We start from the raw sequence: 57,671 nt of genomic DNA, 5'->3' as shown, positions 1-57,671 counted from the left end.
TCGGATTGTATCAAAGTAGCGTGACAAATCAACATCAATTATTATGGTCATACGGCGCAATATACTGCGTCGTACTTCTGCCAATGCCTGATGTGGAGAGCGTTTCGGCCGAAACCCATACGAGTTTGGACAGAAATCAGCTTCAAAAATTGCTTCTAATATGAGTTTTAGCGCTCCTTGTACTACACGATCTCGTATACACGGAATTTGCAGAGTTCGCATTTTGCCGTTTGTCTTTGGGATTTCTACTTTTCGATTGGCTTGTGGTTGGTATATTCCAGCTTGTAATTCTTCTTGAATACCCGTTAAGAATGGGATAACTCCTTCTAGTTCTATATCAGCAAAACTTTTTCCATCAATGCCTGGGGCACCATTGTTTTTCCTCGCCTGTTGATATGCTTCGTGAAGGGTTGTAATTTTGGTAATGTGGGTAAATATCCCCCAAAACCGGTGCGTAGGTTCAGACTTCGCCTTTCGATAGATTCGTTGCCTTAGTTCCTGCAAAGTGATGGGTGTTTTTGTCATAGCACCCTTGCCTCCTTTAGTCATACGAAATGTTTACAGGTTCGGATCCTTTCCTCCCCGCGTGTTTTGCTGCACGCAGATCTCTGGTACTACGATCCGTTCCGCCACCCTGACACCTACCGTTCTCACTTCCCGATCGCGGTTATAGAGACGGTCTCCTCGATGAGATTTCTTCATCGGGTGTCGAGGGCTTCTCCAGTTTCCACATTATCTTTCTCTCCATGTCGCCGCTGATACCCCGCCGGTGAGAACTGCCGTTCCAGACTCGTTTCGGTCAGTTCTTGTTGCTTTCGCACGTTATCGACCGTCTCAGCCACCGGAATTGCGTGTAACGAGGCTACATCTACGTTCACTGTACGTTACAACCTGGAGATTTGCCCACATGCCTTTTGCATGTGATGTCAGAGGGCTTCGCCATGTCGCTTTCACTTCATGGCGCCTCTCAGGCTACGGGAGTGGAGTCTATTCTCCCGATTGGACTTTCACCAACTAGATAATGTGTCCTTATCTGGACACGCCGATCTGCCAGCGGAGGGAGTAAAAATCATGGATTTGTTCCATCGGAACCACTTCCCAAGGCGTATTCGTAACATATATGTTGATACCCGTTAATCGTTTACTCTTTTCTGAAAATGTAATCCCCTTTTTACTTTCGGTATAGCTTTGTTTTTTTCTACGTTCCAGTATTTGTTCCTCTGTTAATCGGTAGATAATTACTCTTGTAAATAATCTTTGATTCTTGCCAATATACGACTCTTTTATTTCATACGTTTGTCCTGGTTTTAACGTGTGCATAATGTTCTCTAAATCAACTTGGATATACTGTGACTGTTTTTTGATTGTCCCATTTCGAAAGTATTCTGGAAATGGATTTTTCGTATAGACGGTATGGTTTAACTTAAGTCTTGATATATAGCACACGCCACGTTGATCCATTTGATCTAAGTCTTCCAATGAAAAATATCCTAAATCACGAATACACAGATCACCCGGCCGTAAGGTATCTAAGCAATCTGTTCCAAATGTTTTATCATTATTTTTTCCAGGACCTACCTGGAAGTTTAAAAACTGTCCGCTGTGTAAGTCATATTCTAATTGAATCTTGATACCTGCAGTTTGTGCACAACCACCTGACCCAGGATATACATGTGCTAAATGTTTCGGTACTTGGAAAATCGTCGCATCTAAAATACGGATTCGTTGAAAATACGTGAGTGCTGCACTTGAAATGGCTGATGTTTTACAAAGTTTACTTTTCCATAATGCAGAAAAAATATATTTCAAAAATTCAACCGCTTTTTTATCAAAGCGTTTATTGAGTCCTTCTGGACTCATAAGAGTGCCTGTGGCGGCGTGTAATTGACTGCATAGTCGAACGAGAGAATCACTCGCTGTACGTTGACTGACCCAGATACATATGGTAGCTAATTCATTTCCTGAAAACTTTCGTTTTCTTTTTACAAAACCTAATTCTTTAGCGAGTTCTTCCAAAAGAGAAGGGGTTAAATGACGATACAGCTCTTCAGAAAATAGTTGTAATTCATCTTGAATTGAAAGATTCATAAAAAATGTCATCCTTTCTAGCTAGCTTTTTAGAAAGAATAACGTTTTTTGACACTTGGGGGTAGTGCAAATTCTTAAGTTGATGGGCATGCGAGCCGACCCCAAGAAGTGTTAAAATAAATACTGGTAAAATCATATGTTTTGCAACTTCTATCACGTAAGCAAATCCTGTTGAATTACTGCCAACATCAATCATTCCACCTATCGGTAATAACTTAAAGTCAACCGCAAACACCTTAATTAAAAACAAGCCGATAAAGAATGAAGGAAATGACATTGCTGCAAAAACACCGATTGTTACAAGTTTATCGAATAAAGAATGTTGCTTCGTCGCCGAGAATACACCGATAATAAGTGCAATTAGCCAAATAAAAAACAATGCAATAATTGCTACACTAAAAGAATTCCAAATAAATTTATTTAATAATGACGTTACAGGCTCTTGATATTGAAGCGAGAAGCCAAAGTCCCCTTGCAATGCATTACCTAACCAATGAAAATAACGCTCAACAATTGGTTTGTTCAACCCATATAATTCCCTCAGTTCAGCTGCTCTTTCCGGTGTAATTTTCGGGTTTGAATCAATATAATCCCCAGGAAGAAGTGCGAACAGGACGAAGATAATAATTGATGTACCAAGCAGTGTAGGAATCATTTGTAACAACCTACGAACAATATATGTTTTCACCCTTTTTCTCTCCAATCTTATGCTTAAAATAGAAGAACATTTTTTCAAAGCGGCACATTACTAACCGAATGAAAAAATGTCTTCTACTTATACATTCTTATCGTTATTTTTCAAATGATAATACTGGTAAGTTTGCACTAATACTGTTGTACTTTTCAGGATCAATTCCTTTTATATTCCCGTTATAACCAGTAATTGTTCTACGGTAGTTTAATAGAATTACTGGTGGATCATCACTTAATTCTTTATACAATTCTTTATAAATAGGTTTACGCTTTTCGATATCTACAGTTTCAATACCTTTTTGAATTAGCTCATCTACTTTTGCATTCTTATAACCAAGACTAGTTTCATTTGCAGTAGACAAATATTCACCAGCTGTTTCACTCGGGTCACTTGTAATCGGTGTCGAAACAGAAGCTAAATCATAATCTCCTTTGTTTACCTTAGAAAGCATCGTATTAAAGTCCATAAATTCAGGATTAAACTCTACACCTATTTCTTTATAATTCTCTTTCGCAATCGGAATTAATAAATCACTATCTTTAGCCGAACTTGGACCGAAATAAGAAAGTTTTAATTTTTGACCATCTTTTTCACGAATTCCATCCGAACCAACTTTCCACCCTGCTTCATCTAATAATTTTTTCGCTTTTTCTTTATCGTATTCGTATTTATTAACTCCTTCTTCCGTATAAGCCCAAGAAGTTGGATGAATTGGTACATTGGCTACTGTACCGTATCCTTTTAACGCTGTATCAACATATTTTTTGCGGTCTAATCCGTAAATAAGTGCTTGGCGAACCTTTTTATCCTTTAAGTAAGGCTTATTATTATTCATATAAATATAACTAAATGACGGCGCTGTTTCGATTTGGATATTTGCGAATTCTAAAGCCTTAGCCTGTTCAAGAACCTCATCACCGGTACCTAAGCCAGTATGGTCAACTTCTCCTGTTTGGAATAACTGAAGCTTCGTATCACCAGAAGTAATTTTATAAATAAAGTTTTGAATTTTTGGTTTACCCGCATAATAATTTTCGTTAGCAACAAAACGAACTTCTTGACCTGGAATATACTTTTCAAATTTATATGGACCCGCAGCTAATGGCTTTCCATATAAATCTTTTAAGTAATCTAAGCTTGTATTTTGCTTATAATCTTTTCCATAATAAGCTTTTGATAGTACTGTACCTCCTAAAACAAATATAGCTTGTGAATTCACTTTTTCAGTTGTAATTTTAATTGTTTGTGGATCAACAACTTGAATACCTTCAATTGAAGTTGCTTTTCCTTCTTTATATTCTTTACCACCTTTAACGGCATATTGAGAGATATCTACTTCACCTTCATATGCCTTATCATGTAAAAGCGTCAATGTGAAAGCTACATCATCCGCCGTTAATGGCGATCCATCACTAAATTTCAAATTTTTACGTAAATGGAATGTATATGTTAACTGATCAGAAGAAACGTCCCACTTCTCAGCTAATTCTGGAATTGGTTTCCCTTGTTTATCGGTTGATACGAGAGATGCAAAAATAACTGAAGTTACGTTTCCATCCCAACCATTTTGTTGAAAGTATGGTAAAAATACGCCGCCTGGCTTACTAATACCAACTACTAACGTATCTTTTCTATTCTTCGCTTTGTCTGGCACTTTCGTTTTATCTGTCGCGGCAATCTTTTCAATTTTCACATTTTTTAAATCCTGCTGCTTAACCGGCTCTGTAGAAGCCGTATCCTCCTGTCCCCCACAAGCAGATAACACAAGCGAACTACTCAGTAATACTGAAAATACACCAGCCCATTTTTTTGTCTTTTTCTTCATTGTCCCCACCCTAACTGTTTAATAGTTATACCCTTGAACTTATTAGCTTATGTATGCCTCCCACAGCACATTTATAGCCAATCGGAAAAGTCGGTTTTAATCAGAAAAAAATAGATGTTTTTGAGGGGTAACAATCTTATTCCGACTTTTCCGGTAGACTTTATGGTTATTAGCTTATATCGTTCATTATGTTTTGTCAATTCTTTCTAAATAAATATTTTGAGAATTTTTCCAAAATTTTCACTCTACATTTATACTTTAAGAAAACTCAGCTATAATTCGTATTAAAACTTAAAAATCTACTTCTATTCCTTCAGCATGAAACATAGAATACTAATAACCAATTACCAAAAAGGGGGCGAAAATATGGACAACCTATTCCAATACGTCCTGCACTACGTATTATTAACAATTATGATAGTCGGAGCGCTATTACTATTCCCGTTCTTCCCAAAGTTCGTCCTCTTTTTAGCTTTTTTTATTATGCTCGGGATCGCTATTATAATTTCAACGAGAGAAGATGCCACGCAAAAAGAGAGCAGAGTTCAGCGCGTAAAGCTGTAACTTTGCTCTCTTTTCGTTTCCATTCACTAGTCTCTGTTACACATATTTATCCCGCTATTTGCCGTGCAGTAAGACCCCCACCTCAAAATTCAGCGAAAGCAAAAGAAGTTAGGTCTGGGTCGGGGTGCCCGTAAAATCCCTCACTTTATCTCTCGGGAAATAATTAGCCTTTGTTTTTGTAATTACGCCTATCCAAAAACCACTAATGACATTTATTTTTTACCTTATTATTTTCATATGTTTCACAAGCTATGCAAATTGAGGAACACGGATTTATTTAAGTTACTGTTTCACGTGAAACACATCGCTTCATTTAACCTTTAAAGCAAAATATCATTATGAAGAAAGCCACTTCCTCCAGCAAAACTGAAAGGAAGTGGCTTTCTACTCATTACTCCACAATATTCTCTAATTCATTATATAAATCTGCTCGTAACAACTCTTTCTTCGTTTTTTCCTCATATAATTTTTCAAGTTTTTCAACATCAGCTACATGTTCCATTCCACATTCTATTGCATATATATCTTCTTCTACATGCATTAACTCATTTTCAATCTCTTCAAGATTCCTAGCTTCTTTCTCTTTTACAGGAACCGTTTCAACACTTTTTCTCCCTTGGCGTTTCTGCTTTATTACTTGCTTCTCAATCTTTTCCTCCCACTTTTGACGAGCCCATGCATAATTTCCTGCAAACTCAAATAATTTGCATCTATCAATCCAGTACGTCTTTTCAAATAACTTATTTAAAAAATATCGATCGTGTGAAACAGCTAAAATCGTCCCATTATATTGCTCAAGGGCTTCCTCTAAAACTTCCCTTGATTCAATATCAAGGTGGTTTGTCGGCTCATCTAAAATTAGAAAATTGATGTCTTGATACATAAGTTGCGCAAGTCTTAACCTCATTTTTTCTCCACCGCTCAGTTGTGTTACTTTCTTAAACACCGCTGGACCATAAAATAAAAACTTAGCTAATATATGTCTTGCTTCTCCTTCTGTTACAGCCACATACTCTCTAAACGCTTCCAATACATTACTCTTCATATTTTCATATGCATGTTGTGATAAATAACCAATTTTGACACTACTACCAATTCGAATTTCACCAACGTCTGGATTTATTTCTTCTAATAGTAGTTTTAATAATGTAGTCTTTCCTGTACCATTACGACCAACGATAGCAGCACGCTCTTGAAAACGAACATGTAAATTCGCTTGTTCAAATAAAGATCGGCCAGCAAAACCTTTACTCACTTCTTTCATTACAACAACATCTTTTCCGCTTCTCTCTTGCCCTTCAAACTGAAGACCCATCTGTTTTCTTTCTAAAATCGGTCTCTTTAATTTCTCTATACGCTCTAACGCACGTTCCATATTCCTCGCTCTTTTATGCAATCCTTCATTCGGAGGATTCGCTTGATTTGCCCATTCACGTAGGCGCTTAATTGCTTCTTTCATTTTCTTTATTTTCTTTTGCTGCTCTTGATAAGCTTGAAACTCTTGAAGTAATCTTTCTTCCTTCTCCTCAACGAACTGGGAATAATTCGTATGGTACACGTGAATCTCTCCATCTTCCAAATCAAAAATTTTCGTTACAACTTCATCAAGGAAATAGCGATCGTGTGAAATAACCATAACTGTTCCATTATATTCTTTTAAAAATTTCTCTAACCATTCAACTGCAAACAAATCTAAATGATTTGTTGGTTCATCTAATAGAAGTAAATCTGGTTTCTGCAATAGCATATATGCAAGGCTTACTTTCGTCTGTTCTCCTCCACTTAATTCCGTAAATACTCTTGGAAATAAGTCTGTTACTTGTAAGCCATTTGCTACCTTCATTATATTTGCCTCTATTTCATAACCACCGAGAAATGCAAATTTTTCTTGAATTATTCCGTACCTCTCCATTAGCTTTTGCAAAGAAGATTGTTCCTGCTCCTCCGCCATATTTTTTTCTAGAGCATGCATTTCTTTTTCTAATTCCTTTTCTACTTTAAAAGCGGAACTCAATACATCATATACAGTCATGACCTCATCAAACTTCGGAATTTGTGCGACATGACCAATACGTGTACCTTTCTTCATATGGATGGCTCCTGCATCCAAACTCTCCATTCCCGTTAGAAGCCCAAAGATTGTTGTCTTCCCACTACCGTTACGACCAACTAACCCAACACGTTCACCATTCTTTATTTCAAGCGATATATTTTCAAATATGATGTTTCCACCAACAGATTTCGTTACATTATTTACACTACAAATAGTCATTTTCCGTACTCCTTTCAATATAAAAAACCATGAGAAAGAAACATTCCCCATGGTTTTCGGCATAGAAAAAGGAAGCCAAATAGCTCCCTTTTCACACGTTTATTAAAAATGGGTGAAGAGATTTCTATCGTTCAATAGTCACTATGCAATTGTTAAAAAAGGGCATACGTATCCCGTTAACAACTACATCATGAAAAATCGCACGACAAAAATAGATAAAATCTAAAAATTTGGCACGCGCAGCTAAAGAACGTTTCATCTCATTCACCCCTTTCGTACGGAATTTAATACTTACTTCTTTATTATACTTTCCAATTTCATGTTTGAATAGTCATTTTTCTGAAAATAATGAAGATAGACTAAACATTTCAATAAGTGACATCAAATCTTACAAAACTGTTATGTTCACGTAATGGAAAGCGATAGTACGAAAAGATGCCTCCCTATACAATAAAGATGTAAAACAAGAGAGACAAACACAAGGAGGAAACAAACATGATGAAAGAAATCGTAAAAGCAATCTTTGAGGTATTAGTGAACGGACAAGCAGTTGTAAAAGAACTAAATGAACTATAAAAAGGAGTGAAGAAATATGATGAACATGGTGAAAATGATTTTACACGCTTTAGTCGATGCAAAAGCAGTTAGCCAAGAATTAAACCAACAATAAAAAGGGGTATATGAATATGAAGAAAGCCATTATTATAATTGCAAGCACAGCAATTACTTTATACACAATAAAAAATAGAAAAAAGAAAAATAATGAAAATGTTCTATATTATCCATACACACTATTAGAGAAAAAATAAAAGACAAGGTACCCTATCGTAATGAGGATATCTTGTCTTTTATTTTTTCCATATTGTCTTTAGAGGATTTCCTTCTCCTTTTCCCGAATGTATTAAGCGGGATTTTTACACATATTTTAAAGGGGCATATATACAAATGGATACACAACAACTATATTTTTTAAACGATATCGGTAAACAAAAACCAGAAAGTATTCGGAATAGAAGCGCTGCATGTCCATTTTGCGATAAAGAACATTTAACGGATATTTTAGCAACTGATGGTTCTATTATTTGGTTAAAAAATAAATTTCCTACATTACAAGATACATTTCAAACGGTGCTGATTGAAACGGATAATTGCGAAGATCATATCGCAACATATACAGAAGAACATATGCGAAAATTAATGCAATTTTCTATTCAACATTGGTTACACTTACAGAAGAACGCAGAATTTGCATCTGTAATTTTATACAAAAATCACGGTCCATTTTCAGGTGGAAGTTTGCATCATGCACACATGCAAATTATCGGAATGAAATATGTAGATTATCTTGAAAATATTGAAGAAGAAAATTTTCAAGGGGTAATTGTTCAAAAAAATGAACGCATTGAGCTTAATATTTCAGAGCGTCCCATTATTGGCTTCACTGAATTCAATATAATCATTGATAATATTTCATATATAGATGAAATGGCAAATTACATTCAGCAAACTGTACGTTACATACTGATAGATTTCCATAAAGGATGCAGTAGTTATAACTTATTCTTTTATTACTTAAATGGAAAAATCATTTGTAAAGTTGTACCTAGATTTGTCGTTTCACCATTGTATGTAGGATATAAAATACCGCAAGTTTCTACAAAACTAGAAGAGGTGAAAATACAACTCACGCAGTATTTCACGAAAGAAAAGGATGAAATTATTCATAAAAAAACAGAGTAGGTATAGAAAACCTACTCTTTGACCCCGCATTAACGAGCAGTAAAACTTCCACCTCAAAATCCGGAAAACGCTAGAATTTAGGCGGAAGATTAACTGCTCGTAAAAGCCCGATTGGTGAAGACTAATAATCAGCGGGGGATGAACAGACTCCCCCACTGATTAAAGTTTCACTTTATTACACCTTTATTTCGATAGTACACATCTTCTAGTCCGATGTTATACTTCATGTTATTATCCGTCCACTCTGGCCCTAAATTCCCTGGCCATCCAGATGTATTCGCTATATATTTCAGTAATGCAAAATCAGTCAAACCTTTTTGCACCCCACGCTTATATCCTTTCATTAAATGCGGCATTGCAATTTGCGCATTTGTACGTGGATCTTTCAGCTCATCATCAGTTAAATGTTCTGGTGCAAGCCCGCCGCCGCGGTGTAGTTGAAACAATCCGAATGAAGTTCCATTATCTCCAACACTTCTTGGATTTAATCGACTTTCATGCTCGGCAATTGCAAGAGGTATCCATTCTGGAAGATTTACTTTCTTCGCTTCCTCTATAATGATTTGTTTCATCTGTTTTGCTTCTTCTGAATCAACATAGCTTGTTCCATTCACTAGCTTATCCATTCCTTCAGACTTTCCTTGGAAATATAAATATACTCCAAGAACAACTAAAAATCCTACAAAGAATTTCTTCACTACCTCTACCTCTTTCTCCGCTGAAATTTGTCCCCTTTCAGCCTTCCCTTTACAATTACCTACATTCTATTACTCTTTTATCATAGCAAATAACTATACGTATTATCATCATGCTTTAGACCGATTTTGTGAAAAAACAGCTGGTAAATATGTGAAAAAATGTAACTTTCATAGACTATAACGCATTTTTTGTATATAATTGTAAACTGAACTCTATATATAGAATAGGAGCGTACAAAATGAAAAAATGCCTAACACTCTTGTTCAGCATTTTACTACTCATCCCTACCTACACCTCTGCACAAACATCATCAAAACCAAAAGTACTTGTTTTGTATAGTACACAAGACGATAAAGTTTCAAATAATGTCCAAATCCTTAATACTCAATTAGGACATTTTACAAATGATATAACCCTAAAAAACTTAAAAGAAGCAACTTCAATTAATAACGTATCCTCCTATACACATATTGTTTATATCGGTGAAACAAAAGAAGCGTTTTCTGATGAAACGAAACAATTTCTAGAAAACTTCTCCGGTCCTGTATTAGTATTAGGACAAAATGTTGAACAATTATCTAAGCGTTTTTCTTTCATTACATTGAAGAGTGACGATATACGAGTTAATAAAATTGAATATCCAGAAAAGAAGCTAAAAAATACCTTAGAAGAGGAACGATTAATTCAATCATTTGATACGAATGGAACTGTGCTTGCTAACGCTTTAAGCTCAAATAACACTAACCCACTAATCGTTCAGCATGAAATATCTTATTATGTTGCAACACCTAACCTCTTTGACTGGATGTCTCATTACGTCGGTGAAATGTTATTTTCTTATTTCAGCCAAAAACCAACGAAAAATAAAGTTGAAGCTTATTTACGTCTTGAGGATGTTCACCCAGCAGCAGATATAAATCAATTGAAAGAAATTGCTGAATTACTAAAAGAGAAAAAGATGCCTTACATGATTACTGTTATTCCGGTATATAAAGATCCAGATACAGGAAAGATAATACATTTAAAAGATAAACCAGAACTAGTTGATCTTTTACGCTCTATGCAAGATGATGGTGCAGCAATTATTATGCATGGTTATACTCACCAATTTTATGACAGTGAAACAGGTGAGGGCTTTGAATTTTGGGATGTCAAAACAGATCAACCAATTCGCCAACCGAAGCATGAAAAACCGAAGACAAAAGATGACTTTCCAAATATAGAGGCATATAACCAATATGTAAAAAAAGGGGAAGAATTCGAGGGGAAATATACGAAAGATCATATTGAAAAAGGAATTCAAGAACTTGTAGATGCTAAACTATATCCTGTTGCCTTTGAAGCACCTCATTACACGATGTCTCAAAAAGGATATGAAATATTATCAAGGTACTTTTCAACTTATGTAGGACAACTACAGTTAAATGATACAACTTGGAAATCCATGCACTCACCATATTATACAAGTACTCCGTCATTTTTACATGGAATGAAACTATTGCCTGAAACAGTCGGATTTATTGAAGAAGATACGCCACAAACTATTGCTAAAATGAAAGAACGTGCTCTATCTGTTTCTAAATTATCCGATGGGATTATTGGGGCATTTTATCATCCTTACTTAGGTGTGAAACCATTAAAAGAAGTATTAAAGGATCTAGAAAGTATTCCAAATATAGAGTGGATTGATTTACAAAAGGAAAAGAATGAAGTAAAAATGAAAGATATTCATATTACGACGAATAAAGACGGCATTCACGTTGAAAAACCAACCAGTGCGAATGACATAATTGATTATATAAAGCAATATGGCTTCTTCCTTATACTGGGGTTCGTTATCATTGTCTTTCTTTTATTATTAAAACGTGCGAAGAAATTAGAATCCTAATACAAAACCACCGAGCGGAACGCTTGGTGGTTTTTTGTCATATATCAAACCGTGGCATTTTATTAAATACATTCAATTTTCACTTTTTCCGTTACATGATTAAAACTATAATTCTCCTATCCTTTCAAATAAAATCGACTTGTATTTTCATATATTGTTTCTGCAACCTGATCAACAGATATGTTTTTTATAACACTAATTTCCTTTAATACATCTCGAATCATTCTCGGGTGCGTCATAACATCGTCTTGAAATTCCCACGGTCCATCTGTTTCTACCATCATATATTCAAGCGGATAATACGAAACAATTTTTCTAATCTTCTCCTTATGTAAAACATCCGGTGTAATCGAAATATAATAACCATTCTTCATCATCCGTTTCATTGTTTCATCACTTCCTTTAAACCAATGGAAATGTGCACGTGAAACTTTATATTTCTCTAGCAAATCACATACAGTGTCAGCATCTTCATAAACTGCGTGTAATACAATCGGCAAATTATACTTACTAGCTAGTTCTATAAATTTTTTCAATACAGCTATGTATGGATCTACAGCAATGCTTTCATCTTCTTTCCTCAAATAATAGGGCAAACCTACTTCACCAATCGCAACAATTTCCTCTGCGTTCTGTTCAATAAGTTTATAAATCTGTTCACACTCTTCTTTATGAATCTGTTGCTCTGGATGAAACCCTATCGCTGGATATATAAAGGGATACTTCTTCGCTAAAGATAACGTTTCCTTACAAGATTGATAATTCATAGATACAGCAATAAGCCCCTTTATTTCATTACTATTTTCCACCTCTTTCAGTAATCTGTTCTTCTCTTCATCCTTATATTGATCAACATGTATATGACTATCAATCCATTTCATCTTTATGCCCCCATAAAAAAAACAAGAAAGGACTTCCTTTCTTGTTTTAGCATCTATATTATTTAACAATTAAGTTTGTTATGATATCAAATAATCCAATACACACTACGGCAACAGTAAAGTAGCTACAGAAATCTTTAATTGGTAACTTCACTACTTCTTCTTTACGCATCCCATTTTTCTCCCTTCTTACTAGATCCCTAATTATTTTTCTATCTGTATCTATTATGCAAAAAATATGACAAATTTACTATCGAATTAACTTACGTAAACCTTACAATATTGTAAGGTTTATAAAAAGAGCCTCATCTACATACAGATGAGGGCTATTAAAAAGTAGTTGGTTTTCATTCTTCATTTATATTACAAACGGAAAGTAATACAGTGAGACTTTCTAATTACACTATATAAAATTCACTATCTTTTAACCATCGAATTACATTACAGAAGACTTACATGTTTGTAAGCTATGTGTAATGTAATTCGATAGTTTCCCTTACTTATATTTCGTACAATAAAGTTAGAAAGTAAGCCAAATAAGAAGAACACTCAAATAACCAAATTGCATTGCTAGTAGCTACTCTTCTTATACCTTTCAACCATGCTACTACAATGTACCCCCTTCCCCTTTATATAATAAAAAAGCCTTAGTCTATATGGACTAAGGCTTTTTTATTAACTCCTAAAATACCCTTACCTGGTATTTTTATTTTCGACAAAAAATAGCTGGGGGTATATTTTACTATCTCATCGTTAAAAGTTTACTCTTCGCATTTATAGGAATATTTGCAACCTCAATCTCTTCAATCGATTCACCGTAACGTCCTTTTGCAAAAACCTTTAATGCTTCATCTCTCTTTAACATATGCTTAACCGTTTTCTTTATTTTCTGCTCTCTACCACGTTCATCGAATGCAATAAATTCATATTCATACCACTCATCACCAATATGCTGACCAATTGTATTCACAACCGTATAGTATTCTTTCGTCTTATAAAATGGATTATATTTATCGATAACCGGTCCAAGTTTCGTAGGCAGTAACATTACTACTATCACTATCATCGCTATTATAGTAGTGATCATTTTTTTCTTCATAATAAACATTCCTCCTCTGCAGGATATATATACATCCATTTTAAAAAGGGGGAATAAAATCTACTATTGAATCTCATTACATTACACTTACATTTTTGTAAGAATTAAAAAAGGTGAACGAATTTACTCGTTCACCTTTTAGCTTGCTTTAAAGCCACCGCCAAGTACATCACGTACATCATGTATAACAACGAAAGCATCTTCATCTACCCGGCTAATAACTTGTTTTAACTTAACAAGCTCTTGTTTATTAATAACAACATATAAAACTTCTTTATTTTTACCAGTATATCCGCCGCGCCCTTCTAATACAGTAACACCGCGTGTCATATTTTTCGTAATAGCTTCACGAATTAAATCTGGTTGATTCGAAATAATCGTAACAGCCGTTTTTGTATCCATTCCTTCTACAATGAAATCAATCACCTTCGCTCCGATGAACACAGCTACAAGTGTATACATTGCCTTTTCTTGCCCTATTATAAATACAGAACCAGCAATTACAACAATATCAATAATTAGTACGCCTTTACCTACGCTCCAACCTAAATATTGATTTGCTAACCGAGCTAAGATTGCTGACCCTCCCGATGTACCTCCGGCTTTGAACATACAGCCTAATCCAATACCCACAAATAAACCAGCAAATAAAGCTGCTAATAATGTATCACTATTTACATGATACTCAATATGTTCTGTAACGTATAAAAACAAAGATGTTTCTACAATCCCTAAAATTGTATAAATCATTGTTTTCTTATCAAAAAATTTATAACCAATAGCTAGTAAAATTGCATTTATAGCAAAATTCACAATCCCTGGTGACCAATCAAATAAGTAGTACGTAACAACCGTTAAACCAATAATTCCACCTTCCGATAAACGGTTTGGAATTGCAAAGTAATTAATACCAATTGCGAATAATAATGAACCAATTGTAATTAGTGTTATTTCCTTTATACGTTGATTAACCATAGTTCATACCCTCCCCCCATTTGACATTGTATCACTATCTCCTAGAGGTTTAGAAGTGGTTTTTATTCCGCATTTTCCCTCTTAAAAATTGAAATATTATGTTTAAACAGAGGGTTGATTAATTATTCATATTTGCTCTAACTGCACGGACAAATTGCTCCACATTCCCTTTCTGAATATACTTAGCGCGAATGGTTTCATGATTACAAGTAAACTCAAAGTACGGATGAAAATCTATGCTATCTATATGCACATATGAGTACTCTTTAAATGTTGAAGGATAGTAAGGAAATTTCCCGTAAAACAGGAGGCGTCTAGTAGTGGCAACAAAAATTCCATGTTGATAACATAACATGAAATTATCCTTCTCAAAGATCCCTACCACAAAAACTAAAATCTTTTCATCATCATCTACATACTTTTTCATACTCGATAAAAGTTCATTCATGCATATTCCTCCAAATTCTATTCACTGCTTTAACACTTGAAAAGAATCCATGGATATTACAGACCGGTTTAACTCCTTTATAAAGTATGAAACGCGTTTCCTGTCAAAGATATTTCAAAAAAATAATCCGTTATGCGATTATACACATAACGGATTAAGATTAAACTGTAGAGCGTTCCACAAGTTCGTATGGAATTTCCAGCTTTTCTTGTTTAGAACTCTCGTCATTCACTTTTCTATGCAACATTTCAAAAGCAGTTTTCCCTATCTCCTTTAAATTTTGATCAATAGTTGTCAATTGTAACACTTGCGAGATAGGTTGATTATCAAAGCCAATAATCGCTAAATCCTCAGGAACTTGAATCCCTAATTTTTCAACCTCTGTCATAACCCCAATCGCAACTTCATCACCTGCTACTATTAATGCTCCAGGAAGATCCTGCATCTCTTTTAACTTATGAGCCACTTTTACACCATCTTCTAGTGTAAAACATTCTGTAAAAATCCATTCTTCGTTAACCTCTTCATCTATAGATTGCAATTGCTGTTTATAAACATCAAAACGCTTTTGACTACTCGGCCCTAATTTTCTTCCCGTACAATAGCCAATTTTTTTATAACCTTTCTCAATCAAATAATCCATTCCTAATTGAAAGGCCGCTGAATGATTCGTATATACACTTGAGATGTTTGAAATATCATTATCTTCACAAGCAATTATTGTGCCGTAAGAAGCATACGGTTCTATCGTTTCCCAATCATTTGCACGTGAACAAATAATAAGACCATCCAATTGTTTTGTTTTTAACATATGTAAACTTTTCATTTCTTCTTTTTTATTATAATTCGTTTGGCAAAGTAACACTCTGTAATTATGAGTTAACGCAATCTCCATCATTCCGCTCACCATCGCATCAAAACACGGATGATTAATATACGGTAAAATCACACCAACAATATTCGTCTTTCCTTTTGATAAATGAACAGCATTTGCGTTTTGCGAGTAATTCAATTTCTCAACTATCTCTATAACCGCTTTCCTTTTTTCTTCACTTACATATGGGTGATCATTCAACACTCTCGAAACAGTCGTAACTGAAACTCCCGCCATCTTTGCGATATCTTTAATATTAGCCATGCACTCACCTCTATCTTTAAGTTAATGAATCTCATGAACATATGTCAAATCTTCTTATCATTACACCTTCATTTGTTTCTCTTACAAAAGTGTAATTTTTCTGTAAGCTAATTCGATAGTGACTTTCCGCAACATTTCATACAATTAAGTCAGAAACAAGGTAACAACTATTCGAAAAGGAGCGGATTAATATGATGAACAAAATGAAAACGAACAATTTCTTACATACAATGGGCATGGTATTTTCCGCTCTTATCGACGCAAAAGCTGTTGCTTCTACATTAAACAAGTAAGGAGAATATATTATGAATAACATCACTTTTAACAAATTAGATTTTTTAGGACTAGCTAGTGGCTCGCTTCTTCTTACTGCTTTTATTTACGCCGCTACGCTTGTATAACTTTGTGTCCCCTTTATTATAAATAGTAATAGAAAAGACGACCGTCTATGCCCGGTCGTCTTTTCTTATTTTTGATTTGATTGCAAAGCTTCTTTTAACTCCTCAAACTTCTCATTTAATTGATCTGTCATCATTTTCATAGCGGTTTTTCGATCTATTTGTTCTCCAGCCTCAATTTGAATCGGATCTCCAAAAATCAATTTTGCCTTTTTCCCCTTTATTAATTCTTTTACACTTGATGGACCAACATAAGCTGCCGGCACTAAAGGTACATTAGAACGCATCGCAATTGTCACAGCACCCGCTTTTAATGAAACATCTTCCGCTGATCTCGTTCCACTCGGAAAAATCCCTACTACCTTTCCTTCTTTTAATAAACGTGATGGAATTTTAAGTGTACTCGGTCCCGGATTCGCGCGATCTACAGGGAATGCATTTACATTTTTAAAGAACCAATTTTTGAATTTCCCTTCAAATAATTCTTTTTTTGCCATGTAATGAATTTGAGTTGGGTACATCCCTGTAGCTAACATTAATACATCCATAAAACTTGTATGTGTACACGCAACAACATACGGACCACCTTCTGGTAGCTTTTCTCTTCCTTGCACTTCTACTTTCCCAGCTGTTTTAAATATATATTTCAACAAAAATGTAATTGGTTTATACATTTATTTCGTTCCTTTCTAAACATCCGAAGTATAATCATATTCTTACAACAATTATAACACTAAGTTTTAGGAGTTGGTAATAAAAATAAGTATGAATTGTTAAATTTCAATTCTTACAAAAGTGTAATTTTCTTGTAAGCTAATTCGATAGTTACTTCTTACTATATTTCATACAATTAAGTCAGAAACAGGGCAACAATTATTCGAAAAGGAGTCGATTAATATGATGAACAAAATGAAAACGAACAATTTCTTACATACAATGGGCATGGTATTATCGGCTCTTTTCGATGCAAAAGCTGTTGCTTCTACATTAAACAAGTAAGGAGAATGTATTATGAATAACATCACTTTTAACAAATTAGACTTTTTAGGATTAGCTAGCGGCTCTCTTCTTCTTACTGCTTTTATTTACGCTGCTACGCTTGTATAACTTTGTGTCCCCTTTCCCCTTTATATAGAAAAAGACGACCGTCTATGCCCGGTCGTCTTTTTAATTTTTTCTTTCTTTCAACTCTTTTAAAAGCTGTATCAGCTCAGCTTGTTGTTTTATCTTTTTACGACCATTTCGATTAATTGCTGCAAGCTCACAGGCAACTCCGACGGCGAAGAAAAACAATAAACTTTCTAACATGTGAAATCCTCCATTTGCCTATTAAACAGCTTGACGTAATTGTTCTTCTTGTAAAACTCTATTATTTATATTTTCTTCTTTTCTCTGGCAAACGTTATTGCGAATAAGTGCTGCAATAACAAGTACAGTCCCTATAATATCAAACATTGTGATTTGATACCCTTGCATCATCATAATAGCTAAAGTCGTAATTGGTACAAAATTAATAAATAAAATCCCATTAATGGATGATAAAATTTTCACACCGTAGTTCCAAGCAAGTAGCGCTACAATACCTGGCAATGTCATCATAAATAACAAATCATATTTTACAATAGAAATCGTTCCCATACTAGGAACTGAAACATATCCAAGCCACGTAATAATTACCGTTATAATTCCTGTAACAGTCGTACCGAATACACACGTCAACGTAGAATAACGTAATGTTGACCAATCACTACACGTTTGACCACCCATCGTATAAATAACCCAGCCTATAACACCAATAAATATAAATGCTAATGGGAACATATTATCTTTCAATGTTACAAAGAAACTCATGTCACCTTTTGTAATAACAAACACAGCTCCTACAAAAGCAATAACCATACTCGTTATCATATACTTCTTCGGTTTTATATGCTTATATCCCCATAAAATACAAATAGAAATCATCGGCATAAGTGCTTCCATAATGGAAGCTACCATTACACCCGACTTACCCATCAACATTTGCCCTAAAAATATGAGGACATTATATACTGTAAATGCCATCGTTCCAAAAAAGACGAGTAACTTTCCTCTTCCCTCTAAACGAAATGCCTGTTTTCCTTCTTTCACTAACAACAATACAATCAGCATTATCGCCACTGCTCCATAGCGAATAAGCGAAAAATAAAATGGATCTATGTATTCTAGCGCATGATCAGCAACTGGAAACATCGCTCCCCATGACATACTCGCAATTAAACACGCTACAGCCCCTATTATCATTTGACCTCTTCTCACCGCAATCCCCCGTTTCTTTCTATTTGCACAAAGAGAATTGTAAAAGAAAAAATATATCACGTAAAATGATTCAAAATGATGTTAACTATCATTTATAATGATAGTTAACATCAAGGGGGATTACAAAATGGAATTACGAGACTTACAAATCTTTAAAAGCGTTGCCGATCAGGGTAGTGTAAGTAGCGCAGCAAAGGAATTAAATTATGTACAATCAAATGTAACTACACGTATTAAACAACTAGAAAACGAATTAAAAACCCCACTCTTTTACCGCCATAAACGAGGAATGACTTTAACAGCTGAAGGAAGAAAAATGCTCGTTTATGTTAGTAAAATTTTGCAAGATGTCGACGAACTAAAACAAGTATTTTTAGATAGCGAAACACCCTCCGGTATATTGAAAATCGGTACAGTCGAAACAGTAAGTACACTGCCTACCATTTTATCTTCTTACTATAAAAGCTATCCAAATGTCGATTTATCATTACAAGCGGGTCTAACAGAAGAATTAATTAGAGAAGTACTTGATCATCAATTGGATGGCGCCTTTATATCAGGTCCTATTAAACATCCACTAATCGAACAATACGATGTTAGTACAGAGAAATTAATGCTTATAACACAAAATAAAGCCTTTCATATAGAAGAATTTACAACAACTCCTCTACTCGTTTTTAACCAAGGATGTGGATACCGCTCCAAACTAGAACGTTGGCTTAAAGATGAAGGTTTGCTACCAAAAAGAATTATGGAATTCAATATATTAGAGACAATATTAAACAGCGTTGCACTCGGCCTCGGAATTACACTCGTACCACAGTCTGCTGTCCATCATCTTTCTAAAGCAGGTAAGGTACATTGTCATGCAATCCCTGAAAAATACGGCAGTATTTCAACGGTTTTCATACGCCGTAAAGATAGCTATATGACGAATTCAATGCGTAGTTTTTTAAAAACAATTGAAGACCATCATCATATCAATATGCTGTGAAAGACATTCTTACATGAATGTCTTTTTTTCTTACAAAAGTGTAAGTCTTTCGTAAGCTAATTCAATAGTTGCAAGTAGCCATATTTCCTATAATTAAGACATAAGCAGGGCAACAACAATTCGAAAAGGAGCGGATACGCATGATGAACAATATGAAATCAAATAAATTTTTAAATACAATGGGCATGGTGCTATCCGCACTTGTCGATGCAAAAGCTGTTGCAACTACATTAAACAAATAAGGAGAGTTTATAATGAACAACATTACTTTCAACAAATCAGACTTTATCGTACTTGCAAGTGGAGCCACTCTTCTTACGGCTTTTATTTATACACTTGCTCAAGGTCTTGTTTAACACTTTGTTTCCCCAACCCCCTTTATATATAGAAAAAGCTGCTCGTCTTATAGACAAGCAGCTTTTTAGTTTGTTTCATATACAATTTGACCTGTTTTCGTAATATCATATCCGCCAATCGCATTTAATTCATTATGAAATTCTTCCGATTGCAGAATGTCTTTCACAACTTCAATCAACTCTTCATTTTCTTTATTCTTCAAAATTACTAAATCATACTGTTCTTTCATGATTGGAATAAAGTCCACATTTACAATTTGCGAAAACTTTTCTGAACCTACTCCTACATCAGCTTTTCCATTTGCAACTTGCGTGGCAACACCAAGATGATTCGATTCTTCCCATTCATATCCACTAATATCAGCTTTATTTAATTTTTGGATTCGTAATTGTTCATCGACTAACACTCTAATACCAGAACCCTTTTCTCGATTCACAAACTTTATAGTGGACCCGGATATGTCAGCCCATGCCTTTATTCTCTTCGGATTTCCTTTTCGGACATAAAATCCTACATTTCTGGACAATAAATTAATCATAATGCATGGCTGTCCTACTAAAATGCGTTTTACGTAAGGAACATTATATGTACCAGTTTCACCATCAAACAAATGCAAACTAACGATACTTCCTTCTCCTTGATACATTTTCACTAAACTCGTTAAGCTACCTTGATACGCCCTTAAAACATTAGAACTTGGCAAACGATTTTCTATACGTTTAGCTAACATATCTAACGTTAGTTCTTGACCACTAATAATACACGTGTTCAAGATACTACTACCATCGTTTTTTACAGGAGTAACTTGTACCTTTCCTGTTTTCATTTGTTTTATATATTGATCTAAATCTGTTGCATCAATGCGCATCTGTCTACCAACTCTATAAGAAGGAAGTTCTCCTTTTTTAATTAAGTCGTATACAGTTAATTTTGATACTTTTAATCGCTTTGCTACTTCTTCCGTTGTGTAGGAATGATGATCCATAGACGATTCCTCACTTTCTCCTTTCATTGTAACAAAGAAAAGAATATTTCTCCTATTTTTTAAAAATAGATATATGTTCAAATTACATTCAATTATAACTAGTTATATTTAGATATAATTAGTTATAATTAGATGTATCAAAACGAAAGGGGATTTTTTTATGAATAAATTTACATTACGTTCCATCGGGGCACTTATACTTTCTTTCCTTCTTATATTTAGTGCTGCTTGTACAAGTGGGGAAAAGCATACAAAGTCAGCTGCTAAAGAGGATAAAACAGTTGAACTGACTATCTCAGCTGCTGCAAGCTTACAAGATGCATTAAAAGAAATCGAAAAACAATATAAAGAAAAAGAGCCAAATATCAAACTTTCTTTTAACTTCGGTGCTTCTGGAGCACTTCAACAACAAATTGAACAAGGTGCACCTGCTGATTTATTCTTCTCTGCAGCAGAAGATAAATTCCAAACCCTTGTAAAAAAAGGATTCATTAGTGAAAAAGAAGGGAAAAATCTTCTTGGAAATGAACTAGTTCTAGTCATCCCTAAAGATAGTTCACTTACAAAATTTCAAGATTTAAAAGATGAGAAAATCAAAAAAATTGCACTTGGTACACCTGAATCTGTACCTGCTGGCAAATATGCAAAGGCTTCTCTAACACACGAAAACCTTTGGAATGATGTTCAAAATAAAGTCGTATTTACAAAAGATGTTCGCCAAGTGTTAACATATGTAGAAACAGGGAATGTCGATGCTGGCATCGTATACAAAACAGATGCTCTCATTTCGGATAAAGTAAAGATTGGTGAGACAGCAGCAGCTACTTCTCATGAGCCAATCCACTATCCTTTAGGTGTTATAAAGGAATCTAAACATAAGAAAGAGGCGACTTCATTTTATGAGTATTTGCAGTCAAAAGATGCACAATCTATCTTTAAGAAATATGGATTTACAGTTCTGTCGTAATTACTATGAGCATTGATGCTATTTTATCGCCTGTCTTTCTATCTTTAAGAGTAGCTGCGTGCGCCACTATTCTCGTTACAATTTTAGGGACAATTGTCGGGCGAGCACTAGCTCGCTCCTCATGGCGATATAAAGTACTATTAGAAACCATATTTTTATTACCAATGGTACTTCCACCAACTGTTATCGGCTTCTTTCTCATTATCATCTTTGGAAACAACAGCCCGATCGGAAAGTGGGTTGAATCATTATTTCAGCAGTCTATTATGTTCACATCTACTGCTGCGATTATCGCTTCTACAGTTGTTGCATTTCCGCTTATGTACCAATCAGCGAAAACGGGATTTTCTATCGCAAATGTACAAATTGAAGAAAGTGCTCGTGACCTTGGCGCAAGTGAATATCAAGTTTTTCTGCACGTTACACTTCCACTCGCATTTCCTGCCTTACTAAGCGGGATGATTTTGAGCTTTGTCCGCGCGCTCGGTGAGTTTGGTGCTACACTCATGTTTGCCGGGAACATTCCTGGTAAAACACAGACAATCCCAACTGCAATTTACATGGCTATTGATGCAAGTAATATGCAACTCGCCTGGACACTTGTAGTTATTACTATCGGTATGTCACTCGTATTTCTACTATGTATTCAACTTATTAATAAAAGAATCACTAACTCTTAAAGCAGCTTTTGTCGAAGCTGCTTCTTTATTTCTTAGGAAATAAAATATACCAATGGGAAATAACTGAATTTTACCTCTTATTTAAATATACATTTTATTTGAATTCACTTTCTAAAATAGGCAATTTCCTGTTATTATATGGAGGTGTTTCAAAAAATGAAGAAATGAAAACGCATTTATATTGTGAATTCTTCATCCTGTTTTAGCGATCGGTAATCTTCTACTCTATTAGTGGGGCATTACCGATCGTTAGAACGATATGTAACTATATTGGTATAGCAAACCGAAGGGAGTCTTGTAATGGACATTTTATTAGCGCTTCTTCCTGCAATTGCATGGGGAAACATCTTATTAGTAAGCGTAAAAATGGGCGGTGGTGCATATAGCCAAACGGTAGGTATGACAATCGGTGCTCTATTCTTCGCAACAATTATGTATGTATTTACTCAACCAGCTTTAACAATGACAATCTTAATTGTTGGTTTTATTTCAGGTTTATTCTGGGCTTTAGGACAAGTAAACCAATTAAAAACAGTTGAAAAACTAGGTGTTTCAACTACTGTAACGATTTCTACTGGTATGCAACTTGTTGCAACTTCTATCTTTGGGGTTATCGCTTTCCGTGAGTGGACTACTACTACAACGATCATTCTGGGAACGATTGCAATCCTATTAATTGTAGTTGGTGTTGTATTCACATCATTAGATGATAAAGAAAATGCTCAGCCACCTGGACAATTGAAAAAAGGACTTCTTACTTTAATTGTTTCTACTTTCGGCTATCTTGTATATGTAATTATTATTCGTTGGTATAATATTGATGGTTGGTCTGCTATTTTACCACAAGCAGTTGGTATGTTTGTTGGTGCGGTTGTACTGACGTCTAAACATAAACCATTTAACAAATATGCAATCCGTAATGCTTTGTCTGGTTTACTATGGGGAACTGGAAACTTATTCTTACTTCTTTCATTACCACGTGTTGGAGTAGCAACAAGCTTCCCATTATCTCAAACTGGAATCGTTATCTCAACATTTGGTGCGATTGTCTTCTTAGGTGAAAAGAAAACAAAACGTCAATTGATCTTTATTGCACTAGGTAGTGTTTTAATTATCGGCGGCGCTGTATTACTTGGTATGACAAAAGCATAATCTTATATTCTATTAGTAAACCCCTGAAGCATATATGCTTCAGGGGTTTTTCAATTCTAATTATTTTCTAGATATAATTATTTGTATGTTCTTGCCCCTTATAATTGCTCTTCCACTCTAGCAAACCAGCTACACATATAAAGAGATTAATAACAGTTAATATTAGCATGAATTTCCGCCTTCTCATTATCCATTCCATCTACGGTAAGTCTTTTCTTTTTACAACATTCTCTTAAAGATGATATCGTTTTTATAACATATCTCTACTAGAAAGGAATAAAGAATATGCTAACTAAACATCGAATTTTATTTATTGGTGCCGGTCGTATGGCAGAAGCTATATTTTCCGGATTACTTAAAACAAGCAAAGAGTACATCGAAGAAATTATCGTCTCTAATCGAAGCAACGTAGAAAAGCTAAAACAGTTACAACATCGATATAATGTGTCTACTGCAACAGATTGGAAACAGCATGTTACATCTGTTGATACGGTTGTTTTAGCAATGCCACCTTCTGCTCATGAAGAGTTATTAGCTGAGCTATCTCCGTTAATATCAAATCAACTAGTCGTAACAGTCGCAGCTGGCATTGGACCATCTTATTTAGAAGCTAGACTCCCAAAGGGCACGCCTGTTGCTTGGATTATGCCTAATACAGCTGCTGAAATTGGAAAATCTATCTCCTTATATACAATGGGACAATCAGTAAATGAGATGCATCAAGAAACCCTGCAACTGCTTTTAAAAGGTATTGGTACTTCGCAACTTTGTACTGAGGAAGAAGTTCATCAGCTTACTGCAGTTACTGGAAGTGCACCAGCCTTCCTTTATTACTTTGCTGAAAGCTTAATTGAAACAACAAAAAGTTATGGAGTCGATGAAGAAACCGCAAAACATCTTGTCATTCAAATGATTTCTGGCTCTGCTTCTATGCTCGAACAAACGCAAAATCCAGCTAACCTCCGCGAACAAGTAACAACGCCAGGTGGTTCCACAGCTGAGGGTCTCAAAACTTTATACGAATATAATTTTTCAGAGGCAATTCAAAAAGCAGTAGAAGCAACAAACAAAAAAGCTAGGGGGAAATAATATGATTTTAACAAGTTTAAAAGACTATACAACATTACATAACGGTGTAAAAATGCCTTGGTTTGGTTTAGGTGTTTTTAAAGTAGAAGATGGTTCAGAAGTAATTGATTCTGTAAAAGCAGCAATTAAAAATGGCTACCGCAGCATCGATACTGCAGCAATCTATCAAAATGAAGAAGGTGTTGGACAAGCGATTCGTGAATCCGGTGTTTCACGCGAAGAATTATTTATTACCTCAAAAGTATGGAATAGCGATCAAGGATATGAAACAACACTTCAAGCATTTGAAACTACATTAGAGAAATTAGGTCTAGAATATTTAGATTTATATTTAGTACATTGGCCTGTAAAAGGGAAATATACCGAATCATGGAAAGCATTAGAAAAACTTTATAAAGATGGCCGTGTTCGCGCTATCGGTGTGAGTAATTTCCACATTCACCACTTACAAGACGTATTTGAAATTGCTGAAATTAAGCCAATGGTCAACCAAGTGGAATACCACCCACATTTAGCACAAGAAGAGTTACATGCATTCTGTAAAGAACATAATATTCAGCTTGAAGCTTGGTCACCATTAATGCAAGGACAACTACTAGATAATCCAACGTTACAAGAAATTGCGACAAAATATAATAAATCAACTGCGCAAATTATTTTACGCTGGGATTTACAAAACGAAGTTGTAACAATTCCCAAATCAATTAAAGAACATCGCATTATTGAAAATGCAAACATCTTCGACTTTGAATTAAGTGCTGATGATATGAAAGCAATTCAAGCTTTAAATGAAGATCGTCGCGTTGGTCCAGATCCAGATAACTTTAACTTCTAGTAGAAAAACCACTGCCCTATGCAGTGGTTTTTTCGTTTAATAAAACTGAAAATTTAAACTATATTTCATTTAGTTGACACTTCATTATTCAAGGTGTAAGATTTTGAATTATCAAAGAAACACAAAAATTAATAAAATTTATTCGTTTACTCATTGTATCAAGAGAGGTGGAGGGACTGGCCCTTTGAAACCTCGGCAACAGGTTCATTTTGAATACTGTGCCACTTCCTGCAAGCTTTATGCTTGAAAGATAGAATGAGGGACTTCGTTTATATACGGGTGCATAACTTGTACGTAAAAATCCCTCTTTCTCAATATGAAAAGAGGGATTTTTTATTTTTCATTTCCCTCATCATCATCCAAACTTAATTATTTAGGAGGAAAATCAAATGAAAAAGAAGTTTGTACCCGGTATTGCATCAGTTGTAGGAGTAAGTATTTTATTAACTGGTTGCGGTAGTTATAAAAACGAAGCAAGCGGAGCAAATGCAAAAGACGAGGCACCTAGTAAACAGGTTTTAAACTTATCTTCACCTACTGAAATACGAACAATGGATACGGCTCGTGCTACAGATACTGATTCTGGTCAAGTAATGAGAAACGTATTTGAAGGTTTGTATAATCTTGGTGAAGGTAACAAACCTGTTCCTGGTGTTGCAAAATCTCATGAAGTAAGTGGCGATAAAACGAAATACACATTCCAATTGCGAGATTCAAAATGGTCAAACGGCACTCCTGTTACAGCTAAAGATTTTGTGTTCGCTTGGCAAAGAGCCGTAGATCCAGCAACAGCCTCTGAATATGCATTTCTATTCTTTGATATTAAAAACGCAACAAAAATTAACAACAAAGAACTTCCAGCCGACCAACTTGGTGTAAAAGCAGTTGATGACCATACGTTTGAGGTAGAATTGGAGCGTCCTGTTCCGTATTTTATTAGCTTAACAGCGTTCCCAACATTTCTACCAATTAACGAGGAATTCTTTAAAGCACAAGGTGATAAGTACACTTTAGAAGATAATACAATCTTGTACAACGGAGCTTTTACACTAAGCGATTGGAAGCACGAACAAAGCTTTAAATTCAAGAAAAACCCTACCTATTGGGATAAAGATACTGTCAAACTAGAAGAAATCAATTTTAACGTCGTAAAAGAAAAATCAACAGAAGTAAATTTATTCGAGTCAAAACAATTAGATCGTATAAAACTAACATCTGACTTCGTCGATAAATATAAAAAGGATGCTAACTTTAAAGAACGTCCAAACGTAGGCGTACAATTTTTACGTATGAATCAACAAAACAAAGTGCTTCAAAACGTTTCTGCACGCCAAGCAATTGATCAAACAATTGATAGAAAATCCTTTGTAAATACGTTATTAAATGATGGATCTACACCAACATTTGGTCTCGTTCCAAAAAACTTTGCAAAAGGACCTGAAGGAAAAGACTTCCGTACTGCAAATGGCGATTTAACAAAAGTTGATACAAAATCTGCACAAGAGTTATGGAAAAAAGCTAAACAAGAGCTTGGTTCTGAAAAGATAACATTAGAATTATTAACGAGTGATGCTGACCTTGATAAGAAAACTGGTGAATTCTTAAAAGGACAACTAGAAAAGAATCTAGATGGATTAACAGTAAATATAAAACCGCAACCGCGTAAGCAACAAGTTTCGCTTTTATTAAAAGGTGACTACGAAATCGGAATTGATGGCTGGAGCCCTGACTTTGCGGATCCAATTACATTCCTTGAGCTATTTACAACGAATAACCCTTATAACTTAGATCATTACTCTAATAAGGAATTCGATGAAACAATAGCAAAAGTGAAAACAACTTTAGCTGGTGATGAAAAAGCTCGCTGGGAAGCATTACTAGCATCCGAGAAAATATTATTTAAAGACTCTGTTATCGCTCCTCTTTACCAAAAAGGCGAATCTTATTTAGAACGTTCTTATGTGAAAGGAATTGTGCAAGTAGACTTTGCAGGGCAATTAAACTTCAAGTGGGCAAAAATTGAAAAATAAAGTGAAACTTTAATAAGTGGGGGTTTCTTCATCCCCACTTATTATTAGCCCACACCAATTGTTTTTTTAGCAAAATATATTAAAAATAGGTTCTCTCACACATGAGAATCCGCTTTTTCAATATATTATTCTAAGAAATTAACAATCTATTTTTATTATTGACATATAGTTCTTTCCAGTGTTAATATTCTAAATAATCAAAGAAACGAAATATTTCACCATCAAAATATAATGTCTACTACGTTGAAACATATAACGATAGATTATAGATCAACATGTATATACATATAGAACACCTGATTACCTATAAACAAATATTTATAATAGGTTTTATCTCCTTCTATAACTACTTCAAGACATGGACATTATGACGTTACGAACAACACATTTAGGGAGGAACGAACAATGAAGAAAAAAGTTATACCTGTTGTTGCATCTGTTTTAGGGGCAAGTCTATTACTAACTGCTTGCGGGGGAAATAAGGATAATGCAAGCGGAGCGAAAGCAAACGATAAAGCACCTGATAAACAGGCAATTAACTTATCATTCGCTTCAGAAATTCCAACAATGGATGTTGCAAAAGCAACGGATGGGGAATCCATGAACGTAATGCGCAATGTTTTTGAAGGGTTATATGCAATGGGAGAAGATAATAAACCGGTTCCTGGTGTCGCTGAGTCGGTTGACATTAGTCCCGATAAAACAAAATATACATTCCATCTGCGTGATTCAAAATGGTCAAACGGTACTCCTGTTACAGCAAAGGACTTTGCCTTCGCTTGGCAACGTGCCGTAAATCCTGATACAGCAGCTGAATACGCATTCTTATTCTTCGATATAAAGAATGCGAAACAAATAAACCAAAAACAATTGCCAATTGATCAACTAGGGGTCAAAGCTGTTGATGACAAAACGTTAGAAGTACAACTAGACCGTCCTGTTCCCTACTTCTTAAGCTTAACGACATTCTCAACATTCTTACCAATTAATGAAGAGTACTTAAAGTCTCAAGGCGATAAATATGGTTTAGAAACAACTCATTTAATTTACAACGGTGCTTTCACATTAGAGAACTGGAAACATGAACAAAGCTTCCAATTGAAGAAAAACCTTAACTATTGGGATGCTAAAACTGTAAAACTAGAAGAAATCAACTTCAATGTCGTTAAAGATAAGTCTACAGAAGTGAACTTATATGATTCAGGACAAATTGATCGTGTTGCTTTAACTGCAGAGTTTGTTGATAAATATAAGAGCGATCCAAACTTCAAAGAACGCGCTGAAGTCGGCATTCAATTCTTACGACTAAATCAGAAAAATGAAACATTAAAAAATCAACATGCACGCCTTGCTATTAACGGCGCAATGAATAAAAAAGCTTACGTAGAAACAATCTTAAATAACGGCGCGGTTCCAGCTGAAGGAATGGTTCCTGCGAAATTCGCAAAGAGCCCAGAAGGCAACGACTTCCGTAAAGAAAATGGAAATCTAGTCAAGGATGATGTGAAAACAGCGAAAGAAAACTGGAAAAAAGCAAAACAAGAACTTGGTACTGACAAAGTAACAATCGAACTATTAACAAGTGACAATGCTTTAGCTAAAAAGACTGGTGAATATTTAAAAGGTGAATTAGAAAAGAACTTAGACGGATTAACAGTGAACTTAAAACCACAACCACGTAAACAACAGCTAAAACTACTATTAAGTGGTGACTATGAAATTGGTATTGACGGCTGGGGCCCTGACTTCGCTGATCCAATTACATTCTTAGATCTATTTACAACAGATAGTGCTTATAACTTCGATAAATACTCTAACAAAGAGTACGATGAGCTAATTCATAAAGTGAAAACAGATTTAGCTGGCGATGAAAAAGCACGCTTTGAAGCAATGAAGCAAGCTGAAAAAATTCTATTACAAGACGGCGCTGTCGCTCCTTTATACCAACAAGGTCGTTCTTACTTACAACGCTCTTTCATTAAAGGACTTGTAACAACTGACTTCGGTGGTGAATTTAACTACAAGTGGACAGAAGTTGCAAAGTAACAAAAGTAAAAGGTATCCCACGAAGGATACCTTTTTACTTTTATACAACTTTAACTACAGAGCTTCCTCTTCCCTTTGCCATTCCTTTTATAGCTAAAATCATACCTGCTACTAATTGTATAACCAATACAATAACTAATAATGAAATAATATTTCTTTCTAAACTAACTCCTCCAAATATTATTGTATAATAGCCATTTCCTGCATATATTGCAGGAAATAATTCACTGATTGTTTGGTATGTTTTAGAAAGCATTTCATGTGGTACAATTACACCCAAACTTACAAGTTGTAACGATAGTGAGATGATATTGAAAATCATACCTGCATCTCCAAAAACAGTTACAACCATTTGTGTTAATGAAAGAAAGGCGAAGAAGACTATTGTCAATAATCCTCTTTTCCTTCTTTTTGCATTGAACCAAAACTCATTATACATATAAACACAAACATCAAATATGTTCTCCACGTCAAAGAAGGTATATGCCCTGACCAAAGATACCTAACTAAATAATTAACTCCCATAATACAAGACGATATTACTAAACAAATACTTATTAGTTTTACATATTTGAGCATATCTTTTCTCCTTATTCTTTATTTTTCTACTTCTTCAAATTGTAGATTCACCGGCTCTTCTAAAAGTGTTTCATAAAAGTTCTCTGCCAAATCTGTTGAAGGAATTTTTTCATCTACTTCATCAAATCGAATACTATCTAGCCACACACAACCTTCTCCTGATAATAAAACACCAAATGCAATACCAAGTGCTTCTTCTTTTATATCTAATACAACCGAGTACGATTGCCAGTTATTCGTATTTTTAATGGGGCGATTTTGCATATTATCCATAGCGAGCGATTCTGTATCTTTTCCATCTACTCGCATCCACAATCCTGCCCAATCTCTTACATTTTCACTCTTAATAAATGCTGTAAAACGTAATCTCTTTCCTACATATTTATCCGCTCGGAACATTTGCATTAATGTTGAAAATCCTCCGTGCGTAACATTCTCTTTTGCTTTTATGTATGCAGATACTTTCCCCTGATGGACAACTTCATAATCTAAACCCATCTCATATTCAGCAGGATGACTTCCACTTAAGATCCATCCTTTCGGTATACCTTTTTGCATTGAAACACCCTCTCTTTCTATATAAAATGACTGAAAGTACTTTCGATATTTCTTTGGTGGCAATTGAAACATTCTTTTAAAAGCTCTCGTAAATGCCTCTTGTGAGGAAAAACCGTATTGCACTGCAATATCAATAACAGCTCTCTCCGTTGACACTAAAACTTGCGCAGCATGAGTTAACCTTCTCTTTCGAATATAATCTGTTACACTCATCCCAACATATCTTTGAAAGATGCGATGAAAATGGTACATCGATACTGCACTGTGAGATGCCACTCTTTCTGTTGTAAGCTCCTCATGTAAGTGATTCTCTATATATTCAATTGATTTTTTTATTATCTCTTTATATTCTTCATGCATTTTAGCCCCTCCTCACAACTTCAATTTACCATATACATACAAATCTTTTTTGATTTAAATTGCGGATTAGCCCTTGCAACTACAGAATAATAATTTATTTTCAACACATACATAATTACATGTTTTTGGGAAAAACTTGTATAGAACGAATTTACATAAGGAGGAATTTATAATGAGAATTCTACTATCAGTTTTATTAGCTCTTATGCTAGTACCTGCATTAACAGGATGTAAAGCTCCTGCAAAAGAAGACACAACTTCTAATAAAAAGACGACTGAAGAAGCAAAAAATGAGGCTCCTGCAGATTTAAAACTAAACTTCAATGAATTCGATTTAAAGGCAGACTACCAAGATACAAAGAAAGACTACGAAGCAGACTATAAAAATGTAGCAGCTGATAAGAAAATGGAAGCAAAAATTGAAGATCATAAAGCAGATGTAAAATTAACAGGAGACGAGGCTATCACAAAATTAAGCCCACTCTTACAAGAATTAAAATTTGATAAAAATACTGCTGACCAAGAAGTAATCGATCAAGTAGTGAACGTGTTCAAACTTGATAAAGACTATCAAAAATTTGATTTAGAAGTTGTCTTCTCTGATGGAACGAAAAAAGAATACAAAAGAGAAATAAAATAAAGAAGTAGGCGGTAGTAAGAAGAAAAAATAACCTTGCACAGGCAAGGTTATTTTTTCGTTTCTGCTTGAAAACGTTTATAGTATGTCGATGCTGTTGCAAAATTAATTTCTATATCACGAATCAACGATGAATCTTCTTCTTTAGCTAACTTCTGTAATTTTTTCATCGCTTGTTCCGATTCATTCAAGAAACCAACATATACTTCATGTTCTTGCTCTTTCGACTTCGGAACACGAATTTCTTTACGTATATGATCAATATCTTCTAACATGCTCGTTGTTACCTTTTGCACATCTTCTTTATATGTAGCAGTCGTTATTTCCTTACCGCCCTTTTCTTTTGCTACTTCAAATAACTGCAGTGCTTTATTAATTTCTTTATTCATTTTCATATCGTATTTTTCATGTACTGCACGGTATTCTTTCATCTCTTCTGTTTGTTCTGTAGATTGCTCTACCTTTTCTTTCGGTTCTTTCGTATCTTTATTTCCATTACACCCTGCTAGAAGGAGCATTCCTCCCATTACGGCAATACCCAAAACCTTCTTCATCTCTTCTTCTCCTTTTATCTACAACTATTACTCATTATAGTTTCTTTTATCTCCACTTGTTATTATACCGAGAACATCCTACTTTTTACACTTAAGACGACACCGTAATATATATATACCAACATGTTTGTCACAGTATCGTCACTTTATACAAATAACTTTTGCAATGCTTTACTACATCACCTTACAAAACTGTATGAGGTATTTCAAAGAAATGAAAAAAGAACTGATTCAAACATTCCCTTTGAATCAGTTCTTTTTTGTTAAGCCTCTAGATTTTGTTTTTGCTGCAGTTCAAACTGTTTCTCACTTCTTCTGGCCATAAATAGATAACATAACACTGCTCCTACTTCACAAAGCGCAATAACAATACCCATCGGTAATGCTGTATTACTTCCACCGATACCTACTAGCGGAGCAACAAGAGCTCCTGAAATAAACTGTAATAAACCTAATAAAGCTGATGCTGTTCCTGCAGCTTGTTTCTGATTTCTCATCGCTAATGAGAACCCAGTTGTTGATACAACCCCGACACTTGATACGACAAGGAATAACGAACATAAAACACCAATTAAACCTATTCCTAGTACGATTGTCAGTAGTAAAGATAGGCCACCAACAGCTGCGATAATAATACCCGCAACAAATAATGTCTTCTCATTCACTTTCCCCGCTAAACGACCCGTTACCTGACTAGCAATAATAATACCGAGGCCATTAATCGCAAAGAATAAACTAAATTGCTGTGGTGATGCTCCGTATATGTTCTGCAACACAAATGGTGAGCCCGAAATGTATGCAAACATTGCCGCTGTTACTAATCCTTGTGACAATGCATATCCCATAAATAGACGGTCCTTTAACAATTTTCCGTACGTCGCCAAAGTCCCTGACAAACCACCTGTTTCTCTTTCTTCAGGAGGTAATGTTTCACGTAATACAAAAGTAGCTGAGATTAACATGAATACGCTAATTGCTCCAAGAACGATGAAAACACCGCGCCACGTTGTAAACTGTAACAATTGCCCCCCAATAATCGGTGCCAAAATAGGTGCTGCTCCGTTTACTAACATAAGCAGTGAGAAAAACTTCGTCATTTCAGAACCTGAGTACATATCTCTTACCATCGCACGTGATATAACAATCCCGGCTGATCCTGAAGCTCCTTGTAGGAAGCGCAATAATACTAATGTCCAAATAGATGGCGCAACAGCACAAAGTAAAGAAGAAGCAACATAAATAATAAGAGCAATAATAAGTGGTTTGCGTCTTCCGTAAATATCACTAATTGAGCCAACAAATAATTGCCCTACTGACAACCCAAGCAAACAAGCTGTTAATGTAAGCTGCGCTAGGGATGCACCTGTTTGCAAGTCATCCGTTAACTTCGGTAATGAAGGCAAATACATATCAATAGATAATGGCCCAATCGCCGTAAGTGTCCCTAATACAAGAATCATCCACAACCTGTTTGCCTTTACAGGTTTATATATTTCGTGATTAACTTCATTCACTTTTTCAATTCACCCTTTCCTATACACACTGAATCGTAACAATTATAGTTACATCATAAACATACGTCAAGTACAGTGCATTTTCCTCTTTCATAATGTAAAAAAAGCGATAGAAATTCTACCGCTTTATTTTTTCACATTGCTATTCGTAAATTTAGATACCGAGGCCATCGTCTCTCCCGTATCTAAATATGTAATTTGAATTGGATCTCCTACTTCTGTAAACATAGCATATGGGAATTTCTTCACCGGTATCATAAATACCTTTTGTTCATTTTCTAAAAGTACGTACACGATTGTATTTTCACCTGATTTTTCTTTATATACACGTTGTACAATACCTTCTTTTTGCGCTTCTTTTCCTGTTGAGGTTGGTCTAAATGTATCACCATTACCGCTCATTACGTTTTTATAATTCTCAAGCGCTTCTTTCTGCGAAGAACCTGTCGCAAATATTTTTGCATTAGCAGCATATACAACTGTATGCGCACGTACTAGGCCTCCGTCATCAACAACCGGAATAATCCAAGCTGGTTTACCGTATACGTTATAAATGACAGGCATTGTCCCATGCCATTTCTCTCTCTTAAAGGAATTATCTACTACTTCTGTAGCTGCTGAACCATCCATAATCCCCTTTACTTCTTTTCCATTATAGTAATATAGCTTGCCTGTGCGTGCATCTACTAATGAATAGCCTAGAGCTGAATCTACTCCTTCTTTTGGAGAAGTAAAGTCTGTAAAATAATACAGTGTTCCATCTTTACCAAAGATCGGGGTCACGCCTTCTTTCGTTCCCCACTCAGTCGGAATTTTCATATCTGTTTGCGAGAATTTCGTATTCCAAAATCCGTGAATATATTTGCCAAAGTACGTATTTAACGTAGATGCAGTCTCATGATTTAATACACCATCAACAAATTTAGGTGCCTTTCCTTTATCATATCTTTTCACTTCACCTGTTTGTGCATCTACTACGACAACACCTTCTACCTCAAATCCAGATCTTCCTGAAATAAATTCACCATACGTCATTGTATAATATGGTTTTCCTTTATCATCAACCTCAAATTTAGGTTTTCCTTTAAAGATTAAATTTGGTTCTGCTTGCCTTACCACACGCTCTAAATTATTACCAAAAAACATGCTTGGCACATATTTCATTTTATAACCGAGGTGCAGTTTCGCTTCCGCATCAGGATTCGTACCTGACATCGTTACGTACCCTGGAATTGTCTCAGCTTTACGCGCTTTAAAAAATCCTGAAACTTCAATCGGCGCTACATATAAAGCCTCGCCGTTTACCATTTGTGGCGTTAATTCTCCTAGCTCAAAATAAGCTACTTTTGGAATATCACCAAATACTTTTTTCATCTTATTCTCCGCTGTCTTTGGCGGCACTGTAAACGGCTGGTCATTTTCAGTAAATGGCTCTGAAATATCTTTCTCTACCTTAACAACAGAATCATATTTCTTTTGCGAGATTACTATATCGTGCAAATAACCAAAGTAGCCGTAACTTGCGAGTAAAATAAACATTAGAAGTCCTTTTAATGTACCTTCTAATTTCCCTATTTGATCTTGTGAAAATAAAACAAGCCCAATTAAAATTGCTACTGCAACAGAATAATGAGTAAGAATCGAATCTACTCGATCATCAATTAGCCAAAAGTATTCATAGATTGCAATACCTATCCAAAATAAAACAGGAATAACTAAAATAGATGATTTCTTACCCTTTACAACCTTCTTATCTCCCTTCTTATCCACTGCTCGAAGCTTACTACTACTTCTTGTCCATGGAATCAAAAACAAAGTAAGAATAGCTAAAACTACAAATTTCATCAAAGGCACTGTCCCCTTTTCTTTTGTATTCCCTTTTAGTATAACAAATAAAGGTTATTAAGGTGAAAATAGGAATAGTTATATTTTTTTACTACTTAATACAATCCCGCTCACTACATATAGAATAGATGCAATATAAAAAATTGTACCAATCGTAAAGAAATCTACTAAATATCCCGTGGCAATAACCGCTACTGCTCCGCCAATGGATGTCCACACATGGTATTTTCCAATCTCATAACCAGCCTTTTCCTGCGCAACCTTTCGTGCTAACGAAGTCTTCTCAGTATTACGCTGCACAGCACCTAAAACGCCCATTACAATTTGAAGAATATACACATGCCAAACTTCCGTGGCAATTGGAAAGCAAAGCATTAAGATTGCCATGGACCAAGCGTATATGATTAATAATTTTTTATCCCCTACTTGATCAGATACCTTTCCCACTAGTGGATATACAAGTGCTGATGTTAAAGCAAATAAGCCATACGCCCAGCCAAATTGCGAGAAGCTATTTCCAACGTTTCGAAGCAATAATATATAAAAAGGAAATACCATACTTCCTGCCATCATGATGATACTTTGCGAAGCCACAAATCTTCTATATGTCATTTCGTATACTCCCTATAAAATAAATTCACAAATCTCTCTTCTGAATCTATTTCCTTCTTTTTCTTGAGAAATTCTTCAATGCGAGGATATGCCCTCTTTAACTGCTCTTTCGTTGGATAAGAATAATACGGCAAATAGTAACTACCATTATGCTTTAAAGTAACATCAATCATCTTTCGAATGACATCCTCTGTTTTCTTTATCTCACTCTCTGAGCGTCCCTGGTTAATCAAAAGAACCAGCGCAAACATATCATCTTTCGCATAGGACAAAACTGCATTTTCATTCTTTTCCACGTAACGAATCGTAATGTTGAGTAAATTAAACTCATCTTCATTTAATACGTTACGTAAATCATCTATATACTCTGTGAAAGCATCTATAGGTACAAAGTATTCTTGTAACACTTCGGTCCTATTTGGATTTTCATATTCCATAAAAGCACTATCTGATCTCATAACATTATTACGCGTCTCATACTTTCCATCTGTACGTTCAAAATAACCTCTTTGTATATCCCAAAATGTATTCTTTCCCCAATCACTATAACGTGATAACCCAAGCAAAAATTTCGGTGCAGCTATAATATTTTCTTCCTTTAATTCACTGTACTCTTCTCTCATATTTTGATTTTGTGCCAAAGTATAATCTGTCACATACATCTCTTTTAAAAATGAATTTGGAGCAACAGAAATACGCGCTAAGTGCATACGAACATTCTCATCTCTTTTCACTTTCTCTTTGAAATAAGATGCGTATTCTTTATAATCTATCATTCTCGTGTGCATTTCATATAATTCATCATCTGTTAACTTCAGCGTCACATCTAAAATAACTCCAAATAAACCGTAACCCCCAATGACATATGGAAATAACTCTGCATTTTCTTCTCTACTTACATTACGTACCGTGCCATCTGCCATTAACAATCTAAATGAATCTACTGTATCAATCAGTGCCTCATGACGAATATCACGCCCGTGTACATTTACACTTAATGAACCGCCAACAGTAAAAATATTTTGAGACTGCATGACCTGTACCGCAAGGCCATAAGGATTTATTTTCTTCTGAATATCATTCCAGGTGACACCACTTTGAACTGTAATCCGCTTCTTCTCTGGATCAAATTCTAATATTTTATTATATCCTTTCATATCGAGCATCGTGCCATTCGGATAATATGTCTGTCCTCCTTGGCTATGTTGCATGCCTGCGATGGAAATTTTCTCTCCTGAAACTTTTGCATCTCGCACTAATTTTATTAACGAGTGCTCTTCCGTAGCACTTTCAACACGTTTTATTTTTGTCGGAAGCAATTTACCTACATCACTCATAATAGGATGATCAATTTGTTTTTTATACGTATGTACAGACGTTGCAAGCAAAACCGTATATGCGACAATGACCACTGCTATCTTTCTTTTTTTCAAAGGACACTCTCCTTATTAGCAACAAAAAGAGATACCCTTTCTTTCAGGTACCTCTCTTGACAGTGATTACTTTGCTGCTGGCAATTGTATTGGATCAAATTTATCATACGATGTAAACTTTGCATCCGTAATAATGTGCGCTTTATCCTCACCATTGCTACTCATAACCATATCTATCTTTGCTGATTCATATTTAAAATCTTTTGTAATAATATATTCCCCATCTATTTCTTCTATCTTTGCATTTTGGCCTTGTAGCATTTTTTTCTGCTTTTCATCCATACTAGCTAGCATACTCTCTGTCTCTTGCCCTTTTAATGCAAACTTCAGCTTATAATTATCTCCACTTTTCTCCATCTTCACTTTATTTAAAATTTCCGATGGAATCTCTAAATTATCTACCATTCCTTGAGTCGCGTTCATTCCGTTAGCATTCAATTGTTCCTCTGGTACAGACATAATTTCACCCGTATTAGGATTTTTCAACTGACCAGCAATTTTGCCACCCACATCATAAACAACAACCTCTGTACCAGAAACATTCATTTCAGAACGAGAATTTTTTTTCTTCGGCTCTAGTTGCATTTTAGCCTTTATTACATTCATCTCTGTTCCTTCAGCCTTTATTCCCACATCATATGTCATCGTTACATTTTCTTCGTTTTTAAAAGCTTCATTCGCTTTATTAAAAACATCCTTCGCTGTTAATTCCTTTTCTTTCTGCACAGCTTCTTTTTTCGGTTCGTCAGTCTTTTTTGTTTTCTCATTACTACACCCTACTCCTAGACCGACTGCAAGTACTAAACTTGAAATTAAAATAAGTTTTTTCATAACGTCCCCTCCTTCCCAAAAATAATATCATCTCTTTTCCTATGAAATCTATATAATTCGTAATATTTATCTTTAAATTTATTTCCTATATAACAACATGTTTGAGAAAAAGTTTAAATATGATGTAAATAATAACAACTCATTTCAGGAGGTCATTATGAAAGCGATTATTTGTACAAAGTACGGACCACCTAATGTTCTCCAGCTTCAAAATGTAGAAAAGCCTAAACCTAAAAAAAATGAAGTGTTAGTTAAAATTCACGCAACAAGTGTATCGACTGGAGATTGTAGAATACGTGGCTTTAATAGCCCCCTCTTATTTTGGATTCCTATGCGGATCATATTAGGTTTCAGAAAACCGAGAAAACCTATACTTGGCGTAGAGTTATCCGGTGAAATCGAAGACATTGGAACAGATGTAACACAATTTAAAAAAGGAGATCAAGTTTTTGCATTAACAGAACTAAACCTTGGTGGTTATGCGGAATACACATGCGTGCATGAAAGTGGATTAATAGCATTAAAACCTACCAATGTGACATATGAAGAAGCTGCCGTTATTCCTTTTGGCGGAACTTCAGCATTGCACTTCCTTAGAAAAGGACAGATAAAAAAAGGGCAACGAGTACTTATATACGGCGCCTCTGGGTCAGTAGGGACAGCTGCCATACAACTTGCTAAATACTTCGGGGCGACTGTCACAGCCATTTGTAGTAGTTCGAATTTCGATTTAGTAACAACTTTAGGGGCAGACAACGTAATTGATTATATGAAAGAAGATTTTACTAAGCGGGGCGAGCACTACGATATTATATTTGATGCAGTTGGAAAATATAAAAAGTCTCTTTGTACAGATGCATTAATGCCTAATGGAAAATATGTATCTGTGAACGGAATGATGGCAAAGGTCAGTAAAGAAGATATGAACCTGCTAAAACAACTAGCTGAAACAGAAAAGCTAAAACCTGTTATTGATAGAACTTACCGATTAGAAGAAATTGCTGAAGCTCATATATATGTAGAAAAAGGACATAAAAAGGGGAATGTTTCGATTATCTTAAAATAAAATATATTCCGAAAATATCATTGACAATTCTTTTTGTACGATTTACTATTAGTACCATATTCAAAACTACATACACATACTCTTATCAAGAGTGGCGGAGGGACTGGCCCGATGATGCCCGGCAACCGAGCTTATGACGTATAAGCTAAGGTGCTAATTCCTGCAAAACGAGTTTTCGTTTTGGAAGATAAGAGAGGAATCTATTTCGTCTATTCGGCACCTCTCTTATTTTTGGGAGGTGCTTTTTATTTTGGAACGTATATGAAGGGGGATTTATAGATGAAAAAGGTATTATTAAGCATTGTAAGCGGAGCAGTATTATTATTAGGCGCATGTAGCGTGAGTTCAGATAAAGAGGTAAAAGCATTAGACGAGAAAAAGATTACTGTCGGTGTAACAGGTGGACCACATGAACAAATTTTTGAAAAGGTAAAAGAAGTTGCAGCAAAAGATGGTCTCGAAATTGATATAAAAGTATTTAATGATTATGTAGCGCCAAACGTATCATTAGATGAAAAAAGCCTTGATGTAAATAGTTACCAAACGAAATCGTATTTAGATGTATTTAAAGCTGAACGCAATATGAAATTAGCTGAAGTATTTTCAACAGTAACATTCCCTATGGGCGTATATTCTAAAGATATAAAAGATGTAAAAGACTTAAAAGAGGGCGATGCAATTGCTGTACCAAATGACCCAACAAATGAACTTCGAGCTTTAAAATTATTTGAAAAAGCAGGGGTTTTAAAAGTTGATCCAAAGGCTACAGAAAAAGCGACTGCAAAAGATGTAATTGAAAATCCAAAAAAATTAAAGATTGTCGAATTAGAGGCATCTCAATTACCAACGCAACTAAGTGAAGTGAAAGCAGCTGCAATTAACACAAACTTTGCATTAGGTGCAAAATTAAGTCCAGCGAAAGATTCTATCTTCCGCGAAGGAAAAGATTCACCATATGTGAACTGGGTCGTTGTTCGTACTGAAAATAAAGATGATGCCGTTGTAAATAAATTAAAGAAAGCTTATCAGTCTAAGGAAGTAAAAGAGTTTATCGAGAAAAAATTTGATGGTTCAGTTTTACCATCTTGGTAGGAGCTGACGATAATGATTGAATTAAAAAACATATCCAAAGTATTTACAACAAAAAAAGGGAATGTTGAGGCTCTTAAGTCTACTTCCCTTAAAGTAGAAAAAGGCGAGATATTTGGAATCATTGGGTATAGTGGCGCTGGTAAAAGTACATTGATTCGATGTGTAAATTTATTAGAAAAACCAACGACAGGAAATATCATTGTAAACGAACAAGACTTAACAACGTTATCGACAAAAGAACTAGCAAAAGCGAGACAAAAAATCGGAATGATCTTCCAAGGATTCAATTTACTTAAAACTGTTACCGTTTATGAAAATATCGCATTACCGTTACGGCTTGCTGGCATTCCAAAAGCAGAAATTGAAAAAAGAGTAGAAAAGTATTTACGCATTGTCGATCTTTTTAATCGAAAAGATGCGTATCCAAGCGAACTTTCTGGTGGTCAAAAACAGCGTGTTGCAATTGCTCGTGCGCTATCACATGAACCTGAAGTGTTATTAAGTGATGAAGCAACGAGCGCATTAGATCCCGAAACAACCGATTCTATCCTTGATTTGTTATTAAAGATTAACGAAGAAATCGGAATTACGATTTTACTCATTACACATGAAATGAATGTCATCCAGCGTATATGTGACCGCGTTACTATTATGGAACATGGATCTGTAGTCGAAAGTGGGACTGTAAAAGATATTTTCACAAACCCACAACATGTAACCACGAAGAAATTTGTAAATAGCGCATTTGCAGCGAAAATTCCAAAAGAGGTACAGAAAGAACTACAAAGTACTGGAGAAATTGTAACACTTTCATTTATTGGCACTACTTCAGGGGAACCTGCCTTAGCCGTTGCCACAAAACGTTTCCAAGTGTATCCGAATATTTTATCCGGTAATATTACGCAGTTAAAACATGAAGCATATGGGAAACTAGTCGTTCATATGCAAGGGGAACAAAATGAAATCCACCGTGCTTTATCATTTTTACAAGAGCAAGGAATCATCGTAGAAGGAGGTAGAACAGATTATGGGAAACAAGTCCTTTTTGGATGAATGGGGTAAAGTCATATGGGAAGCCACAATCCAAACCTTTCAAATGACATCTATCTCATTACTCATCTCGATCCTTATTGCATTACCACTTGGCGTCACACTTGTTTTAACGAGACCTGGTGGGCAGCGTGAAAATAAAATCATCTATCCTATTCTTAATACAATTATTAATATCATTCGCTCTCTTCCATTTATCATTCTATTATTCTTTATTTTACCTTTTACAAAGTTTCTAATGGGAACGTCCATTGGCGTGCAAGGTGTTATCGTACCGCTTGTCGTCTTCACAGCCCCTTATATCGCACGTTTAATGGAGACAGCTTTACTAGAAGTCGATCGCGGTGTCATTGAAGCCTACCAAGCGATGGGCGTTTCTACTATAAAAATCATTTGGCACGTTATGGTGAAAGAAGCACGTCCCTCCCTTGTACTCGGATTAACAATCGCAACGATCGGCTTAATCGGCGCAACAGCAATGGCTGGCCTTGTAGGTGCTGGCGGGCTAGGGGATTTAGCATACCGCTTCGGACATTTACGCTACGAGCCTGAAGTAATGTATGCAACCGTCTTTATTTTAATTATCCTCGTTCAAGGATTACAATCTTTAGGGAATGGTGTTGCACGAAGATTGAAGAAAGATTAAAAAAGAAGGCATCTCACCCTGGTGAGATGCCTTCTTTTTTATCTTTTAAATCCACCTTCTGAATGAATAACTTGCCCAGTAATCCACTCGGCCTCTTCACTTACTAAAAATTTAATGAGTCTAGCTGCATCCCTTGGCTCACCAATTCTGCCAAAAGGAAACATCGGCTTTAACCCTTGTTTTATCTCTTCAGTCATCCATCCTGTATCGGTTGGTCCTGGATTAATTGCATTCACTGTTATTCCTAAATGAGCTACCTCTGCTGACAACGTACTAGTAAGAGCATCAATAGCTCCCTTCGTTGTCGCATAAGCTAGTTCTCCTGCCATAGGACCTTGAAATTGCCCCGAAGTAATATTAACAATTCTACCACCAGATTTCTTATCAAATCCCCGGGAAAATTGACTACTGAGCAATGTAGTCGCACGAACATTTACCATATAATGCTTATCTAATTCTTCAGCAGTCAACGTAGAGAAATTATTATTCGTAGAATATGCTGCATTATTAATTAATATATGAGGGTACCCTAATTGTTCAGTAACTTTATTTATAAGCTCTTTTGGTGCATCATTCTGAGTTAAATCTAACTCCATACTTGATACTTTAACACCGTTTTTTAGTAACTCTTCTTTTAATTGTATTTGTTCATTTTTATCAACGCCCCAAGGCATCTCTTTATCGTAAGCTGTCCAATACGTAAAAAATATATCGTATCCTGATTCAGCTAATTCTTTACAAATCGCTGCCCCTATACCATCTAGACGACTTACCCCTGTAATAACTGCTACTTTATTTTTTAATTGGTTCATCATATACTCCTCCAAGTTTAAAGGACGCATATTTTATATAAGAGATATAAACTTTCCCACAAAAAAGACAGATACATAAAATAGGCACCTATCCTTATAAAAGGGATGTACAAGCCAAATATGCATTCCTTGAATGATTTACAGATAACTAAATAAACCCTCGCTTATGAGAGCAAAATTTATCTATCTAGTAGTTTCTAATCATTACAAGTTCATCCACATATTGAGTCTTTGTCTCCTTTACATATATCTCTATTCTTAGTTTATCAAAGCAGATAAAATGTTACAAAAAATAAAACAATTATTCACAACCTATCCTTGTTCACATTCTCTCCATTGTGAATCTTTTCACATTGGATATATAATAAACGTGTAAATACAATATTGGAGGGATTTCAATGGTTATCAATTTTTTAAGAACTGATAAACGTGCTACTTTCATATTATTACTTTTACGACTTTACATAGGATATACATGGTTCGCTGCTGGGATAGGCAAAGTCTTCGGACAATCTTTTGACGCAAGTGGCTTTCTAAAGGGTGCTATTGCTCAAGCATCAGGGGACCACCCTGCAGTACAAAGTTGGTGGGCAGATTTCCTTCAACATTTTGTCCTTCCAAACGCAGACCTATTTAGCTTTTTAGTTCAATGGGGAGAAATTTTAGTAGGTCTAGGTTTGATTTTAGGCGGATTAACAAAAACAGCTGCATTTTTCGGAATCATAATGAATCTTTCATTTTTATTAAGCGGAACTGTTAGTGTAAACCCAAACCTGCTTATTTTGACTATGTTCATTTTAGTTGCAGGGCAGAACGCTGGACGTATTGGATTAGATGGCTATGTTTTCCCTAAACTTTTCCGTAAAAACAACCACAGAACATATAAATTAAGTAAAACTGCGTAGTAACAATTTACTTTTAAAATATAAATAAGAAAAAGAGCCTGAATATAGGCTCTTTTTCTTATTTATCCTAATTTAAACTTTTAATGAACCACGAAAGCCTCTGGCAGCATAGTAAGAGTCTGCTCCATTGTGGTACACGAAAACATGTCCAAAGCGATAATCGCAAAATAGAGCACCACCAAGCTCTCTAATATCTGAAGGTGTTTGTACCCAACTCGATGATTTCATATCAAAATCTCCAAGTTGTTGTAACTCTCGATATTGTTCTTCCGTTAATAACTCAATACCCATAGCGGCCGCCACATCAATAGCGTTATTTTCTGGTTTATGCTTTTTTCTTGATTCTAACGCTTCAAGATCATAACAAAGACTTCTGCGGCCTTTAGGACTCTCCTTTGAACAATCATAGAAAGTATATTCGTCCTTTTCTTCATCATAACCAATAACATCCGGCTCACCACCAGTTACTTCCATTTCGTTAAGTGACCACAATTTTTCATTATTAGTAGTCAGCTTTGCTTCAACTTTAGCCCATTCAAGACCTTCATGGCGGTTCATGTTTTTCTCAAAACGAGCTTGCAATACTTTCAATAACTCTTCACGTTTTTCTACTAGTAAGTCATTTTTATTTCCTGTCATATTAGTCCTCCCTGATGTATGTACTGATAGTAGTTTAAGTATATATTTTATAATAAATCATCTCAATATGAAGACCGTTTCAATCATATGTCTTGTACAAACATCTATTACAAAGTCCTAAAACCCTCCATACTCTCTTCAAGCATATAGTGTGAAAACCACATCAAGTTCTGCTTCATAATAGCCACATGAACTCCTGGTTGGTCAGAACTATATGCCATTCCTTTAAATATAATTAATTCTGTATCAACTTCCATATCCATTAATCCTTGATATAGATCATATGCATTTGTAATCGGAATTCTTGCATCCTTTTCCCCATGTTGAATTAAGGTAGGCGTACAAGCTGATTTAATATACGTCATAGGTGATGTCTTCGTATATATATCTGGATCATTCCATGGAGTATTTCCTAAATACATTCTAATAAAGTAAGGTATATCTGTATTTACATAATGGGTACTCCAGTTAGTTATTCCACCGCCAACTGAAATAGCTTTAAACCTGCTACTAAATGTAGAACAAAAAGCTGATAAATATCCACCGTTGCTCCATCCCATAACTCCTACTCTATCTTTATCTACTATCCCTTGATCAACTAGTTTATCAACTCCTGATATAACATCGTCGTAGTCAGCAATCCCCTGTTTTCTATAGTTAGCTTTTAAAAATTCATTACCATAACCTGAACTTCCTCTGTAATTTGGCTCTAAAACGATAAAGCCTTTTTCAACAAACTGTTCAATCGGATATTTCTCATTGAAGCAGTCTGAAAATATCGGAAAAGATGCCCAAGCCGGACCACCGTGAATTACTACTAATAAAGGATATTTTTTATTAGTGTCAAACTCTACTGGCGTTGATAAAACACCTTCTATTTCAAGACCATCACTACTTTTCCATGAGATGATTTCCCTGTTACTTTTAAGTTTCCCTTTGAAAAAGCTATTTTCATCCGTTATTTTTTTATCGTCTAAATAGATTTCAAAGGTTTCATTTGTTATAGCCTTATTATAGGTTATATGATTTCCATCCTTTGTTATAGAGGCATCCATTATAAAGCCATCTATCTTGTCGCTTAATGCTTCCACAGTGCCATCTTCAGCTAGTAATCCAATACGATAATTCGTTTTATCCTGCCATCTAATTAAAATTCCTTTAGCTGTCCACTGTAATGGCATAACTGTACTATCAAAGTTTGTTAGAGGCTGAATTACCTCTCCAGTATTCATATCATATATCTCTAACGTACTATCTTGTATATGGTTTCTATAGTAATCCTTCTCTCTTATGCTTGCTGTGTAACATATTTTACTGCCGTCAGGAGAAAAGCAAACACTCCCTCCCAACAACTTATCCACATTCAGCTTTTGTAGCTCTCCAGCTTTAATATGGAGTATGTATAGATCTCCATTTATATAATCTGCCATATTTGAGCTTGGTGTCGTTATAAATACAACCTTTTTACCATCATTTGAAATATCAAATTCATGGATATGAAAGTCCTTACCATCCGTTAATTGATAAACAACTCTGTTCTCGTGTTCATCTGTATCACTTTGTATCACCTTTTCTATTTCAATGTAATATAAACAATCATTCTGGTGTTCCTTACCTATATGTTGAAAATCTCCATATAGCTCCTTACGTTTCTTTATCTCTTCACATTCTTTTGACTGCGTAACATAATAAAGCCCCTTGCCAGTAGGACCCCATTTGAATGTACTGACTCCTTCTTTCTCATCAGTAATTTGAACCTCTCTATAATCATCTAGTGACTTAACAAATATCTGATTTTCCCCGTCACCAACTGGACTAAGATATGCGATACACCTAGCATCTGGAGACCATAATGGGTGTGTACTATCTATATCACCATTTGATAATGGGTAACTCTGCTTCTTATCTTTTTCATATATCCATACATGATTCCTATATGTATTGTCTTTCCAATCAGCCGTCTTCTTAACAAATGCTACGTTTTTACCATCATCACTTATGTTTGTACTTGATACGGTTGGTAATGAAATAATCTCTTCTATACTTAAATATGTTTTTGCTTTCACTTTCATATAATAAGCCCCCTTGTAATGTCCATGAATCTACCGTCTCTTCTTGTCGTAATAAAGGAAATTGTTCACGGATACTTAAAATAGTAACGGAAAATTCAGATAAATAAAAGTGAATCCGATAAAGTAAAACTTTAATCTATAGGGCTCTTTCCGCTTATCAATTTTAGATGTTCTTTTTCGACACAAAAATACCCCTTTAGATAAAATATCTAAAGGGGTGCAAATTTGTAAATTTATTTTAAAGCTATAACTATATTTATTAACCTACCAATCTCCTACTCAACAGTAACAGACTTAGCTAAGTTACGTGGCTTATCAACGTCACACTCGCGGTGAAGTGCTGCGTAGTATGAGATAAGTTGTAATGGAATAACTGCTACTAGCGGTGCTAGCGCTTCGTGTACAGCTGGTAATACGAAGCTGTCACCTTCCATTTCTAAGCCTTTCATTGAGATGATACATGGGTTAGCCCCGCGTGCTACTACTTCTTTCACGTTACCACGAATTCCAAGGTTTACGTGCTCTTGTGTAGCAAGTGCGATAACTGGTGTACCATTTTCAATTAAAGCGATTGTACCGTGTTTTAACTCTCCTCCAGCGAATCCTTCTGCTTGGATGTAAGAGATTTCTTTTAGTTTTAACGCACCTTCTAATCCTACGTAGAAGTCTACGCTACGGCCGATGAAGAAACAGTTACGCGTTGTTGCTAAAAATTGTTTTGCTAATGCGTCCATTTCTTCTTTTTGATCACAAAGTTCTATCATTGCATTTGCTACAAGTCCTAGTTCGTGTGTTAAATCGAAATCAAGAACTTCACCTTTTGCTTTAGCAATATCAGCCGCTAAAATTGAAAGTACTGCAAGCTGTGCTGTGTAAGCTTTCGTTGATGCAACTGCAATTTCTGGTCCAGCGTATAACGGAAGTGTATAATCAGCTTCACGAGAAAGCGTAGAACCAGGCACGTTTGTAATTGTTAATGCTTTATGCCCCATTTCATTTGTTTGTACAAGTACTGCACGGCTATCAGCTGTTTCACCACTTTGTGAAATGTAAATGAAGAATGGTCTTTCTGTTAATAATGGCATGTTGTAAGAGAATTCACTTGCCACGTGTACTTCAACTGGCATTTTTGCAAACTTCTCGATAAATTGTTTTCCAACAAGACCTGCATGATAACTCGTTCCACATGCAATGATGTAAATGCGATCGCTATCTAAAATCGCATTGCGGATGTCTTGATTTAATTCAATTTCGCCATTTTCATCTTGATACTTTTGAATTATATTACGGATTACAAGTGGTTGCTCATCGATTTCTTTAAGCATGAAATGAGGATATGTTCCCTTTTCAATATCACTTGCGTCTAATTCCGCTGTAAACGGTGCACGTTCAATCGTTTCACCTTGTAAGTTTTTAATTGTAATACTTTCTTTCGTTACGATTACGATTTCTTTATCCATTAACTCAATGAATTGATCTGTAACTTGTAACATCGCCATAGCGTCGCTTGCCACAACATTAAAGTTGTCACCAACACCTACTAATAGCGGGCTTTTGTTTTTAGCAACATAAATCATGTTTGGATTTTCAGCATCAAGTAATCCGATTGCATAAGAGCCATGTAAAAGAGATAGCGTATTACGGAACGCTTCTTCTACACTTAATCCTGTGCTCACTTGTTGTTCCATAAGCTGTACGATAACCTCTGTATCTGTTTCACTTACGAACGTTACATCTTGTAAATATTCCTTTTTCACTAATTCATAGTTTTCAATTACACCGTTATGAACTAATGTAAAGCGTTTTGATGTACTTTGATGCGGATGCGCGTTTACTTTACTTGGAACACCGTGTGTAGCCCAGCGTGTGTGTCCGATACCTACGCTTGCTGCTACGTTCTCATCTACGATTTCACGAAGTTTTGCGATACGGCCTTTTTCTTTGTATACAACAACACCGTTCTCTGCTTGTACTGCAATACCTGCTGAATCATATCCACGATATTCTAGCTTTTCTAAACCTTTTAATAAAATTTCCTTTGCATCTTGCTCTCCAATAAATCCTACGATTCCACACATGTTTAGTCGCCGTTACAAATGCTTACACTGCTCTGCGAACATGTAACGACATAGTCCGATACCATTTTTATTTATACTAAAAAACGGATTACATATTGCTAGCCCTGTAAGCTTGTAACGGCTTTCACCTTCCTCTCGATTGGGTTTAAGTCCGTATATACTTATACAGCTAGTTTTCATCCGTTCCTCTTCTCTCATCACACTTTCACCTTTGTCCACTAAGTCACCTTAATGATTTAAGTAAAAGCTTGCGGTTGTGATGAACAACCGGGAGTCATCCGCCGAAATCTCGATAAACCCCACCTCGTCAACTACACTATTTGTAGTTCTGGCGCTTTTATGATTTACAATATTTCCTTTGAGAAAAAGAACAAGACCATCTTATAACAAACATGGATAAACCGTCAATGAAATTTTTTTCATCGTCTATAAAACATATGAAAAAGGAGCACTTTTTGTGCTCCTTTTTCATATAAATTCAGCTAATTATTCAGCGCCAACTTCGGCTTTCACAACTTCTACAATGCGATGTACATATGCATCACAAACTTCTTGTGTTGGTGCTTCTGCCATTACACGAATAAGTGGCTCTGTTCCAGATGGGCGAACAAGAATACGGCCATCACCGTTCATTTCTTCCTCTACAACACGAATAATTTCTTTAATTTTTTCATTTTCTAATGCTAATTTTTTATCTGTTACACGAACGTTTACTAGCAATTGTGGGAATTTCGTCATTTCCCCTGCAAGTTCAGATAATGGCTTTTTCGTCATTTTCATGATGTTTACAAGTTGAAGTGCACTTAACATTCCATCACCAGTTGTAATGTAATCAAGTAAGATAATATGGCCTGATTGTTCTCCACCTAGGTTGTAACCTCCGCGCTTCATTTCTTCCATTACGTAGCGGTCACCAACTGCTGTTTTATCACTTGTAATATTATTTGCTTCAAGTGCTTTGTAGAAACCTAAGTTACTCATAACAGTTGAAACAACTGTATTATGTTTTAATTGACCAGTTTCTTTCATGTACTTCGCACAAATGAACATAATTTGATCACCGTCAACGATGTTTCCTTTTTCGTCTACAGCAATTAAACGGTCGCCATCGCCATCAAAAGCAAGTCCGATATCCGCACCTTTTTCTTTTACCAATTCAGCTAAGCCTTCTGGATGTGTAGATCCTACACCCTCATTAATATTCATACCATTTGGAGAAGTTCCCATCGTTGAAATATCAGCTTCTAGGTCTGCAAATAAGTATGGAGCAAGAGAAGAAGTTGCACCATGTGCACAATCTAAAGCGATATGTAGGCCAGAGAAATCTTCTTCAACAGTTTGTTTAATGTACTGTAAATATTTTTGTCCACCTTCAAAGTAATCACTCACTTGTCCAAGATTAGTACCTGTCGGACGTGGTAGTTCATCAACTTCTTTGTCTAATAAAGCTTCAATCTCAGCTTCTTGCTCATCTGTTAATTTAAAGCCGTCTGAACCAAAGAATTTAATACCGTTATCTTGTACTGGATTATGAGATGCAGAAATCATAACACCCGCTTGTGCGTCTAGTGCTTTTGTTAAATAAGCAACGCCCGGTGTAGAAATAACGCCAAGGCGCATTACTTCTGCTCCAGTTGATAATAGCCCTGCTACTAAAGCTCCTTCTAACATATGGCCAGATACACGTGTATCACGACCAATAATTACTTTTGGACGATCTGTATCTTTTGTTAATACATAACCACCAAAACGTCCAATTTTGAAAGCTAATTCAGGTGTTAACTCCTTATTTGCAACTCCGCGTACTCCATCTGTACCAAAATATTTACCCATTATGATTCGCTCCTTTTTCTTGCTCTTTTTGATTGTGATTATCTACTGTTGGTTCTTGACTCGTTTCTTTATCTTTATCTTGATTTTGATTTTGGTTTTGATTCTTTTCCTGTTCTTTTTCTGAATCAGGTTCAGGATTTTTTGGTTTCTCATTTTGATTTTCTTGATCGGTGTTTGAATCCGGTTGTTGACCGTTACCCTGTACTTCTTTATCTGGTTTTTCTTTCTTCACAATAGTAACTTTAGCACTTTTTTGTTTTGGCTCTATTGAAATATTACCAGGACCACTCACTTGAATTGAAATATCTTTCGTTCCTGGAGATACATTTTGCAGATTAATTACCGCTGTTATTTGAGCAGCTGTTATTTTATCTACTATACTTGCTTCTCCTGAAATATCAACACTTATCTTTCCATCTTGCGGCGAAAGTAGCTGAGCAGTAACATCTTTAGAAAGTCCATTTTTCTGGATTGGGATACCATCAATCGTTTTTGTTTTCGTTTGTTTTGTTTTTTGCACTCCCACCGAAACCTTCACTTGATTCGGTTTGGCACTTGTTACACCCTTGGGTAATAAAACAGAGGCATCGAATGTTGTAGACTCTGTCAATTGACTAAGATCTACTTCGACCCCCTCTAGCGATTGTATATTATCCAAAATATCTTTTGGACCAGCTATCGTTACTTCTCTCGGTTCAACACTGATATTTGTAACCGCCAATCCTTCTGCTAAACTCCCCTTCTTCGTATACGTTACAGGAACAGTTTTTTCAGTATTATTGGCTGTATTTTGCGTTGCCACATTCAACGTTACACTAATCTTAGATGGACTTGTTCTTACATTTAAACGTTTTCCTTCTTTATTGTATAATGTAACTTCGGGCGTTTTTGTAACAGTTTTATTAACACCTTTTAAATCAACATACGCTTTGGCAGATGAAATGCTTTCAATTTCTTCTTTCGTCCCAACTACCTCAACAGTATCCGGTTTAAGGCTTGATTTTTCTAGAGTAGCCCCCGCTGGCATCTGATCCTCATTTGATAATTTCAGATCTACATGAACATATTTTCTCGCCTTTTCATGAAGAGTAACTTTAATTGTTGATGGCTGAACTGTTCCTTTCACATCATCTGGAAGCCCGTTCGTTTTTAAAGAAATCTCATAAGTTCCTTTTGGACTATCTCGCAAATCAACTGGTATGTCAAATTGTTTTTTTGCTTTTGCTGTAGCAACTGATGCTTTTGGGCCTTCTAATTTTACTTTAACGCCCTCTGCCGGAATACCACTTACAATATATTTCTCCTCATCATACTTAAGATTAATAGCATAATTAGTTAATGTTTCTTTCGTATCATTTGCAAAAGGTAATATAACTGATGTCGTATTTTTTTCAGTTAACGTCGCTGACATAAAAAGCATACACGCCAATAGTAATGAGATCCCTTTTAAAAACCAATGATTCTCCATTAACTTATCCATGACGCTTTCTCCTCCAATTCCATAAAGACGAAGAAGTCGTTTTTTCGTTTCCACTAAATTCAGCTAATAACATATCCTTCAGCTGTTCTGTCTTCAAATCACGATGCAACTTACCATTTTTCGTTAAAGAAATTTGACCAGTTTCTTCAGACACAACTACTGTAATACTATCAGTAACTTCACTAACTCCCATTGCAGCACGATGTCTAGTTCCTAATTCTTTAGAAATAAACGGACTTTCTGATAATGGAAGATAGCATGCTGCTGCTTTAATTGTACTTCCTTGCATAATTACCGCTCCATCATGAAGAGGTGTATTTGGAATAAAAATATTAATAAGTAATTCCGATGATACGTTTGCATTCAGCGGAATACCCGTTTCCACATAATCACCCATACCGGTCTCTTTTGACAAAGTAATTAATGCACCAATTCTACGTTTCCCCATATATTCGGTTGCTTTTGCTATCGCTGTTGCAACCATTTCAGGTTCATCATCCTCATGCGTTCCAACACGCGAAAATAAACTTCCGCGCCCTAGCTGCTCAAGTGCTCTTCGCAATTCTGGCTGAAAGATAATAATAACGGCTAAAAATCCCCACGTTAATACTTGTTCAGTTAGCCAAGATAGCGTACGCAATTCAAGGAAAATACTGATCATCTTAACGACGATAATAACTGTAATCCCTTTTAAAAGTTGAACAGCTTTTGTCCCTCGGATTATAAGAATTAGCTTATATATAATAAACCATACAATGGCAATATCTAATGCCGTACTAAGATATTTCAAAATGGTCGTATCTTCAAAAGGCATGCTATCCCTTCCTCCTACTTACGAGCAATTCTATCCATATATTGAAATATTGTTTTATGCTCTATCTGTATGTATTTCCAACAACTAGTTAATTATACCATACATGAAACAAACGACAATTACAAACAACCCCCTTTAGCTCAAATTGGTAAGATGTCAAACATTTTTATTGTACAGTATAATATAAATCATTATTATACGCCTATTTTCAAATAAAAAAAGCAACTTCTCAGTTGCTTTTCTTACATTTATTTTAGTTTTTCACCGAATAAAGAACCCATTAAAGCAACTGCTGTTGTTGCCGTTCTATTTCTCTCATCTAAAATCGTATTTACCTCAACAAATTCAGCAGATGTGATAATATCAGCTTCTGCTAACATTTCCATCGCCAAATGACTTTCACGATAAGATAGACCGCCAATTACAGGCGTTCCAACACCTGGTGCATCATGAGGATCAAGACCGTCTAAATCTAATGATAAGTGTACACCATCAGTATGAGATAAATATGCGATTGTTTCTTCCATAACAGCCGTCATCCCCATACGATCAATTTCATGCATTGAGAACACTTTAATACCTTCATTGCGAATGAAATCTTTTTCTCCTTCATCCAATGCACGCGCACCGATAATTACGACATTCTCTTTTTTCACCTTTGGATATGCTCCGTATAAATCTACAAGTGAAGAATGTCCATAACCTAAACTTGCTGCAAGTGACATACCATGAATATTTCCAGATGGTGAAGTTTCCTCTGTATTTAAATCACCGTGTGCATCATACCAAATAACGCCTAAGTTTTTATAATGTTTTGCTACACCAGCTAATGTACCGATAGCAATACTATGGTCACCACCTAATACAAGTGGAAAACGACCTTCTTCTATAATATGATCCACCTTACTTGCTAATTCATTACATACAGTTGCAACTTGTGTAAGGTTTCTTAATTTTGTATTTTCATCTATCTCTTTTTCTCTCTCTATACATATATCTCCCATATCTTTAACGTCATATCCAATTTCTTCAATTCTTTCAATTACCCCTGCATAACGGATCGCGCTCGGTCCCATATCAACTCCACGACGCATCTGTCCTAAATCCATTGGAACTCCAATAACTGAGATTTCCTTTTTCATAGATAGTATCCCCCTTTTATGCCTTCACTAAATATTTTAAATCTTTTATATAGTCTGACTCAACTCGACATTTTTCTGTATGGATATACAATTTATTCACTTATATTCATACTGAAAACCAAATTTCAAGACTATTCTATGTATAAAGTTAACTTAATGAAACAATCGCAATCACTATTATTAAATAATAATAATAAAACACTCCTACATTTAGAAGTGTTTTTCTGATGCTATTTTCCATACTATTGCAATATTTTTTGTTGTCATTTCAATATTTTCTTCTGCTACTTTATATGCTTCTTCTAGTGTCATCGGTCTCGTTGTAATACTAAATACCGCATCTATTCCTTTCTCGTACACAGCTGAATAATCAGATGATACAGACCCTCCAATAGCAATTACAGGCACAGAAAAACGTTTTGCACGCCCCGCAACACCCACAGGAGCCTTTCCATATGCAGTTTGTTTATCTATTCTACCTTCACCAGTTATAATGAGATTTGCATCTTCTATATGTTTATCGAAATTTGTATAATCTAATACAATTTCAATGCCCCTCCGCAAGTCTCCCTTTAACACTGAAATAACAGCCGCTCCCATTCCTCCCGCTGCCCCTGCACCAGGTATTTCAGATACATCAAAAGATACATATCGTTTAAGCATATTCGCATAATGTTGTAAATTCTCATCTAGCTCTTTCATCATCTCTACATTTGCACCCTTTTGTCTCCCAAATATGAAAGATGCTCCCTGCATTCCGACTAATGGATTATCCACATCACATGCCGCTTCTATCTTTACCCCCTTTAAGCGGGGGTCCATTTGTGAAAAATCAATAGCAACAATCGAATGTAATGTGCCTCCAGATGGATCTATTACTTCACCCTTGTCATTTATAAATCTTACTCCTAAAGCTGCTAACATACCTGCCCCACCATCATTTGTAGCACTTCCGCCAAGTCCTAAAATTATGTACTCCACTCCTTGATCTAGCGCATGTAATATAAGTTCTCCTGTTCCTTTTGTCGTTGTAATAAGTGGGTTGCGCTTTTCAACTGGAACGTGCTGTAATCCTGATGCTGCTGCCATTTCTATAAACGCTGTCTTTTTATCTTTAGAAATGCCATAAAAAGCTTGTATACCTTCTCTAAGCGGTCCTGTCACACTAATTGATATAATTCTCCCCCCTGTAGCATCAACAAGTGATTCAACCGTCCCTTCTCCTCCATCTCCAATTGGTATTTTCACATACTCTGCATTAGGAAAAATTGCTCTAAAACCTCTTTCAATAGCTCCACATACTTCTATAGCTTTTAGGCTTTCTTTATATGAATCAGATGCAATAACAACTTTCACAATTATCTCCCCATCCCTTATTTTTACGTTTTCTTCATTTTAAACGACAAGTATAAAAGTTGTCTTTTTAAACACAAAAAAAGCTTACATCATATGATGTAAGCTTTTTTATTTAGATGGAGCCTAGCGGGATCGAACCGCTGACCTCCTGCGTGCAAGGCAGGCGCTCTCCCAGCTGAGCTAAGGCCCCTTATTAATTAAGCGGAAGACGGGATTCGAACCCGCGACCCCAACCTTGGCAAGGTTGTATTCTACCACTGAACTACTTCCGCAAAAATGATGAGCCATGAAGGACTCGAACCTTCGACCCTCTGATTAAAAGTCAGATGCTCTACCAACTGAGCTAATGGCTCGTAAATGGCTGGGCTAGCTGGATTCGAACCAGCGCATGACGGAGTCAAAGTCCGTTGCCTTACCGCTTGGCTATAGCCCATTAATATTTACTAGTATGGTTATCTTTTCAAAAAAATAAACCCTCTCAGGTTATTTTAAAGAAAATGGTGGAGGGGGGCAGATTCGAACTGCCGAACCCGAAGGAGCGGATTTACAGTCCGCCGCGTTTAGCCACTTCGCTACCCCTCCGACATTTTAAATATATATGGTGGAGGATGACGGGATCGAACCGCCGACCCCCTGCTTGTAAGGCAGGTGCTCTCCCAGCTGAGCTAATCCTCCAAAAGTGGTGACCCGTACGGGATTCGAACCCGTGTTACCGCCGTGAAAGGGCGGTGTCTTAACCACTTGACCAACGGGCCAAAAAAGTTTTAAACCTATTCCCAAGCTTCCAACCGGGCTTGAACCGGTGACCTCTTCCTTACCATGGAAGTGCTCTACCAGCTGAGCTATGGAAGCATAATGGCTCCGCAGGTAGGACTCGAACCTACGACCGATCGGTTAACAGCCGATAGCTCTACCACTGAGCTACTGCGGAATAATATTAGCCTGGCAACGTCCTACTCTCACAGGGACAAGGTCCCAACTACCATCGGCGCTAGAGAGCTTAACTTCCGTGTTCGGTATGGGAACGGGTGTGACCTCTCTGCCATCATTACCAGACTTTTATCATTATAAACATTTCTTTCGAAATGTCAAGAAGAAATTTTAATGCATATTCCTTCAAAACTAGATAACATTGCTACATATTATATGGTTAAGTCCTCGATCTATTAGTATTCGTCAGCTCCACATGTCACCATGCTTCCACCTCGAACCTATCAACCTGATCATCTTTCAGGGATCTTACTAGCTTACGCTATGGGAAATCTCATCTTGAGGGGGGCTTCATGCTTAGATGCTTTCAGCACTTATCCCTTCCGCACATAGCTACCCAGCTATGCCCTTGGCAGAACAACTGGTACACCAGCGGTGCGTCCATCCCGGTCCTCTCGTACTAAGGACAGCTCCTCTCAAATTTCCTACGCCCACGACGGATAGGGACCGAACTGTCTCACGACGTTCTGAACCCAGCTCGCGTACCGCTTTAATGGGCGAACAGCCCAACCCTTGGGACCGACTACAGCCCCAGGATGCGATGAGCCGACATCGAGGTGCCAAACCTCCCCGTCGATGTGGACTCTTGGGGGAGATAAGCCTGTTATCCCCGGGGTAGCTTTTATCCGTT

54 protein-coding genes, 9 tRNA genes, 2 rRNA genes, 2 pseudogenes and 2 riboswitches (2 of these 69 cut by a window edge) are annotated in these 57,671 nt (G+C 35.8%); of the genes and pseudogenes, 21 read left to right on the top strand and 46 right to left on the bottom strand.

Annotated elements, in window-relative coordinates:
- The 4 genes and pseudogenes from ltrA to ACXKY9_RS01200 all read right to left on the bottom strand — a co-directional run.
- Window positions 1–525: the 5' portion of a group II intron reverse transcriptase/maturase gene (ltrA, locus tag ACXKY9_RS01215; RefSeq protein ID WP_000169371.1), read on the bottom strand. The gene continues 783 nt to the left of window position 1, outside the view; only the first 525 of its 1,308 coding nucleotides appear in the window; its start codon is at window positions 523–525; its stop codon lies off the left edge, out of view.
- Window positions 526–1,038: 513 nt separating this feature from the next.
- Window positions 1,039–2,088: pseudogene (locus ACXKY9_RS01210) on the bottom strand (IS4-like element IS231C family transposase); the annotation flags it as partial.
- A 91-nt stretch (window positions 2,089–2,179) separates the two neighbouring features.
- Window positions 2,180–2,776 (bottom strand): annotated as a pseudogene (locus ACXKY9_RS01205) (ABC transporter permease); the annotation flags it as partial.
- A 103-nt stretch (window positions 2,777–2,879) separates the two neighbouring features.
- Window positions 2,880–4,607 (bottom strand): ABC transporter substrate-binding protein, encoded by a 1,728-nt coding sequence (locus ACXKY9_RS01200; protein ID WP_000730688.1) that lies wholly within the window; start codon window positions 4,605–4,607, stop codon window positions 2,880–2,882.
- A 366-nt stretch (window positions 4,608–4,973) separates the two neighbouring features.
- Here ACXKY9_RS01200 and ACXKY9_RS01195 point away from each other — a divergent pair, with 366 nt between their 5' ends.
- On the top strand, window positions 4,974–5,171 hold the full coding sequence (locus tag ACXKY9_RS01195) for a hypothetical protein (protein WP_000369254.1): 198 nt from the start codon (window positions 4,974–4,976) through the stop codon (window positions 5,169–5,171).
- Window positions 5,172–5,562: 391 nt separating this feature from the next.
- Here ACXKY9_RS01195 and abc-f read toward each other — a convergent pair whose 3' ends face one another.
- On the bottom strand, window positions 5,563–7,494 hold the full coding sequence (abc-f, locus tag ACXKY9_RS01190) for a ribosomal protection-like ABC-F family protein (RefSeq protein ID WP_003282948.1): 1,932 nt from the start codon (window positions 7,492–7,494) through the stop codon (window positions 5,563–5,565).
- A gap of 73 nt (window positions 7,495–7,567) precedes the next feature.
- Window positions 7,568–7,702, bottom strand: a complete 135-nt coding sequence (locus ACXKY9_RS01185) for an RAxF-45 family protein (RefSeq protein WP_000830643.1) — start codon at window positions 7,700–7,702, stop codon at window positions 7,568–7,570.
- A gap of 421 nt (window positions 7,703–8,123) precedes the next feature.
- On the opposite strand from ACXKY9_RS01185, the gene ACXKY9_RS01180 reads away from it, so the two are divergent.
- Window positions 8,124–8,252 (top strand): hypothetical protein, encoded by a 129-nt coding sequence (locus ACXKY9_RS01180; RefSeq protein WP_001998915.1) that lies wholly within the window; start codon window positions 8,124–8,126, stop codon window positions 8,250–8,252.
- Between the two features lie 136 nt (window positions 8,253–8,388).
- Entirely contained in the window at window positions 8,389–9,183 is a 795-nt protein-coding gene (locus ACXKY9_RS01175) for a DUF4931 domain-containing protein (protein WP_002100655.1), read from the top strand.
- Between the two features lie 167 nt (window positions 9,184–9,350).
- Here the strand turns inward: ACXKY9_RS01175 and ACXKY9_RS01170 are convergent, their stop codons facing one another.
- The gene (locus tag ACXKY9_RS01170; RefSeq protein ID WP_000713248.1) at window positions 9,351–9,881 is read right to left on the bottom strand and encodes a transglycosylase SLT domain-containing protein; all 531 of its coding nucleotides are present in this window, start codon (window positions 9,879–9,881) and stop codon (window positions 9,351–9,353) included.
- Between the two features lie 239 nt (window positions 9,882–10,120).
- Between ACXKY9_RS01170 and ACXKY9_RS01165 the strand changes: the two genes are divergently transcribed.
- A complete protein-coding gene (locus tag ACXKY9_RS01165) occupies window positions 10,121–11,770 on the top strand; it encodes a DUF2334 domain-containing protein (RefSeq protein WP_000710604.1) in 1,650 nt (549 codons plus the stop codon).
- Between the two features lie 116 nt (window positions 11,771–11,886).
- On the opposite strand, the gene ACXKY9_RS01160 is transcribed toward ACXKY9_RS01165, so the two are convergent.
- The 5 genes from ACXKY9_RS01160 to ACXKY9_RS01140 form a co-directional block, all read right to left on the bottom strand.
- Window positions 11,887–12,651 carry a TatD family hydrolase gene (locus ACXKY9_RS01160; RefSeq protein WP_000871065.1) on the bottom strand — a complete coding sequence of 255 codons (765 nt, stop codon included), beginning with the start codon at window positions 12,649–12,651 and terminating at the stop codon, window positions 11,887–11,889.
- Window positions 12,652–13,393: 742 nt separating this feature from the next.
- Window positions 13,394–13,750 (bottom strand): YxeA family protein, encoded by a 357-nt coding sequence (locus ACXKY9_RS01155; RefSeq protein ID WP_000728422.1) that lies wholly within the window; start codon window positions 13,748–13,750, stop codon window positions 13,394–13,396.
- Between the two features lie 138 nt (window positions 13,751–13,888).
- Window positions 13,889–14,725: a YitT family protein gene (locus ACXKY9_RS01150; RefSeq protein ID WP_000248040.1), complete on the bottom strand. Its 837-nt coding sequence runs from the start codon at window positions 14,723–14,725 to the stop codon at window positions 13,889–13,891.
- Window positions 14,726–14,843: 118 nt separating this feature from the next.
- Window positions 14,844–15,173, bottom strand: coding sequence for a PH domain-containing protein (locus ACXKY9_RS01145; protein WP_001004251.1), 330 nt, complete (start codon window positions 15,171–15,173; stop codon window positions 14,844–14,846).
- A gap of 160 nt (window positions 15,174–15,333) precedes the next feature.
- On the bottom strand, window positions 15,334–16,311 hold the full coding sequence (locus tag ACXKY9_RS01140) for a LacI family DNA-binding transcriptional regulator (RefSeq protein WP_001273899.1): 978 nt from the start codon (window positions 16,309–16,311) through the stop codon (window positions 15,334–15,336).
- A 305-nt stretch (window positions 16,312–16,616) separates the two neighbouring features.
- Between ACXKY9_RS01140 and ACXKY9_RS01135 the strand changes: the two genes are divergently transcribed.
- Window positions 16,617–16,712 (top strand): DUF3948 family protein, encoded by a 96-nt coding sequence (locus ACXKY9_RS01135; RefSeq protein WP_001060007.1) that lies wholly within the window; start codon window positions 16,617–16,619, stop codon window positions 16,710–16,712.
- A 65-nt stretch (window positions 16,713–16,777) separates the two neighbouring features.
- Here the strand turns inward: ACXKY9_RS01135 and ACXKY9_RS01130 are convergent, their stop codons facing one another.
- Window positions 16,778–17,383 carry a lysophospholipid acyltransferase family protein gene (locus ACXKY9_RS01130; RefSeq protein ID WP_000277777.1) on the bottom strand — a complete coding sequence of 202 codons (606 nt, stop codon included), beginning with the start codon at window positions 17,381–17,383 and terminating at the stop codon, window positions 16,778–16,780.
- A 337-nt stretch (window positions 17,384–17,720) separates the two neighbouring features.
- Here ACXKY9_RS01130 and ACXKY9_RS01125 point away from each other — a divergent pair, with 337 nt between their 5' ends.
- Window positions 17,721–17,816: a DUF3948 family protein gene (locus tag ACXKY9_RS01125; RefSeq protein ID WP_001060007.1), complete on the top strand. Its 96-nt coding sequence runs from the start codon at window positions 17,721–17,723 to the stop codon at window positions 17,814–17,816.
- Window positions 17,817–17,876: 60 nt separating this feature from the next.
- On the opposite strand, the gene ACXKY9_RS01120 is transcribed toward ACXKY9_RS01125, so the two are convergent.
- A complete protein-coding gene (locus tag ACXKY9_RS01120; protein WP_000894065.1) occupies window positions 17,877–18,017 on the bottom strand; it encodes a YrzO family protein in 141 nt (46 codons plus the stop codon).
- Window positions 18,018–18,038: 21 nt separating this feature from the next.
- Window positions 18,039–19,007 carry a DMT family transporter gene (locus tag ACXKY9_RS01115; protein WP_002100652.1) on the bottom strand — a complete coding sequence of 323 codons (969 nt, stop codon included), beginning with the start codon at window positions 19,005–19,007 and terminating at the stop codon, window positions 18,039–18,041.
- A 127-nt stretch (window positions 19,008–19,134) separates the two neighbouring features.
- Between ACXKY9_RS01115 and ACXKY9_RS01110 the strand changes: the two genes are divergently transcribed.
- A complete protein-coding gene (locus tag ACXKY9_RS01110) occupies window positions 19,135–20,001 on the top strand; it encodes a LysR family transcriptional regulator (RefSeq protein ID WP_000423040.1) in 867 nt (288 codons plus the stop codon).
- 254 nt (window positions 20,002–20,255) lie between these two features.
- A complete protein-coding gene (locus ACXKY9_RS01105; RefSeq protein WP_001060022.1) occupies window positions 20,256–20,357 on the top strand; it encodes a DUF3948 family protein in 102 nt (33 codons plus the stop codon).
- A 65-nt stretch (window positions 20,358–20,422) separates the two neighbouring features.
- Here ACXKY9_RS01105 and ACXKY9_RS01100 read toward each other — a convergent pair whose 3' ends face one another.
- Window positions 20,423–21,343 carry a substrate-binding domain-containing protein gene (locus ACXKY9_RS01100; protein WP_001987638.1) on the bottom strand — a complete coding sequence of 307 codons (921 nt, stop codon included), beginning with the start codon at window positions 21,341–21,343 and terminating at the stop codon, window positions 20,423–20,425.
- A 160-nt stretch (window positions 21,344–21,503) separates the two neighbouring features.
- Here ACXKY9_RS01100 and modA point away from each other — a divergent pair, with 160 nt between their 5' ends.
- The 7 genes from modA (at window position 21,504) to ACXKY9_RS01065 (ending at window position 30,142) form a co-directional block, all read left to right on the top strand.
- Window positions 21,504–22,310 (top strand): molybdate ABC transporter substrate-binding protein, encoded by an 807-nt coding sequence (gene modA / locus ACXKY9_RS01095; protein WP_001032229.1) that lies wholly within the window; start codon window positions 21,504–21,506, stop codon window positions 22,308–22,310.
- Window positions 22,311–22,315: 5 nt separating this feature from the next.
- Entirely contained in the window at window positions 22,316–22,990 is a 675-nt protein-coding gene (modB, locus tag ACXKY9_RS01090) for a molybdate ABC transporter permease subunit (RefSeq protein ID WP_000020526.1), read from the top strand.
- Window positions 22,991–23,290: 300 nt separating this feature from the next.
- On the top strand, window positions 23,291–24,142 hold the full coding sequence (locus ACXKY9_RS01085; protein WP_000353544.1) for a GRP family sugar transporter: 852 nt from the start codon (window positions 23,291–23,293) through the stop codon (window positions 24,140–24,142).
- 285 nt (window positions 24,143–24,427) lie between these two features.
- Window positions 24,428–25,231: a pyrroline-5-carboxylate reductase gene (gene proC, locus ACXKY9_RS01080; protein ID WP_000956278.1), complete on the top strand. Its 804-nt coding sequence runs from the start codon at window positions 24,428–24,430 to the stop codon at window positions 25,229–25,231.
- A gap of 1 nt (window position 25,232) precedes the next feature.
- Window positions 25,233–26,066: an aldo/keto reductase gene (locus tag ACXKY9_RS01075; protein ID WP_000604194.1), complete on the top strand. Its 834-nt coding sequence runs from the start codon at window positions 25,233–25,235 to the stop codon at window positions 26,064–26,066.
- A gap of 152 nt (window positions 26,067–26,218) precedes the next feature.
- A riboswitch (SAM riboswitch) is annotated at window positions 26,219–26,323 on the top strand.
- Between the two features lie 132 nt (window positions 26,324–26,455).
- Complete coding sequence (locus ACXKY9_RS01070) at window positions 26,456–28,096, top strand: peptide ABC transporter substrate-binding protein (protein WP_000726486.1); 1,641 nt, start codon at window positions 26,456–26,458, stop codon at window positions 28,094–28,096.
- A 405-nt stretch (window positions 28,097–28,501) separates the two neighbouring features.
- Window positions 28,502–30,142, top strand: a complete 1,641-nt coding sequence (locus ACXKY9_RS01065; protein ID WP_000730943.1) for a peptide ABC transporter substrate-binding protein — start codon at window positions 28,502–28,504, stop codon at window positions 30,140–30,142.
- Window positions 30,143–30,182: 40 nt separating this feature from the next.
- On the opposite strand, the gene ACXKY9_RS01060 is transcribed toward ACXKY9_RS01065, so the two are convergent.
- Genes ACXKY9_RS01060 through ACXKY9_RS01050 form a run of 3 tightly spaced genes read right to left on the bottom strand, consistent with a single transcriptional unit; the run spans window position 30,183 to window position 31,639 of the window.
- Complete coding sequence (locus ACXKY9_RS01060; RefSeq protein WP_000156942.1) at window positions 30,183–30,533, bottom strand: ABC-2 transporter permease; 351 nt, start codon at window positions 30,531–30,533, stop codon at window positions 30,183–30,185.
- A complete protein-coding gene (locus ACXKY9_RS01055; protein WP_000922533.1) occupies window positions 30,530–30,721 on the bottom strand; it encodes a hypothetical protein in 192 nt (63 codons plus the stop codon). Before ACXKY9_RS01055 ends, ACXKY9_RS01060 begins: the two co-directional genes overlap by 4 nt.
- Window positions 30,722–30,739: 18 nt before the next feature.
- Entirely contained in the window at window positions 30,740–31,639 is a 900-nt protein-coding gene (locus tag ACXKY9_RS01050) for a helix-turn-helix transcriptional regulator (RefSeq protein ID WP_000544204.1), read from the bottom strand.
- A 172-nt stretch (window positions 31,640–31,811) separates the two neighbouring features.
- Here ACXKY9_RS01050 and ACXKY9_RS01045 point away from each other — a divergent pair, with 172 nt between their 5' ends.
- Window positions 31,812–32,279: a YusW family protein gene (locus ACXKY9_RS01045; RefSeq protein WP_001221553.1), complete on the top strand. Its 468-nt coding sequence runs from the start codon at window positions 31,812–31,814 to the stop codon at window positions 32,277–32,279.
- Between the two features lie 47 nt (window positions 32,280–32,326).
- Here the strand turns inward: ACXKY9_RS01045 and ACXKY9_RS01040 are convergent, their stop codons facing one another.
- The 6 genes from ACXKY9_RS01040 to ACXKY9_RS01015 form a co-directional block, all read right to left on the bottom strand.
- On the bottom strand, window positions 32,327–32,830 hold the full coding sequence (locus ACXKY9_RS01040; protein WP_000756517.1) for a hypothetical protein: 504 nt from the start codon (window positions 32,828–32,830) through the stop codon (window positions 32,327–32,329).
- 263 nt (window positions 32,831–33,093) lie between these two features.
- Window positions 33,094–34,353 (bottom strand): multidrug effflux MFS transporter, encoded by a 1,260-nt coding sequence (locus ACXKY9_RS01035; RefSeq protein WP_228161169.1) that lies wholly within the window; start codon window positions 34,351–34,353, stop codon window positions 33,094–33,096.
- 117 nt (window positions 34,354–34,470) lie between these two features.
- Window positions 34,471–36,189 carry a DUF3981 domain-containing protein gene (locus ACXKY9_RS01030; RefSeq protein WP_000674048.1) on the bottom strand — a complete coding sequence of 573 codons (1,719 nt, stop codon included), beginning with the start codon at window positions 36,187–36,189 and terminating at the stop codon, window positions 34,471–34,473.
- Between the two features lie 78 nt (window positions 36,190–36,267).
- Window positions 36,268–36,801 (bottom strand): MFS transporter, encoded by a 534-nt coding sequence (locus ACXKY9_RS01025; protein ID WP_000222367.1) that lies wholly within the window; start codon window positions 36,799–36,801, stop codon window positions 36,268–36,270.
- Entirely contained in the window at window positions 36,798–38,234 is a 1,437-nt protein-coding gene (locus tag ACXKY9_RS01020) for an FAD-binding oxidoreductase (RefSeq protein ID WP_000746286.1), read from the bottom strand. The genes ACXKY9_RS01025 and ACXKY9_RS01020 overlap by 4 nt, the downstream gene beginning before the upstream one ends.
- A gap of 66 nt (window positions 38,235–38,300) precedes the next feature.
- Window positions 38,301–39,065: a DUF6612 family protein gene (locus ACXKY9_RS01015; protein ID WP_000733611.1), complete on the bottom strand. Its 765-nt coding sequence runs from the start codon at window positions 39,063–39,065 to the stop codon at window positions 38,301–38,303.
- Window positions 39,066–39,222: 157 nt separating this feature from the next.
- Between ACXKY9_RS01015 and ACXKY9_RS01010 the strand changes: the two genes are divergently transcribed.
- The 4 genes from ACXKY9_RS01010 (at window position 39,223) to ACXKY9_RS00995 (ending at window position 42,919) form a co-directional block, all read left to right on the top strand.
- On the top strand, window positions 39,223–40,131 hold the full coding sequence (locus ACXKY9_RS01010; protein WP_000643863.1) for an NAD(P)-dependent alcohol dehydrogenase: 909 nt from the start codon (window positions 39,223–39,225) through the stop codon (window positions 40,129–40,131).
- Between the two features lie 79 nt (window positions 40,132–40,210).
- Window positions 40,211–40,325: riboswitch (SAM riboswitch) on the top strand.
- 85 nt (window positions 40,326–40,410) lie between these two features.
- Complete coding sequence (locus ACXKY9_RS01005; protein ID WP_000756992.1) at window positions 40,411–41,223, top strand: MetQ/NlpA family ABC transporter substrate-binding protein; 813 nt, start codon at window positions 40,411–40,413, stop codon at window positions 41,221–41,223.
- Window positions 41,224–41,235: 12 nt separating this feature from the next.
- On the top strand, window positions 41,236–42,276 hold the full coding sequence (locus tag ACXKY9_RS01000) for a methionine ABC transporter ATP-binding protein (RefSeq protein WP_000571306.1): 1,041 nt from the start codon (window positions 41,236–41,238) through the stop codon (window positions 42,274–42,276).
- Window positions 42,251–42,919, top strand: coding sequence for a methionine ABC transporter permease (locus ACXKY9_RS00995; RefSeq protein WP_000527151.1), 669 nt, complete (start codon window positions 42,251–42,253; stop codon window positions 42,917–42,919). The genes ACXKY9_RS01000 and ACXKY9_RS00995 overlap by 26 nt, the downstream gene beginning before the upstream one ends.
- Window positions 42,920–42,957: 38 nt before the next feature.
- Here the strand turns inward: ACXKY9_RS00995 and ACXKY9_RS00990 are convergent, their stop codons facing one another.
- Window positions 42,958–43,734 carry an SDR family oxidoreductase gene (locus ACXKY9_RS00990; protein WP_002100645.1) on the bottom strand — a complete coding sequence of 259 codons (777 nt, stop codon included), beginning with the start codon at window positions 43,732–43,734 and terminating at the stop codon, window positions 42,958–42,960.
- Window positions 43,735–44,129: 395 nt separating this feature from the next.
- Here ACXKY9_RS00990 and ACXKY9_RS00985 point away from each other — a divergent pair, with 395 nt between their 5' ends.
- Window positions 44,130–44,636: a DoxX family membrane protein gene (locus ACXKY9_RS00985; RefSeq protein ID WP_000236359.1), complete on the top strand. Its 507-nt coding sequence runs from the start codon at window positions 44,130–44,132 to the stop codon at window positions 44,634–44,636.
- Window positions 44,637–44,708: 72 nt separating this feature from the next.
- Here ACXKY9_RS00985 and ACXKY9_RS00980 read toward each other — a convergent pair whose 3' ends face one another.
- The 20 genes from ACXKY9_RS00980 to ACXKY9_RS00885 form a co-directional block, all read right to left on the bottom strand.
- On the bottom strand, window positions 44,709–45,275 hold the full coding sequence (locus ACXKY9_RS00980; RefSeq protein WP_000147390.1) for a DUF4256 domain-containing protein: 567 nt from the start codon (window positions 45,273–45,275) through the stop codon (window positions 44,709–44,711).
- A gap of 107 nt (window positions 45,276–45,382) precedes the next feature.
- Complete coding sequence (locus tag ACXKY9_RS00975) at window positions 45,383–47,347, bottom strand: S9 family peptidase (RefSeq protein WP_000864888.1); 1,965 nt, start codon at window positions 47,345–47,347, stop codon at window positions 45,383–45,385.
- A 275-nt stretch (window positions 47,348–47,622) separates the two neighbouring features.
- On the bottom strand, window positions 47,623–49,425 hold the full coding sequence (gene glmS, locus ACXKY9_RS00970) for a glutamine--fructose-6-phosphate transaminase (isomerizing) (RefSeq protein WP_000334163.1): 1,803 nt from the start codon (window positions 49,423–49,425) through the stop codon (window positions 47,623–47,625).
- 12 nt (window positions 49,426–49,437) lie between these two features.
- Window positions 49,438–49,623, bottom strand: coding sequence for a hypothetical protein (locus ACXKY9_RS00965; protein WP_001206405.1), 186 nt, complete (start codon window positions 49,621–49,623; stop codon window positions 49,438–49,440).
- A gap of 288 nt (window positions 49,624–49,911) precedes the next feature.
- Entirely contained in the window at window positions 49,912–51,258 is a 1,347-nt protein-coding gene (gene glmM / locus ACXKY9_RS00960; RefSeq protein ID WP_000521476.1) for a phosphoglucosamine mutase, read from the bottom strand.
- Complete coding sequence (locus ACXKY9_RS00955; protein WP_000359614.1) at window positions 51,251–52,738, bottom strand: CdaR family protein; 1,488 nt, start codon at window positions 52,736–52,738, stop codon at window positions 51,251–51,253. Before ACXKY9_RS00955 ends, glmM begins: the two co-directional genes overlap by 8 nt.
- Entirely contained in the window at window positions 52,731–53,552 is an 822-nt protein-coding gene (cdaA, locus tag ACXKY9_RS00950) for a diadenylate cyclase CdaA (RefSeq protein WP_001115697.1), read from the bottom strand. Before cdaA ends, ACXKY9_RS00955 begins: the two co-directional genes overlap by 8 nt.
- 248 nt (window positions 53,553–53,800) lie before the next feature.
- A complete protein-coding gene (gene rocF / locus ACXKY9_RS00945; protein WP_000711563.1) occupies window positions 53,801–54,694 on the bottom strand; it encodes an arginase in 894 nt (297 codons plus the stop codon).
- Window positions 54,695–54,904: 210 nt separating this feature from the next.
- Window positions 54,905–56,050 carry a glycerate kinase gene (locus ACXKY9_RS00940; protein ID WP_000869581.1) on the bottom strand — a complete coding sequence of 382 codons (1,146 nt, stop codon included), beginning with the start codon at window positions 56,048–56,050 and terminating at the stop codon, window positions 54,905–54,907.
- 117 nt (window positions 56,051–56,167) lie between these two features.
- Window positions 56,168–56,240, bottom strand: a tRNA-Ala gene (locus ACXKY9_RS00935).
- A 10-nt stretch (window positions 56,241–56,250) separates the two neighbouring features.
- A tRNA-Gly gene (locus tag ACXKY9_RS00930) sits at window positions 56,251–56,322 on the bottom strand.
- Between the two features lie 8 nt (window positions 56,323–56,330).
- Window positions 56,331–56,403 (bottom strand) — tRNA-Lys (locus tag ACXKY9_RS00925).
- A 5-nt stretch (window positions 56,404–56,408) separates the two neighbouring features.
- Window positions 56,409–56,483, bottom strand: a tRNA-Gln gene (locus tag ACXKY9_RS00920).
- A gap of 65 nt (window positions 56,484–56,548) precedes the next feature.
- Window positions 56,549–56,632, bottom strand: a tRNA-Tyr gene (locus ACXKY9_RS00915).
- 17 nt (window positions 56,633–56,649) lie between these two features.
- Window positions 56,650–56,725 (bottom strand) — tRNA-Val (locus ACXKY9_RS00910).
- A 5-nt stretch (window positions 56,726–56,730) separates the two neighbouring features.
- Window positions 56,731–56,805: transfer RNA gene (locus ACXKY9_RS00905), tRNA-Glu, on the bottom strand.
- A gap of 24 nt (window positions 56,806–56,829) precedes the next feature.
- Window positions 56,830–56,902: transfer RNA gene (locus ACXKY9_RS00900), tRNA-Thr, on the bottom strand.
- 4 nt (window positions 56,903–56,906) lie between these two features.
- Window positions 56,907–56,981 (bottom strand) — tRNA-Asn (locus tag ACXKY9_RS00895).
- 9 nt (window positions 56,982–56,990) lie between these two features.
- Window positions 56,991–57,106, bottom strand: a 5S ribosomal RNA gene (rrf, locus tag ACXKY9_RS00890).
- A gap of 90 nt (window positions 57,107–57,196) precedes the next feature.
- Window positions 57,197–57,671: ribosomal RNA gene (locus ACXKY9_RS00885) — 23S ribosomal RNA — on the bottom strand; it runs 2,448 nt beyond the window's last position.

It is taken from the genome of Bacillus sp. 2175 (assembly GCF_057812155.1).
The sequence above is the reverse complement of the archived record's forward strand: the minus strand, read 5'-3'. Positions and strand labels throughout refer to the sequence as shown.

Excerpts from the sequence above, each read along its gene's own strand:
- ACXKY9_RS01200 (WP_000730688.1), bottom strand. The coding sequence starts at position 4,607 with ATGAAGAAAAAGACAAAAAAATGGGCTGGTGTATTTTCAGTATTACTG.
- ACXKY9_RS01195 (WP_000369254.1), top strand. The coding sequence starts at position 4,974 with ATGGACAACCTATTCCAATACGTCCTGCACTACGTATTATTAACAATT.
- abc-f (WP_003282948.1), bottom strand. The coding sequence starts at position 7,494 with ATGGGGAATGTTTCTTTCTCATGGTTTTTTATATTGAAAGGAGTACGG.
- ACXKY9_RS01185 (WP_000830643.1), bottom strand. The coding sequence starts at position 7,702 with ATGAAACGTTCTTTAGCTGCGCGTGCCAAATTTTTAGATTTTATCTAT.
- ACXKY9_RS01180 (WP_001998915.1), top strand. The coding sequence starts at position 8,124 with ATGAATATGAAGAAAGCCATTATTATAATTGCAAGCACAGCAATTACT.
- ACXKY9_RS01175 (WP_002100655.1), top strand. The coding sequence starts at position 8,389 with ATGGATACACAACAACTATATTTTTTAAACGATATCGGTAAACAAAAA.
- ACXKY9_RS01165 (WP_000710604.1), top strand. The coding sequence starts at position 10,121 with ATGAAAAAATGCCTAACACTCTTGTTCAGCATTTTACTACTCATCCCT.
- ACXKY9_RS01160 (WP_000871065.1), bottom strand. The coding sequence starts at position 12,651 with ATGAAATGGATTGATAGTCATATACATGTTGATCAATATAAGGATGAA.
- ACXKY9_RS01155 (WP_000728422.1), bottom strand. The coding sequence starts at position 13,750 with ATGAAGAAAAAAATGATCACTACTATAATAGCGATGATAGTGATAGTA.
- ACXKY9_RS01150 (WP_000248040.1), bottom strand. The coding sequence starts at position 14,725 with ATGGTTAATCAACGTATAAAGGAAATAACACTAATTACAATTGGTTCA.
- ACXKY9_RS01145 (WP_001004251.1), bottom strand. The coding sequence starts at position 15,173 with ATGAATGAACTTTTATCGAGTATGAAAAAGTATGTAGATGATGATGAA.
- ACXKY9_RS01140 (WP_001273899.1), bottom strand. The coding sequence starts at position 16,311 with ATGGCTAATATTAAAGATATCGCAAAGATGGCGGGAGTTTCAGTTACG.
- ACXKY9_RS01135 (WP_001060007.1), top strand. The coding sequence starts at position 16,617 with ATGAATAACATCACTTTTAACAAATTAGATTTTTTAGGACTAGCTAGT.
- ACXKY9_RS01130 (WP_000277777.1), bottom strand. The coding sequence starts at position 17,383 with ATGTATAAACCAATTACATTTTTGTTGAAATATATATTTAAAACAGCT.
- ACXKY9_RS01125 (WP_001060007.1), top strand. The coding sequence starts at position 17,721 with ATGAATAACATCACTTTTAACAAATTAGACTTTTTAGGATTAGCTAGC.
- ACXKY9_RS01120 (WP_000894065.1), bottom strand. The coding sequence starts at position 18,017 with ATGTTAGAAAGTTTATTGTTTTTCTTCGCCGTCGGAGTTGCCTGTGAG.
- ACXKY9_RS01110 (WP_000423040.1), top strand. The coding sequence starts at position 19,135 with ATGGAATTACGAGACTTACAAATCTTTAAAAGCGTTGCCGATCAGGGT.
- ACXKY9_RS01105 (WP_001060022.1), top strand. The coding sequence starts at position 20,256 with ATGAACAACATTACTTTCAACAAATCAGACTTTATCGTACTTGCAAGT.
- ACXKY9_RS01100 (WP_001987638.1), bottom strand. The coding sequence starts at position 21,343 with ATGGATCATCATTCCTACACAACGGAAGAAGTAGCAAAGCGATTAAAA.
- modA (WP_001032229.1), top strand. The coding sequence starts at position 21,504 with ATGAATAAATTTACATTACGTTCCATCGGGGCACTTATACTTTCTTTC.
- modB (WP_000020526.1), top strand. The coding sequence starts at position 22,316 with ATGAGCATTGATGCTATTTTATCGCCTGTCTTTCTATCTTTAAGAGTA.
- ACXKY9_RS01085 (WP_000353544.1), top strand. The coding sequence starts at position 23,291 with ATGGACATTTTATTAGCGCTTCTTCCTGCAATTGCATGGGGAAACATC.
- proC (WP_000956278.1), top strand. The coding sequence starts at position 24,428 with ATGCTAACTAAACATCGAATTTTATTTATTGGTGCCGGTCGTATGGCA.
- ACXKY9_RS01075 (WP_000604194.1), top strand. The coding sequence starts at position 25,233 with ATGATTTTAACAAGTTTAAAAGACTATACAACATTACATAACGGTGTA.
- ACXKY9_RS01070 (WP_000726486.1), top strand. The coding sequence starts at position 26,456 with ATGAAAAAGAAGTTTGTACCCGGTATTGCATCAGTTGTAGGAGTAAGT.
- ACXKY9_RS01065 (WP_000730943.1), top strand. The coding sequence starts at position 28,502 with ATGAAGAAAAAAGTTATACCTGTTGTTGCATCTGTTTTAGGGGCAAGT.
- ACXKY9_RS01055 (WP_000922533.1), bottom strand. The coding sequence starts at position 30,721 with ATGCTCAAATATGTAAAACTAATAAGTATTTGTTTAGTAATATCGTCT.
- ACXKY9_RS01050 (WP_000544204.1), bottom strand. The coding sequence starts at position 31,639 with ATGCATGAAGAATATAAAGAGATAATAAAAAAATCAATTGAATATATA.
- ACXKY9_RS01045 (WP_001221553.1), top strand. The coding sequence starts at position 31,812 with ATGAGAATTCTACTATCAGTTTTATTAGCTCTTATGCTAGTACCTGCA.
- ACXKY9_RS01040 (WP_000756517.1), bottom strand. The coding sequence starts at position 32,830 with ATGAAGAAGGTTTTGGGTATTGCCGTAATGGGAGGAATGCTCCTTCTA.
- ACXKY9_RS01030 (WP_000674048.1), bottom strand. The coding sequence starts at position 36,189 with ATGAAATTTGTAGTTTTAGCTATTCTTACTTTGTTTTTGATTCCATGG.
- ACXKY9_RS01025 (WP_000222367.1), bottom strand. The coding sequence starts at position 36,801 with ATGACATATAGAAGATTTGTGGCTTCGCAAAGTATCATCATGATGGCA.
- ACXKY9_RS01015 (WP_000733611.1), bottom strand. The coding sequence starts at position 39,065 with ATGAAAAAACTTATTTTAATTTCAAGTTTAGTACTTGCAGTCGGTCTA.
- ACXKY9_RS01010 (WP_000643863.1), top strand. The coding sequence starts at position 39,223 with ATGAAAGCGATTATTTGTACAAAGTACGGACCACCTAATGTTCTCCAG.
- ACXKY9_RS01005 (WP_000756992.1), top strand. The coding sequence starts at position 40,411 with ATGAAAAAGGTATTATTAAGCATTGTAAGCGGAGCAGTATTATTATTA.
- ACXKY9_RS01000 (WP_000571306.1), top strand. The coding sequence starts at position 41,236 with ATGATTGAATTAAAAAACATATCCAAAGTATTTACAACAAAAAAAGGG.
- ACXKY9_RS00995 (WP_000527151.1), top strand. The coding sequence starts at position 42,251 with ATGGGAAACAAGTCCTTTTTGGATGAATGGGGTAAAGTCATATGGGAA.
- ACXKY9_RS00990 (WP_002100645.1), bottom strand. The coding sequence starts at position 43,734 with ATGATGAACCAATTAAAAAATAAAGTAGCAGTTATTACAGGGGTAAGT.
- ACXKY9_RS00985 (WP_000236359.1), top strand. The coding sequence starts at position 44,130 with ATGGTTATCAATTTTTTAAGAACTGATAAACGTGCTACTTTCATATTA.
- ACXKY9_RS00980 (WP_000147390.1), bottom strand. The coding sequence starts at position 45,275 with ATGACAGGAAATAAAAATGACTTACTAGTAGAAAAACGTGAAGAGTTA.
- ACXKY9_RS00975 (WP_000864888.1), bottom strand. The coding sequence starts at position 47,347 with ATGAAAGTGAAAGCAAAAACATATTTAAGTATAGAAGAGATTATTTCA.
- glmS (WP_000334163.1), bottom strand. The coding sequence starts at position 49,425 with ATGTGTGGAATCGTAGGATTTATTGGAGAGCAAGATGCAAAGGAAATT.
- ACXKY9_RS00965 (WP_001206405.1), bottom strand. The coding sequence starts at position 49,623 with ATGAGAGAAGAGGAACGGATGAAAACTAGCTGTATAAGTATATACGGA.
- glmM (WP_000521476.1), bottom strand. The coding sequence starts at position 51,258 with ATGGGTAAATATTTTGGTACAGATGGAGTACGCGGAGTTGCAAATAAG.
- ACXKY9_RS00955 (WP_000359614.1), bottom strand. The coding sequence starts at position 52,738 with ATGGATAAGTTAATGGAGAATCATTGGTTTTTAAAAGGGATCTCATTA.
- cdaA (WP_001115697.1), bottom strand. The coding sequence starts at position 53,552 with ATGCCTTTTGAAGATACGACCATTTTGAAATATCTTAGTACGGCATTA.
- rocF (WP_000711563.1), bottom strand. The coding sequence starts at position 54,694 with ATGAAAAAGGAAATCTCAGTTATTGGAGTTCCAATGGATTTAGGACAG.